Below are 56,594 nucleotides of genomic sequence, written 5' to 3'. Positions count from 1 at the left end.
CGAGCGGCGCGTCGAGAGGATGTAGTCGGCAAGGTAGGGGTTGTTGGGCGGACGAAACAGCGCCGTGATGTTCATGCCGAAAGTGGCTGCCGCCACCGGAAGCAGCTCGAAATTGCCGAGATGCCCGGTGAAGATGATATGCGGTTTTTGCTCGCCGGCGATTTGCACGAAGTGCTCGACCCCCTTGACCTCGATGCGGCCCGGTTTTGTCGCGGCGGGATCGTAGTCGAACAGGGCATCGAGAAAGACGTATTCCGCGGCAAGGCGAGCCATGTTGCCCCACATGTCGGAGGCGATGGCCTGGATCTCCTTGTCGCTCTTTTCCGGATAAGCCTTGCGCAGATTGGCGATGGCGACGTTATGGCGCCCCACCCAAGGGCCAATTCGGCGGGCGGCGCGGTCGGCGAAATTGAGCGCGCTGTCGACCGGCAGCAGACGCAGCAGCCAAATCATCGTCATCGCGAGGCGCGCAAGCAGCCAGTAGTTGAACTGGCGCAGCCGCCTGCCGTGGCGGAACGCCAGGTCCCGGCGGAGCTTCTTGAAGGCGTTGCCGACCATTCCTAGACCATGATGTTTTCAGACAGCAGCATCATGGTCTAGCCGACGCGCAGGATGATCTTGCCGAACACGTCGCGGCCTTCCATGCGCTTCAGCGCGGCGTCGATGCCGTCGAAGCCGACTTCGGTGTCGATAACCGGAGAAACCAGCCCCGCCGCCATTTTCTGCATGGCGTCGGCCATGTTTTGCATGCGGCAGCCGAACGAGCCGAGCAGCTTCAGCTGCTGCTGGAACAATTGCATCAGGTTGATCTGCGTCGATACGCCCGAGGTTGAGCCGCAGGTCACCAGGCGGCCGCCGCGTTTCAGGCACAGCATCGAGGCGGCAAAGGTGTCGGCGCCGACATGCTCGAAGACGACGTCGACGCCCTTCTTCTTCGTCAGCTTGCGCACGACGCCTTCGAAACGGTCGTCGCGGTAGTTGATGACGTGATCGGCGCCAAGCGCCTTCGCCTTGTCGATCTTGTCGTTCGAGCCAACCGTGGTGAGCACGGTGCAGCCCATCTTCTTCGCCAGCTGGATCGCGGCGGAGCCGATTCCCGAGCCGCCGGCATGGATCAGGATGGTTTCGCCGGCCTGCAGCCTGGCATTGTCGAACAGCATGTGCTCGACCGTGCCGAAGGTGACGGGCGCGACGGAGGCGCCGACGTCGGTCACGCCAGGCGGGGCAGGGACCAGCAGGCGCGCCGGCAGGTTTATCTTCTCTTGCGCAAAGCCGTCGAGATGGAAGCCGTGAACGCCCGAAACATGCTCGCAGAGGTTGTCGCGGCCTTCGCGGCAGGCGCGGCAAAGCCCGCAGGTGCGCGCGCCGTAGATCGATACAAGCTGCCCCGGCACAAGGCTGGAGACGCCGGGGCCGACCGCCTCGACCTCGCCCGAGGCTTCAGCGCCCACGACCAGCGGCAGCTTGCGCTTGGCGAAGGCCATGCCGCGCCAGCCCCAGACGTCGATATGATTGAGCGCCACGGCCTTGATGCGCAGCGTCACTTCGCCCAGCGCAGGCTGCGGCGGAAGCGGCAGGTCCACCGTTTCAAGGCGGCGGTCCTCGATAAGTTGCAATGCGCGCATGGAGCCTGTCGGTTCTGTTGGCGAAGAACGGTCGCTTAGACTGGTTCCCGCGCCATGACAAGGCAGGTGTTCTGGCCGCCGAAGCCGAAGGAGTTCGACAGCACCGTGCCGACCTCGGCGTTGCGCTTCTGGTTCGGCACCACGTCGAGCACGATCGCCGGATCGGGATTGTCGTAATTGATGGTCGGCGGGATAACGCTTTCGCGCATGGTCATCAGCGAAAACGCCGCCTCGACGGCGCCGGCGGCCGACAGCGTGTGGCCGATCATCGACTTGTTCGACGAGATCGGCATCGAGCCGATCCGCTCGCCGAACACGGTCGACAGCGACAAATGCTCCATCTTGTCGTTTTCCGGCGTCGAGGTGCCATGGGCATTGACATAATCGATCTCGTCCTCGCCCAAGCCGGCATCGGCGAGCGCGGCGCGAACCGCCGCGATCGCCGGCGAGCCGTCCGGCTTCGAGCGGGTGCGGTGGAAATCGTCGGCCTTCTCGCCGCAGCCGCGCAGGATGCCGAGGATGTTTGCACCACGGGCGAGTGCCGCCTCCAGCGATTCCAATACCAGCGCGCCAGAACCCTCGGCGAGGACAAAACCGTCGCGATCCCTGGAAAACGGTTTTGACGCCTTTTCGGGGATGTCGTTGTGGGTGGAGAGTGCGGAAAGCAGCGAGAAACGGATCAGCGCCTCGGCGGTCGCCGAGCCGTCGGCGCCGATCGACAGCGCCCGGTCGCATTCGCCGCGGCGGATCGCCTCGACGCCGAGCTGGATCGAGGTGGCGCCAGAGGCGCAGGCTGTCGACAGCGTGATCGGCAGGCCGCGCGTGCCAAAACGGTCGGCGAGCCGGTCGGCGATCGAACCGAATTGGGTGGTCTCGAAAACATCGAGCCCCTTCAAGCCGCGCGCCACGCGAAGCAGCCGTTCGGCGCCGATGTCATGCTTGTCGGAATTGTACAGCGAAAAGCGCTCGCTCCAGTCGAGCTCGACCGGCGGCGAGGCGAGGAAAAGCGGCCCGCCGAAATCGCCCGAATCGAGGCCGGCTTCGGCCACGGCTTCCTGCGCGGCTATCTCGGCGAGGTCGTAGGTAAGAAGGGAAGCGCCCTTGGAGCTCGACGGCAGGAAATCGACCGTGCCGGAGATGCGGGTGTTCAGATGGTCGACCGGAAAGCGGGTTATCGGATGGATGCCGGACGTGCCCGCGGTGAGCGCTGCCCAATTGTCGGCCTTGCCGACGCCCAGCGACGTCACCACGCCGATGCCGGTGACGGCAACGATCGGCCTGCCCATGTGGTCGTTCAGATTGGCCATGTTTTTGTCCCAAAACCCTCTAGGCGGCGTTGACCAACGCCATGCCCTCGAATTGGTGATAGCCGATCGCCGTTGCAAGCACGGTCCTGGGAATGCCGTTGAACGGCTTCTCGGTGGCGGCGTCAAAAGCGGGGTAGGCGGCCTTGCGTTCGACAGCCAATGCAGCCAGCGCCACGGCGAAGGGAAACTGCGCTTCCTTCATGTGGCCGGTCAGCGTCGAAAAACCGCGTGCGGCAATCGCCGGATTGGCGTCGAGCGCCGATTTCTCGGCAGCAGTCGCGGCATGGGCACCCGAAGCGCCTGAAATCGTCAGTAGCTCGCCGTTCGGCAATGCCGCCTGGCTGAGCAGCGCGGCAATCTCGGCATGGAGCTCGCCCTGCCGGCGTATGGCGCGTCCGGATACGACCGGGCCGAGTTCGGCATAGATCTTTCGCCCGCGGCTGATCGCGTGCTCGCGCTGTTCCAGGACGAGAAACGCACCGCCCGATCCAGTCACCACGCCGCCGCCGTCCAGGCCCTGTCTCTGCCAGACCGGTCTCCAGGGGCCGCGATGCAAGTAGCCGGCCAGCTCATAGCCAAGCAGCATGTCGGAATGTTCGGTCTGGAATGCGCCGCCGACCAGGATATGCGTCGATTGGCCGGAGCGGATGCGCGCGGCGGCTGTCTCGACAGCGGCGACGCCGGCACCTTCCTCGCCCATGAAAGTGCGCGACGAGCCGGTCACCTTGTGGACGATCGAGATGTTGCCGGCGAGCAGGTTGGAAAGCTGTGCCAGAAACAGCGTCGGCCGCAATTCGGTGGTCAGTTTCTCGTTGAGCAGCACGTCGCGGTCGTTGCGGCTTTCCGAAGCGGCGAGAATGTCGGCGTCGACCGCCTCGTCGCGCTCGCCGCCGCCGGCAGCCACCACCATGTCCATCGTCGTGCAGAGATCGTCATTGCCCTTGATGCCGGCGTCGTCCAGCGCCATGCCGGCGGCGTAGGTGCCGAGCCGCTGCCAGGTTTCCATCTGCCGCTGGTCGCCGCGCTTGGCGATCTGCAGGTTCCAGTCGATCTCCGGCAGCGGGTGGACGGTGTAGGGCGAGAAGCGGGCGGCTTCGAGCACCGGCTCCAGGCCGGGCTGGACGAGCTTGCGCCAATGCGCATCCGGACCTTCTCCCAGCGAAGAGACAAGGCCGATGCCTGATATGACGACGTCGTGGGAGCTCATGGGCGAGGGTTCATGGGGCGGCTGTTGTGGGTCAGGCTAGAAGACAAGCCATTTCAGGCGTTCTTTGCCATGACCAGGGCGTCGATCTTGGCGCACAGGTTCTTCATGACGAAGTAATCGTCGGTCGAGGCCTTGCCGTCATTGACCTCCTGCGTCCACTTTTCCAGCGGCACCTTGATGCCGAATTCCTTGTCGATGGCAAAGACGATGTCGAGGAAGTCGAGGCTGTCGATGCCGAGATCGTCGATGGTATGGCTTTCAGGGGTGATCGTGTCGATATCGATCTCACTGGTATCGGCGATGATCTTGGCGACTTTGTCGAACGTGGTGGACAAGGGCTTTTCCTTCGGTTGCGGGCGGAATCTGTCCGCTTGTGTTTGCGCGCTGTCTAATCGGTTTTTCCGGACAGGAAAAGGCCTGAACGCCGGCCGCAGATGGGATACCCACTCCGTAAACGCAAGAAGAGTCGTTGGCGACCCTCCCGGCGATATGCCGCAACCATCCCATCTCTGGTCATTGCATGTACCAGTGTACCATGGTACGGAAATCCTATGACCACCATCGAACGCGTGCAGACCGGGGTTCGCCTGGAAAAACGATTGGTGAAGGTGCTCAAGGCCTTGGCCGAGCATCGCGACATGAGCCTGGGTGAACTCATCGAAGGCATCGTGCTGCATGCGTTCGAAGGCCAGACGCCGTTTTCCCCGACGACCCTGGAAACAATCGGCCAATTGAAGCGCATCTACGGAATGGAGCTGGGCGCAGCGGACAGCCACCGTCTGGTGGAAATCGCCGGGGAGGGGGATGACCAACCATCTTGAGCGCAGCCACAGCATCGTGCTTTCGGGGCCGATCGACCGCGTCTTTCCGCTGTTCACGCCGACTGGGGAGACCCTGTGGGTGGACGGCTGGGATCCGGAGTTTCTGCATCCACAAGACGGGGAGACGCGCCAGGGCATGGTCTTCAGGACCGCTCACGGTGATGAGACCACGCTCTGGGCCTGCACGGACTGGGACCCCGTGGCGCATCGCATCCGCTATGTCCGGGTGACGCCGGATACGCGTTTCGGATTTGTCGAGGTGGCCTGCCGCCCGACCGCTGACGGAGGCACGGAGGCGTCGATTGCCTACACGTTCACTGCCCTGAACACGGCAGGAACATCGTATCTGTCCGAACTGACGGAGGAGGCATTCGCGCAGATGATCGAGGGATGGAAGCTCCGTATTGATGCGCGGCTGCAAGTGTGAAATCTAACGCCAGGTGCCTTAAACTAACTGCCGCTAAGGGTGGAACTTTACCCTTCGCTTCGTCTCCCGGAACAGCGCCGCGCCACCATAACGGCAATGTCGAAACCTGCGTCGTCAAAAGGCAATGCCTCCACCCCACCTTTAACGAAGCTCGCCTGCGGAACCGCCGCCGCCGCTTCCCCATTGGCATCTGCCGCCGGATCGATGCCGCTCAGGTCAGCGCCCTCGGCAACAAGCTGCCCTGCAAAGCCGCCGGTACCGCAGCCGATGTCAAGAAGCCTAAGCCCGGCGATCGACGATCGCACCGATCTGACAACTGCCAACGGACTGTTTACGAACTGCATAGCGTGTTTCCTTTCGGGTCCGACGATAAGGAAGAGCCTCTGGCAGGAAGCACATTCACCCACCTATTGCAGCAAGCTCGGGGCGCATTTCCTCTAGGGTCATTCCCATCCCCAACAACACGGAAACCAGGATCCGCAGCTTGGGTCCGGCGAGATCGCCGGCAAAGACTGCCCCGGCTTTCTCCAGATCCTTGCCACCGCCATTGCCATAAATCGGCGAGACGCGACCTTCGCCACATCGCGACGCCACGAATACCGGAACGCCGTCGGCGATGATGTCTCCAACGGCCGCTGCGACGGCGGGCGTCGCGTTTCCCCTGCCGAAGCCTTCGAGCACGATCGCCCGCGAGCCGCTTGCCGCCGCATGGCGGATCACGCGGTCATCGGAGCCAAGCACCATGCGTATGAGATCCACCCTCGGTTCGATCGCGCTCGCCGCAAAAGTTTTCCGAAGGATAGGTCGGCGCGATACGCTTACAGCGGCGCCGTCGATTTCGCCGAGCTTGCCGTGGTTTCGCGAGACAAATGCGTCGACCCGGGACGTATGAGCCTTTGTGACGTCACGCGCGGCGTGGAAGTGTTGTTCCAGGAGCACAACCGCACCGAGAGCCCTCGCCAACGGCGATGCCGCAAGCCGGACGGCGTCGGTGACATTGCGCGGTCCGTCGCTGGCTGAATCATCGGCGCTGCGCTGTGCGCCAGTAAACACCACTGGCTTTTCATTCGCTAAAAGCAAATCCGCGAGGTAGGCGCTTTCCTCCATCGTATCGGTACCATGGGTGACCACCACGCCGATGCAATCGTCTTCAACAAGGTGCAAGTTGATCCGCTGAGCCAGACCAAACGCCATTGGCAGCGTCATTGCGCAACTGACGATATTCATGAAGTCGTCAACTCTAATGTCGACGCCGGGAGGAATGTCTTGAATCGTGCCCCGAAGTTTTTCGCCGTCGATGGTCGATACGACACGATCTTCAGCATCAACATGCCGCGAAGCTATGGTACCTCCGGTGGTAATTAGCCAGATACACGCCATGCGGCCTGCTTTCGGACGGGGGGTTGATGGTCGGCTAGAACGTAGCTGATTGAATTTCAAATGAACACAGAAGTTCAGGGATATCCTGTTCCCTATTGGGAACATCTCATTGGGTCAGACTTGCCGAAGGTCATCTCAATGGGAAGCGCAAAGAAGGGTCGACCTGAGCTCTTGCGCGAAGGGCAGCTTTTGAGAAGCGCCACAGATGTCAGCAAATGGCGCGTCCCGTGGTTCAAATACCAGAACGCCCGAGATGAGCGTCGAACGACTGGCTGGGGTGGTGAGCCGACTTTCAGTCGCACGGCTGAACGGCTCAATGCCAGAACGCGACGCCGGCAGGGAATGGCTCGTCAATGGAGTTGCGCACGCGCGATTCTTTGCGTCATACTGCGTAGGCACGCGGAGAAGGGGCCGGCATCATGCAAGACGACGAGAGCAGTCCTCGGCGCCGTTTCCGCGATGTCATCACGAGCGAAGAGCAATTGCGAGCGGTTTTGGGGGTCCCCACAGACCGAGCAGTTGCCAAGGTCGTTCGAGTAATTGACGAACATGCTCGCCGCTTCATTGCTCATGCGCCTTTTGTGTTCGTAGCGTCCGCCGGCGCCGATGGCATGCTCGACGTCTCGCCAAAGGGTGATCCCGCCGGCTTCGTCAAGGTGCTGGACGAGAGAACTCTCGCCATTCCAGACCGCCCCGGCAATCGTCGACTCGATACTTTCCGTAACGTCCTGAGCAACCCGAATGTCGGCCTGATTTTCGTAATCCCCGGTGTGACCTACACCCTTCGCGTGGCCGGCAAGGCGCTCATCGTCCGCGATGCGGAGCTGCGTGAGGCCATGGCTGTCAACCGTAAGCTCCCTGAGCACATACTCGTCATCGAGATCTCGCACGTACTTTCTCATTGCCCGAAGTGCATGGTCCGCTCGGGCTTGTGGCAGCCGGATGCGTGGCCTGATACCAGCAACCTTCCCTCGTTTGCGGAGATGTTGGTCGCCCACGGCAAACTCGCGGAGACGGTTGAGGAGATGCAAACGATCGACACGGGTAATCGCGACCGGCTCTACTAACTTGATGAACCACGGTTGCCGGCTTCATGCTGACGCGGCGTGCTACTCTGCCAACAGAGGGGATCATGCAGATTATCGATCATAACCTTCAGCCGACAGAAGAGTGGCGTCCCGGCGTGTCGACCAGAATGCGCGTTTCTGCGGTCACCGAGGCAGCCACGCTGTGCATATTCGAACAGTGGGTCGCACCAGGAAGTGGCACACGTACTCACACCCATCCCGTCGAGGAAGTCTTGACCGTGCTGGAAGGCCAAGCCGAGCTGTGGTTGGATGATGAACGAGAAACAGTATCGACGGGACAATCAGTCATCGTGCCGGCCGGCCGCTGGCATGGCTTTCGCAATACCGGAAGCGCGACATTGCACATGCAGGCCATACTGGCCGCGCCAACCTTCGAGGCCTCTTTCGAGGGGCAGCCGGAAGTGACGAGGCATTGGGCTACCGCAAAAGCGTAACACCCGCCATCTTGACGACGGGTCCCGCGCCTGGCTCCAATCTGATCCGTGGATCGTGTACTGCGACGAGACGTCGGGATCGGGGATCAGCGGACATGGGCGAGGAGGCCTTGGCAGAGATCTCAACCCGGTATCTTCGCTTCGCCGACACGGAAGCTCGCAGTCGCTCACCGCTCTATGAGGAGTTGGCTCGTGCTGTCGCAGGGGACCGCGAGACACTCGGCTTCCTGTCGACCCTCCCGGACGTGAAGCGGCAACCGAATCTTCTGCTTGCCGTGGTGCGTCACCTGTTCGGCACACCGACAGGGTGGACCGAGTTTCGCCAGGCGCTTCTGGCGCACCCCGAGCTTGTCCGCTCGCTCATGCTCGAGCGCTCGACGCAAACCAACGAGCCGGGAAGGTGCGCCACACTGCTGCCCGTCCTGGCGCGCCTGCCGCAGCCGCTGGCCCTCCTGGAGGTCGGGACTTCCGCAGGGCTCTGCCTTATGCCCGACCTCTACAGCTACGACTACGGGCGCATGGTGCTCCGCACACCCGTCACGGCCTCGGAACCGCCTGTCTTCCGATGCTCAGCCAGCGAGACAACGCCATTGCCGACGGCCCCGCCGCATGTCGTCTGGCGAGCGGGATTGGACCTGAGCCCGATCGATGTTTCAAACCCCTCGCAAGTCGCATGGCTTGAGACGCTGGTCTGGCCGGAGCAGACGGCGCGGCTTGCCAATCTGCGGGCGGCCCTAATGATCGCTGCCACAGTCAAGCCTCGGGTGGTGAAGGGCGACCTGCGCGGGAGCGACCTCGTGCGGCTCTGCAGCGAAGCGCCAAAGGACGCTACCCTCGTTGTCTTTCACACAGCCGTCCTCGACTATGTCTCCGATCCGGCAGACAGAGAGGCCTTCGCAGAACAGGTGATGCGTCTTTCTCCGTATTGGGTATCGAACGAGTTCCCGCGCGTATTCCCGTCCATCGCCACACGCGCCGGAAAAAGCTGGCCGCCGGGCCGCTTCCTCCTATCTGTGAACGGCTCCCCTGTCGCTTGGACCGACCCGCATGGCGCCTCGCTCGAGTGGATCACGGACGTAAATTCGGCCGAGGCCGAACGAACGAGCTTCCGCTAGGGGTCGGAACCGGTATTCCGTTTAGGGACCAGGCGTTAAATTTCATTACTGGCGAACGTTTCAACCGGCTCCAGCGCAGATTAGAAAGTGACGCGGCCGAGCACGCGCAGGCCGTCGCCTTGCGGCTCGACGATCACGGCTTCGCCTTCGCGCGGCGAGATGCCGGTGAGCGCCATGATGTTCTCCAGATGGGTGACCATGACGACATTATCGGAGCCGGAATAGGCGCTGATCTCGTTCATGATCGCCTCGAGCTGGGCGGCTTTCTCGCTGGCGTCGGTCTTCAGCAGGTCAAGCGGGGCGAAAGGTTCGGGCTCTTCTCTGAAAGCGGTGCGAGCCGTGTCGAGGGCGCGGCAATAGCGGCTGGACAGCACGCGCTCGACCGGCGCCGCGCGGGCGTCGAAAAGCGCGCCGATCTTGCGTGCCTGCTGCTTGCCGCGCACCGAGAGATTGACCTGGGTGGCGCATTTCTCGATGTCGAAATTCGCCGGATCGGTGGTGCCGGTGACCATGGCATGGCGAAGCAGCACCACATGTCCGCCGTCGCGCAACAGCGCCCAACCGGCTTCGGTCGCGTGGGCCGCGGCGGGAATGACGAGCAGCAATAGAGCCAGCACAGATCGAAGCATCAGGCGTCCTTTTCCGGTCACCGGAGGTGGCTTCCGGTGACCGCATATAGGGACGGCAAAGCCGGCTGAAAAACAAGGCGTCACCTATCCCGGCTGTTTGCGAGAACCGACCGCTTTGCCAGGCGGGGCGGTTGCGCTCAAATCCCGGCTCGCCTATCAGGGGAAAAATGTCCCCACTCATCGAAACCGTCCTTTTTGTCTTCGGCCTTGTCGCGCTCGGCTATCTGGCCGGGCTCACCGGCTATCTGAAGGCCGAGGCGGGTGGGGCCATCGCCGAATTCGCCGTCGGGGTGGCGATGCCGCTGCTTCTGTTCCGCACCATGGTCAACGCCGATTTCCATGGCGCCGCGCCCTGGTTGTTCTGGGGCGCCTATTTTACGGCTGCCGCAGTGACGTGGGCCGCAGGCCACCTGGTCATCACCCGGGTGTTCGGGCGCGACGCGCGTGCCGGGGTCGTCGGCGGCGTATCGTCGGCTTTTTCCAACCTCGTCCTGCTCGGCATCCCGTTCTTCCTCGGCACATTCGGGCCAAGTGGATTCGAAGTGCTGTCGCTGCTGATTTCCGTGCATCTGCCGACGATGATCATGGCATCGATCATCCTGTTTGAGATCTTTGGCCGCGGCGACGAGCATGTGCATCCGCTGCGCATCATCCGGCGCTTCTTTCGAAAGTTGCTCTCCAATCCGCTGATCATCGGCATCCTGGCCGGATGGGTGTGGCGTATCACCGGCCTGCCATTGCCGGCGCTGGCCGTCCGGCTGGTCGATGCGCTGGCCAACATCGCCGGACCGGTCGCGCTGTTTGCCATGGGGCTGGGCCTGTGCCGTTTCGGCATCTCCGGCAATGTGCGGCCGGCGCTGGCGCTGTCGGCGCTGAAGCTGATGCTGATGCCGGCCGTCGCGCTCGGCCTGGTCTGGCTGCTTGGCCTGCCGCCGCTGTCGGCGAAAGTCGCGGTCGTGGCCGCCGCGCTGCCATCCGGGGTGAATTCCTACCTGATTGCGACGCAGTTCAACACCGGCCAAGCGCTGGCATCGAACCAGATGACCATCGCCACCGCCTGCGCGGTCGTCACCACGGCCTTTTGGCTGACGGTGGTGGTCCACGTGTTTGGATAGGTATGATCGATATTGATGCCTGCGAAGGGCGGTTTCCTGGTGCTTCCGGTACTCATATACCCAAACGTTACGCTCCGTTCCGGTTCTCGGGAGCCACCAGTCCGGTCCCACATCCTCAAGCAACAACGGGAGCGCAAATCGGCCTCGCCTTGTGCTGGCCCAAACCCTATATGCCATCTTGCGATTGATTGCGGGGCTTGCCCTAGGTAAAGAGCAGTGGCTCCAGGCGTGCCGGCATCGATGCCAGTGCGCACGCCCGTCAAGGAAATCCAGATAGCGGCCCGTCAGCGCGCCGAACGGAGGCTAGACCATGCTTCAGAAAACCAGCCATTTCATGCGCCAGGCCAATCTCATCAACGGCGAGTGGGTGCAGGCCGACAGCGGCCAGACGGTCGACGTCAACAATCCGGCCACCGGCCTCAAGATCGGCACCGTGCCGAAGTCGGGCAAGGTCGAGACGCGCCGCGCCATCGAAGCTGCCGACGCCGCCTTCCAGACATGGCGCAAGACCACCGCGCTCGAGCGCTCGAAGCTGTTGCGCAAGCTGCATGACGCCATGATGGACAACCAGGATGTGCTGGCCGAGCTGCTGACCATCGAGCAGGGCAAGTCGCTGTTCGAATCGAAGGGCGAGATCGGTTCGGCGGCCTCGTACATATTGTGGTTCGCCGAAGAAGGCCGCCGCACCTATGGCGATGTCGTGCCGTCGCCTTGGGCGGACCGCCGCATCCTGGTGACCAAGGAGCCGGTCGGCGTCATCGCCGCCATCACGCCGTGGAATTTCCCGTCCTCGATGCTGGCCCGCAAGCTCGGTCCAGCACTTGCCGCCGGCTGCACGGCGGTGGTCAAACCGGCGTCGCAGACGCCTTATTCCGGCCTCGCCTGGGGCGCGCTCGCCGAGGAGGTCGGCTTCCCCAAAGGCGTCATCAACATCCTGACCGGCGCTGCCGGCGAGATCGGCGACGAGATCTGCGCCAACCCTCTGGTCAAGAAGATCACCTTCACCGGCTCGACCGAGGTCGGCAAGATCCTGATCCAGAAGTCGTCCGTCACCGTCAAGAAGGTGTCGATGGAACTTGGTGGCAACGCGCCATTCCTGGTCTTCGACGACGCCGATATCGAGCGCGCCGTCGCCGGCGCGATCACCGCCAAATACCGCAATTCCGGCCAGACCTGCGTCTGCACCAATCGCTTCCTGGTCCAGGCTGGTGTCTACGACAAGTTCGTCGAAAAGCTCGCCGCCGCCAGCGACGGGCTGAAGGTCGGTTCCGGCCTCGATGACGGCGTGCAGCAGGGGCCGCTGATCGACGAGAAGGCAGTCGAGAAGGTCGAGGAACTGATCGCCGACGCCACCGCCAAGGGCGGCAAGGTCGTCGCTGGCGGCAAGCGCCATGCGCTCGGCGGTTCGTTCTTCCAGCCGACGGTGATCGCCGACGCCACGCCGAAGATGCGCTTCATGAAGGAAGAGATCTTTGGCCCGGTAGCACCCGTGTTCAAGTTCGAAACCGAAGAGGAGGCGATCGCACTCGCCAACGACACCGAGTTCGGCCTCGCCTGCTATTTCTACACCGGCGATCTCGGCCGCGCCTTCCGGGTCATGGAAGGGCTGAAATACGGCATGGTCGGCGTCAATGAAGGGCTGATCACCACGCCCGAGGCGCCGTTCGGCGGCGTCAAGGAATCGGGCCTCGGCAAGGAAGGCGGACATCAGGGCATCGAGGATTATCTCGACACCAAATATGTCTGCATCGGCGGCCTCGGCCTCTGATCGGGCAGGGCCTGTCGAACGTCAACAGACCAAGCCGGCCCACGCGGCGAGCCGGGATCGATCAACCAACTGGCGTTTCGGGCATGGCGATGAAGGACGGCGAGGTTTTCGGTACGACGCAGGCGGGCGAGGCCATCCGCCGCTTCAGCATCCGCGGCGGCGGCCTCACCGCCAACATCATCGGGCTGGGCGCCATCATCCAGGATCTGCGGCTGGCCGGGCACGATGCGCCGCTTGTGCTCGGCTATAGCAGTTTCAAGCCCTATGAAACGGATACGGCCTTCTTCGGCGCCGTCGTCGGACGCTATGCCAACCGTATCCGCGATGGCCGCTTCACCATCGCCGGCCAGCGCTACCAGACCGAGCGCAACTTCCTCGACAAGCACACGCTGCATGGCGGCTCGCAAGGTTTTTCGCACCGGCCATGGGAGGTTTCGCTGCATGGCAGGGATTTTGTCACCCTGACGCTGCATGATCCCGACGGCACGATGGGCTTTCCCGGCGCGCTCGACGTGACCTGCACCTACAGGCTGAAGATCCCCGGCACGCTCAGCGTCGAGCTGACCGCCACCTGCGAGGAGCCGACGCTGTGCAACCTTACCCAGCATTCCTATTTCAACCTGGATGACGGCGGCGCCGGCGATGTCCTCGATCACCGGCTGATGCTGAACGCCGGCGCCTATCTTCCGGTCGATGGCGACCTGATCCCGACCGGCGTCGTGAAGCCGGTCGACGGCACGCCGTTCGACTTCCGTCAGGCGCGGCCGCTGCGCATGGAGAGCGAGGGCAAGCAGCTCCCCTACGACCAGAATTTCTGCCTTGCCTCGACGCGCGGGTCGCTCAAGCTGGCATCATGGGCGCAAGGCGCGAATTCCGGCGTCGAGATGGAGCTGTGGACCACGGAACCGGGCGTCCAGCTCTATACCGGCCAGTATCTGGCGCCAGCTTCGCCGGGGCTCGGGGGAGTTCATTACAAGGTTTATTCGGGCTTCTGCCTGGAGCCGCAGGTCTGGCCGGATGCGCCGAACCGGCCGTATTTCCCGCAGGCCACGCTATGGCCGGGCCAGATCTACCATCATGTGACGGAATACCGGTTCAGGCTGCCTGGCGCCTGACGCCCGGAGGTACCGGCCTTTGCTGCGCTGGCCTTCGGTCCGGAAAGGATCATGCGCAAAGTTCAAAGAGCGTCCTTTGCGCTTCCATTGGACGCGCGACGCTCTCGGATCGGAACCCAATCCACGCTCGCGGAAAAGGACTGTCGGCGCTGACGGGATTGGCGTAAGCTACTGCCTTTGGGGTGCATCCATGCACCGTATCATCACCGTAGCTATTGTCGCGCTCGCGGCCGCGGCGCTTAGCTGTCCTGCGCGGGCGGAGGTGCTGATCGGGGTCGCAGGCCCGATGACCGGAAAGCTCGAATGGACTGGCACGCAATTGAAGCGCGGCGCAGAGGTGGCTGTGGCCGACATCAATACGGCGGGCGGCGTCCTCGGCGAGCCGGTGCGGCTCATCACGGTCGACGACTACTGCGATCCCAAGCAAGCGGTGGCTGCTGCCCAAAAGCTGGTGGCTGACGGTGTAGTGTTCGTCGTCGGGCACTACTGCTCTGGAGCCTCGATTCCGGCATCGGAGGTGTACGAGGCGGCGGGAATTCTGCAGATTTCGCCGTCCTCGACCAATCCGATGTTGACCGAGCAAGGCCGCGCCAACGTTTTCCGCGTCTGCAGTCGCGACGATGCGCAGGGCTTCGAGGCCGGCAACTACTTGGCCGATCATTGGAGCGACAAGAAGATCGCGATCCTTCACGACAATACGACCTATGGGAAGGGTCTCGCCGATGAGACAAGAAAGCAGTTGAACAAGCGGGGCGTGACCGAATCAATCTATGAAGGCTACACTCCCGGGAAAGACGACTACTCGGCCGAGATCAGCACGTTACAGGGGGCGGATATCGCCGTGCTGTACATGGGCGGGTATCATACCGAGGCTGCGCTTATGGTCCGTGCGGCGCGCGACCGGGGCTACTCGGTTCAGCTGATCTCGGGTGACGATACAGCGACCGAGGCATTTGGGCTGATTGCCGGCCCTGCCGCCGAGGGCACGCTCTTCACCTTTGTCCCCGACCCGCGTCGAAACGCCGAAGCGGCCACAGTCGTCGAACGATTCCGAGCCGAGAACTTCGAACCCGATTCCTGGACGCTGCACAGTTACGGCGCCGCCCAGACCTGGGCGCAGGCGGTCGAGAAGGCAGGCTCACTAGAACTCCAAGCCGTGATTGCATCACTGCGCGGCAATCAATTTGACACTGTGTTGGGCCGTATGGACTTTGATAATAAGGGCGACCTCACTGTTCAGAGTTGGGTATGGTATGTCTGGAAGGGTGGCGAATACGTGCCGTTATAATGGACCACCGATCCGGCGAATCGCCTTGAGCCAATCTGTGCAGACCCTCTCGGCCGCGCCAGCTGAATCAATGCGTCGCCGCGATGCTTAAGCGTCTCGGCATACGCGGCCGTCTGTTGCTCGCTTTTTTCGGTATCAGCACCTTCGCGGTGCTCGCGACAACAGCCGCTCTTTATGCCTTCCTCGAGGTGAGGGAGGTCGTCAACCACATCACCAAGGAGCGTGTGCCGTCGGCGCTCGCGTCCCTCCAGCTGTCGCGCCAGGCTGAGCGGGTCGCCGCCACTGCGCCCGCCGCACTTGCTTCGACCAGCAAGGCTCAGCATAACGAGGTCTCGACTGCGATCGCGGCAGAGATGACGCGCCTCGAGGAACTGCTTGCCGCTCTCAAAGGCGCCAAGCCTAGCACGGCGGTAGTGGCTGAGATCGAGGCTGCGGTGCTTGGTCTGCGGCGCAATCTCAACGCCCTCGACGACCTTGTCGCCGCCCGCCTCACCGTGGTGGCGCGCAAAGAGGAACTGTTACGTCGCCTGTCGGCTACGACAAATGCAAGCCAGCGCCTTGTGGCGCCCGGCATGCTCGTGATGAATTCCAAACTCCAGCAATGGCGGGCGGTCACGGCCGACACGCCGCTCGCGTCCGATCGAGGCGCGGAGGCGACGGCCGACCTGGTCCAGTCGATAGCGGCCTACATCCCGCAGCAGAAGGCGCAGCAGGAGATCTCGGCGGTCAATGACGCGCTGGTCAACACGGCGGACGCGCCGACGCCAGGCGATCTGGCGTTGATCCTGTTTCCGCTGCGCCGGTCACTCGCCGTTCTGGACACGATTTCCAACGAGATCGACGATAGGCTGCGAACCCGTTTCCAGCAGCGGGTCAACGAGTTCAAGGCACTGATCGACGGCGGAAACAGCATCCCGAAGGCGCGGCAGGACGAGTTCGCCGTCCTGGCGCAGGGCGAAGAGCTTCTGGCCGAAAACAATCAGCTGTCGCGCAGTCTTACCGCTGCCGTCGATCGCCTGGTCGCCGCGGCAGACCGCGAGATCACCGCATCTGGTCTCGAAGCCGCGGTCGTCCAGCGCTTCGGGACCGGAGTTGTCCTTGGCTCCGCCTTTCTCAGCCTCTTGAGTTCCGTTCTTGTTGTTTGGCTCTATGTCGACCGCAGCCTCCTCGCCCGCCTGGGAGGGGTGAGCCAAAGCATGCTCGCAATCGCCGGCGGCAATCTTCGTGCGCCATTGCCTGCCGCGGGCCACGACGAAATCGGCCGCATGGCCGAGGCGCTCAGGCTCTTCCGGGACACTGCAGTCGAGGTCGAGGAAAAGAACCTGCGCGAGGTCGCCGAAGCGCGCCAGCGGCTCATCGATGCCATCGAGAGCATCTCCGAGGGATTCGCTCTCTACGACCGCGAGGACCGGCTCATCCTTAGCAATAGCCGCTACCGCGAACTGCTCTACAGCGACCTTACGATCGAATTGACGCCCGGTACGACATTCGAGCACATCATCCGCCGATCCGCTGAGCGCGGCTACATCAGGGATGCCGAGGGACGATTCGAGGAATGGGTCGCCGAGCGGCTCTCCCGGCACCGCAACCCTGGCGAACCGTGGGAGCAGCGGCGAGGCGACGGAAGATGGATCATGATAAGCGAGCGGCGGATCACCGGCGGCGGCACAGTCGCGGTCTACTCGGACATCACCGAGCTGAAGCTACGGGAGGAGAACCTCGCCGAGAAATCCGCGGCTCTCGAGGCGCTTTCCAGCAAGCTGGCGAAATACCTGGCGCCCCAGGTGTACAACTCGATATTCACCGGCCGTCAGGAGGTCAGGATCGCCAGCCAGCGGAAGAAGCTGACAATATGCTTCTCGGATATCGCCGGCTTTACCGAGACCACCGACAAGATGGAGTCGGAGGACCTCACCCAGCTCCTCAATCACTATCTGACGGAAATGTCGAAAATTGCTTCGGATCATGGCGCGACGATCGACAAGTATGTCGGCGACGCGATTCTGATGTTTTTCGGCGATCCGGAAACTCGCGGCGTCAAGGAGGACGCGCTCGCCGGCGTGCAGATGGCTCTCGCCATGCAGAAGCGGATGAGCGAACTTGCCGAAGTCTGGCGCGACATTGGAATTGAAACACCACTGCGCTGCCGCATCGGCATCCACACCGACTACTGCACTGTCGGCAACTTCGGCAGCGAGGACCGGATGGACTACACGATAATCGGCGGCGCCGTGAATCTCGCCTCACGTCTTGAGCAGGAGGCGCAGCCAGGGACCGTGCTCATTTCTTATGAGACGTTTGCGCAAGTGAAGGACACGATTGACTGCGACGAACTGGGGCGCATCCACGTCAAAGGGATCGCCTATCCGGTCGCCACTTATCGCGTCATCGATTTGAAGGCCAATCTTGTCGCTGCCCGTCGCGCCGTTCGAACCGAACTGCCGCATCTCAGACTGGAAGCTGAGCCCGAGCTGATGTCTGCTGACGAGCGTGACCAAGCCGCAACTGCGCTTCGAGACGTGCTCGATCGACTTTGTCACAAGCCTGGGTAGGAGGGATCGCCGCACCGGCTCTGTGGACAAGTCCCCATTCTGAAACACGCAGGACGGCAAAGCCGTCGATCTCTACACGCTCATCAACGACAGAGGCGCGTCCATCAAGTTCATCGCCTATGGCGGTATAATCACGGCGATCAATGTGCCCGACCGCTGGGGCAAGCTCGACAACGTCGTGCTCGGCTTCAAGGAACTCGCCGACTACGAATCCTTGACCCCCTATTTCGGCGCCTTGATCGGGCGCTACGCCAATCGCAGACCGGTGCGCGGAATGAACTGCGACGAGTTTGGAGACAATGTAGATGGCCGGAGGTCCGCTCATGGCAGCGCGATACAGACGTTCCTGTTTCTGATATCCATTGAGGCTGTGAAAAGTGCCCGTGCAATGACGTGGTTGGTGTGTGTTGATACTTCCTGCGCTTGATCAGCTCTGTTAGGCGTCGGAAGGATTTTATCGGAGCGCAACGGCATGCCGACGGCCTTCTTTATCACTCATCCGGAAGTTTCCGTTGATCCCGCCACGCCAGTTCCAGCTTGGCGGCTTTCGGACCGCGGCGTCACCCGGATGAGGGCTTTCGCGGGCTGTGCGGTGCTGTCCGGCCTGACGTCCATCTGGTCGAGCTCCGAGGCCAAGGCTATTGAAGCGGCTGGCCTTCTGGCGGCGGGATTTGGTTTGCCCGTCCAAGTGGATGAGCACCTTGGCGAGAACGACCGCTCCGCGACCGGTTTCCTTCCACCCGTCGATTTCGAACGAGTTGCTGACGCCTTCTTCGCCAATCCACATGAGAGCGTTTGCGGATGGGAGCGCGCGCTCGATGCCCAGGATCGCGTCGCGCGGGCCGTGTTTCGCATTCTTGCGACCCATCACGACGGCGACATTGCTTTCGTCTCGCATGGCGGCGTTGGCACGCTGCTGCTTTGCAAGCTGCTGAATGCGCCGGTTTCGCGCAGTCGGGATCAACCGTTCCAAGGTCATTTCTTCGCTTTCTGCTTGCCAGGTTGCAAGATCATCCACGAATGGCAGCCTATCGCTGAGCGTTAACCTCAACTTTTCCCTGCAGAATTGGGCCTTGAGTACAAAGAGCCGGGGAACGAATGGAAGCAGAAACAATGACGGATTTGACTGCGTGAATGGTGACGATAACGATCGGATGCTGTTTGCGACTGCGCTGGCGCGGCGCGGCGGCGAACTCGGCCTGCAATATTTCCGACAACTGGAGACACTCACAATCGAGAGCAAGGGTCATCAGGACCTGGTCTCCGAGGCCGACCGGAATGTCGAGACGTTCATCCGCCGGGAGCTTGCGGCGCAATATCCTGAAGACGGTGTTATCGGAGAGGAACACGCCGCACTCGCCGGCGGATCGGGTTACACATGGGTGATAGATCCAATCGACGGCACTGCCAACTTTCTGCGCGGCATCCCGGCCTGGACCGTCGTCATCGCCTGCGTCAAGGAGGGTGTGGCGGTCGTGGGCGTTATCCATGAACCCTCTACCGGCGAGACATTTTATGGACGCCGCGGCGGTGGCGCTTTCCTCAACGGCCGGCCCATCAAGACAAGCCCGACGACGAGCCTGACGCAAGGCTCGGTCGGAACCGGCTTCTCCAATCGTCGTGAAGCGCGCACCGTCGCCAAGCTGATCGATCTCCTGCTTCAGGAGGGCGGCGTGTTTTTCCGCAATGCATCCGGTGCGCTTATGCTTGCCTACGTCGCCTCGGGCAGGCTGCTCGCCTATGTCGAGGAGCATATGAATGCTTGGGACTGCCTCGCCGGCATGCTTCTGGTCGAAGAGGCCGGCGGGTCGGTCGTCACGCCCGACCCGAAAACGGTTCTCGAGGAAGGAACACTGGTCATCGCGGGCGGCAAGGGCGTGTTCGACAAGGTCCACGCGCTCTGCAAAGAGGCGTTCAGTCTGTGATCAGCACGGGTCCGCGTTCGGGAAAGCCGATGCTCACCGGCTGCCCCGCTCGAAACGCGGTATCGACATCCGGCGAGACCACGAAGACTTCGCCGAATTGCGTGGCAATTACGAACTCGAGGTGGCTGCCGACATAGGTCACTTTTTCAAGCGTCCCGGGCAAGGCGCCAGGCGCATTCGGCTCGCCAATCTCGAGGCGGCTCGGTCGCGCCGCCAGCATGGCCGGCCCCAGTTTGCGGCCGCGAGCCGGCAGCTTCAGGACGGCAGGTCCCAGATGCACGGTGGCGCTGTCGCCCTCGACCGACACGACCTCGCATTGGAACATGTTGGCTTCGCCGATGAAGTCGGCCACGAAAGCATTCGCGGGCTGCTCGTAGAGGTCGCGTGGCGTGCCGTCTTGGGCAATCACCGCATTGTTCATGACAATGATGCGATCGGAGACGGCGAGCGCTTCCTCCTGGTCGTGGGTGACATAGACGACCGTCAGGCCGAGTTTCTGCTGAATCTCGCGGATTTCCTCGCGCACGCGCCGGCGGAGCTTCGCATCCAGGTTCGACAAAGGCTCATCGAAGAGCAGCACCTGCGGCTCCAGGACCAGCGCCCGCGCCACCGCGACACGCTGTTGCTGTCCGCCCGAAAGCTGGCTCGGCAGGCGGTCGCCGAAATTGGAGAGGCCGACCAGTTCAAGCCCGGCTCTGGCCCTCTCGGCCGTCTCCTTCCTGCCGAATCCGGAAAAGCCCAGGCCGTATTCGACGTTCTGGGTCACGGTCATGTGCGGGAAAAGCGCGTAGGATTGAAACACCATGGAGACATCACGATCAGTGGCCGGCAGCCGGGTGACGTCGGCGCCCCCGATCAGGATCTGGCCGCTCGTTACCATTTCCAGTCCGGCTATCATGCGCAAGGTGGTCGTCTTGCCGCAGCCCGACGGTCCAAGGAGGGTGACCAGCTTCCCGGCCTCGATGAACAGCGAGATGTCGTTGACGGCGGGCGCCTTGCTTTTGCCGTAGATCTTGGTGACATTCCTGAATTCGACTGAGGCGGCATTGCCGCGAATTTCGGCCATCATCCGCCTCCCGAGATCGCCGGCTGTGGACGCGCCACGACCGCCTGGCTGACATTGGTGCGCGACTGCGCCAGATCGCCGTCGAGACCGCGCCGGCCGATCATGCGGCTGCCAACGGCAAGCTGCATCAGACCGATCACAGCCAGCATGACGCCGATAAGGACGGCGGAATAAGCGATGGCGACGCCATATTCGTTATTCTCGACGCGGCCGACGATATAGCTGGTCGACATGTCATACTGGGCGCTGACCAAGAAGATGATGGCGCTGATGGCGGTCATGGCGCGAACGAAGGAATAGACCAGCGCGGCAAGGATGGCCGGCCGCAGCAGCGGCAGCACCACTTTGCGGAAGGTCTGCCAGGAGTTGGCTCCCAGAGTGAGGGACGACTCGTCGAGGCTGCGGTCGATCTGCGACATGGACGCGACACCGGCGCGGACCCCAACCGGCATGTTGCGGAAGATGAAGGAGAGCACCAGGATAATGCCCGTGCCGGTGAGCTCGATCGGCGGCACATTGAACGCAATCACGTAGGAGACGCCGATCACGGTGCCGGGAATGGCGAAGGACAGCATCGTCGCGAATTCGAAGGTGTCCTTGCCGGCAAAATTCTGGCGGACCAGCAAATAGGCGGTCAAGAGTCCGATGGCCGCGGTCAGCGGCGCGGAGATCATCGCTATTTCCATGGTCGTCCAAAAAGAACTCCAGGCCGAGCCGCGCCAGTGGATGCCGAACTCGTTCCAGCCGATGGAGAACGCCGTCACGTAGTGTTCAAAAGTCAGAGAGAAATCCACCCCCCACAGCTTGACGAAGCTGCCGTAGAAGATCGTCACGTAAATCAGCAAGGTAAACAGCGTCCAGACGGCGGCGACCGCGAAGACGACGTTGCGCAATTTGCCGGCAGATGCGAGTGAACGCCGGCGTCGCCTTTGCCGGAGACGGTCGTGTAAGACTTCTTCCCAAGCCAGAATCGCTGGGCGTAGAATGCCCCGAGCGTGAAGAACAGGAGCACGAGGGCGAGGATCGCCGCCTGCGCCTGGTCGTATTGCGCGCCGACGATGGCGAAGAAGATCTCGGTGGACAGCACATCGAAATTGCCGCCGAGCACCAGCGGATTGCCGAAATCAGCCATGCTCTCGATAAAGCCGAGCAGAAAGGCATTGGCCAGACCCGGTCGCATCAACGGCAGGGAGACGGTGATGAATGTCTGCCAGCGATTGGCGCGCAGGGTCTGCGCGGCCTCCTCCATGGATGGGCTGACACCCTCGACCACACCGATCATCACCAGAAAAGCGATCGGCGTGAAAGCGAGCACCTGGGCGATCAGCAGGCCAGGCAGGCCGTAGACCCATCGCGTCGGTTGGACGCCGATCAGCTCGGCGAAACCCAGATTGATGGCGCCCGAGAGGCCGAACAGAAGGATGATGGCGAGGCCGATGACGAAGGGTGGTGTGATGATCGGCAGCACGGTCAGCGCGCGCAACAGCGCGCCGTAACGTAAGCCGGTACGGGTCACCACCAGGGCAAAGACAAGGCCGAGCGCGGTGGTCGTTACGCCGACGAGCACGGCGAGAAGGAGCGAATTCCAGGCGACGCCGCAGCGCGGGCCACCGGTGAGGCAGCCGAGGCTCCAGAGCCGGTCGCTGGAGAGTTTCGCGAGAAAGACGGGAAGCGAATAGTCGCCCTCCTGTGTGAGCAGCGCGCTCCCCAGCATTTGACCGATCGGCATGAAGATAAAGATGGCGACCATGGAGACGACGAAGCCGATCGAGCCGACGACGAATTCGTCGCCGGCCACCGCGCCGCGCGCCGCAAGCCCCAGGGTGAACAGGAACAGGAACGCGCCGCTTACCAGCAGTGCTCCCCAGCCCATGCCAAACTGGCGGTCGTCAAGCTCGCCAAAGAGCAAGGTCAGCCATTGCCACTGGAAGCCGCGCAGACCAATGCCGAATCCTTGAAGCAGGAAGTAGGCGACGCCGGTCGCGCCGACGGCGATCAGCAAATAGCCAAAGAAGGGATCGGACTTGCGCCGCCGCCATAGCAGGAGCGGCGCGAGAAGCAGCGGGCCGATAGGGGCGAGCCAGAGTTTGTCGCCTTGCAGCACAAGGAAAAGCGCCGGCGCTACGTCATCGTCAAGCGGATAGCCGTCCAGCAGCCAGGACAGGGTGAAGAGATTGCTGTCCAACCCGTACCAAGGCAGCAGCGCATAGCCGAGCAAGCCGACCGCCGTCCACAGGACGACGGTCGGGTGAAGCGCGCTCGTGGCAGTGCGGACGCGCATGATCACTGCGGCAGGGTCGAGACCTCCGTATCCCACTTCTGCAGCAGGCGCTTGCGCTCGGCGCTCGATCCATACTTCTTGAAATCATAGTCGATGAGCTTGATGGTCGACAGGTCGGGCGACAATTCGGACGCGGTGGCGTTCTTGTTCGACGGCAACTGGAACGACTTCACGTCCTTGGCCTTCGACTGCATCTCGGCGGTCAGCGCCCAGTCGTAGAACTGCTTCGCCGCTTCCGGGTTGCGGGCGCCCTTGATCAGCGACATCGAGCCGATCTCATAGCCGGTGCCTTCGCAAGGCGCCACCGTGACGATCGGGAAGCCGGCTGCCGTCTGCGCCACCGCATCATGCATGAAAACGATGCCGATGGTGGTTTCGCCGAGACCCGCGGCCTTAATCGGAGCGGAGCCGGACTTGGTGTACTGGTTGATGTTAGCGTGGAGCGCCTTCAGGTACTCAAAACCCTTGTCCTCGCCCATCAGCTGAACCATCGTCGCGAGCATTGTATAGGCGGTGCCCGATGAGTTCGGGTTGGCCATCTGGATGTGGCCCTTGTATTCCGGCTTGGTCAGATCGGCCCAGCATTTCGGCTCCGGCAGGTTGCCCTTGGCCAACAGATCCTTGTTGTAGCCGAAGCCGAGCGCACCGGAGTAGACGCCGATCGTCTTGTTGTTGGCGGCTTCCGCCTGCTTGATCGCCCAGTCGTGCAGTTTGCCGCGCATCGGGGACATATATTCCTCGGTCAGTCCTTCCTCTGCGGCCTGGAGATGAGGATCGCCGGTGCCGCCCCACCAAACGTCGCCCTTTGGGTTTCCGGCCTCGGCGCGCACCTGGGCGTATGTCTCGCCTGAACTCTTGCGGGTCATATCGACAGTGATGCCGGTCTTTTCCTCGAAGCTAGTCTTGATTTGCTGGCACCAGGCCTCGTCGGCGGAGCAATAGAGGGTGAGGCTGTCGGCGTAAGCCGAACTGGCAGCAGAGACCAGCATTACTGCCGTTGCCGCCAGGCGGACACAGGTCTTTTTCATGTGCGAATTTCCTCCCATTGTTTCGCCGTCTAACAAGTATCAAGCATTGCTGCGGCGGCGACCAGATTGGGAGCTTTTGCGCCGATTTGCAAATCGAGTCGGCGGCGGCTGGAACAGGGCTGTCCATATATTCTCCCGCAACGGACCGTCCAATCCAGAGTGGTTCGAGCTTTTTCACGGGGTGGTAGCGTTCGGTTCTGGTCTGCTGCATTCTTCGGCTGAGATAACGGCATGATGGATCCCAGGGCTGCGCCGCGTCGCCTCGCTCCTTGCGCCGCCCGGGATGACGAAGTGGAGGGGTGTTTCGGCTAGTCCGCAAGGTTTGCGATGCCACCGACCGGAATTGTCGACGTCCGCTGCCGATCAATCTCGTTCGATCCGAAATGATCCTGACGCGAACTGACAGCGTTGGCTGATCGCTCAGCTAGTGAGCAAGTTGCTTGTAGAAAAAGAGCCAAAGCCTCGCTCGCTTGTTTTGCGCTTGAAGACGGGCGTCTGTCGATTTGAGTTGTGTTTGACACGGGGGCAACATGGCAATAGCGTGTTGGTATCAAAGGTATGCCAAGTGATTGGTGTTCAGATCAAGCAGCGGAAGCTTTCGGACGAGGTTGCAGAACACCTCGAGCGGATGATCCGCAAGGGAGAACTGGCCGAAGCCGAGCGGCTGCCGTCGGAACGGGAACTCATGCGGCAATTCGGGGTCGGGCGCCCCTCAATCCGTGAGGCGCTGCTGCATCTGAGCAAGATGGGCCTTGTCGAGGTGAGGTCCGGTGAGCGTGCCCGCGTCACCCGCCCCACACCCCAATTCGTACTCGACGCCCTCTCAGGCCCGGCGCGACACATGATTTCGGCCCCGGGCGGGGTTCAGGACTTCCAGAGCGCACGTTTGTTTTTCGAGGTCGGGCTTGCCCGCAACGCCGCTGTGAATGCCACGCCAGAGGACATTGAAAGCCTCAAGGCGGCGCTAGAGATGAACCGGCAGTCGATCGGCGACCTCACGCGCTTCGAACGCACTGACGTGGACTTCCATTACGTGCTGGCGGTGATCACCCGCAATCGGATCTTCACAGCTGTCCATGCGGCGTTGGCCGAATGGCTGCTCGAACAGCGGCGGACGACTTTGGCCGAAGGTGAAGACCGCAAGGCCTACGAGGCCCACCGAAAGATTTTCGAGGCGATCGCCGCGCGCGATCCGGACGGGTCCGAAGCGGCGATGCGCAGGCATCTGGAATATGTGTCGAGGCGCTATCTGGAAATCGCGAGGCCCATGTGATGACCAGCTTCGTCGTCTGGGTCGATTTCCGCCTCAAGCCGGGCGCCCGAGACAGCTTCCGAAAGCTCGTTGACGCCAATGCGACCGCGTCGGTACGCAACGAGGTCGGCTGCCGCCGCTTTGACGTGACGGAGGCGCGCGGCGAACCGGACCGGCTCGTGCTCTACGAGATTTATGACAGCGAGGCCGCTTTCGACGAACACTGCCGGACGGCGCATTTCGATGAATTCAACACGCAAAGCGCGCCGCTCGTTGACACCAAATTGGTGACGATCTGCGACCTCGTTCTCGAGGCAACGCCTTGAACAAAGCATAATTGGATTGCGCCCTTCGGGGCGAAGGGGAGGGAAGCGCATGTTAGAGTCTAGTCTCAAGGGGTTGGCTGCGCACCGACGGGTCAAGCTCGGCACGCTCGTCGCCGAATTCGCGACGCCGGGAATCGGGCACATTCTGAAATCCGCCGGCTGCGATTTCGTCTTCTTCGATATGGAGCATTCGGGCTTCAGCCTGGAAACGGTGAAGAGCGCGATCCGCTATTTCGAGGCAGCCGACCTGCCGGTCATGGTGCGTGTGCCGTCGCAGGACTATCATTTCCTCGCCCGCGCCATGGACATGGGGGCTGAAGGGCTGATCGCGCCGATGGTGAGTACGGTCGAACAGGCGCAGCACATCATCAACTCGATGAAGTATCATCCTGCTGGCGCTCGCGGCGTAGCGCTACAGATCGCGCATGACCGCTACCGTCCGGGCTCGGTCACAGATAAATTCGAAACGGCCAACCAGCGCTCGGTGTTCATCTGCCTGATCGAGACCGCCGACGGCGTCAAGAACATCGACGGCATCGCGGGACTGGACGGGGTCGACTGTCTGTGGGTCGGACATTTCGATCTGTCGGTCTCACTCTGCGTTCCCGGCGACTTCGCCCATCCCACCTTCACCGCGGCGATGGACAAGATCGTTGCCGCCGCCAAGACGCACAACAAATCGCTTGGACGCCTGGTACCCAGCGTCCAGCAGGGTCACGATTTCTACGCGCAAGGCTTCGATTTCATCTGTTATTCGGGTGACGTCTGGGTCCTGCACGATGCGATGGCCGACGCGGTCTCAAAGATCCGGGCCGGGTGCGAGTGAGGCGGAGGAGACGATGGCCAACGCAATGTTCAGGGTGGCGCTCTCCGGTGATTTTCGCAAGCCGGACGGCGCGCCGACCTATCCCGACTTCGACCTGGAGCCGCTGCGCAATGCGCCCGGCATCGAGATGGCGTTCCTGGAATCGAACAATCCGCTGCGCGGCGATCAGCTTGAGGACTTCGATGCACTGATCCTGCTCACCCATCGCTTGGATGCGACCAGTGTCCCGAAGAGCGGCCGACTGGCCGTCGTTGCCCGTTTCGGAGTCGGCTACGATACCGTCGACGTCGAGGCCTGCACCGCCGCCGGCATCGCCCTTGTCATCACGCCCGACGGGGTGCGGCGGCCGGTCGCCGTATCCGTCATCACCTTCATGTTGGCACTGACCGGCAAACTGCTCACCAAGGACGCGCTGACCCGCAAGGGGCCTGCCGGGTTCAATCAGCGTTCGGATCATATGGGCGTTGGTCTCGTCGGGCGTACGTTGGGGGCGCTCGGCATCGGCAATATAGGCGCCGAGGTCTTTCGCTTGGCCAAGCCCTTCGATATGAATTTCATCGCCCATGACCCATTCGCCGACAGCAAAGTCGCTGCCGAACTGGGCATCGAACTGGTCGAGCTGGAGGATCTGTTCCGCCGCGCCGATGTGCTGTCGGTGAACTGCCCGCTAACGCCTCAGACCCACCACATCGTCAATGCCGAGCGGCTCGCGCTGATGCAGCGGACGGCTTACCTGATCAACACCGCGCGCGGTCCGATCGTCGACCAGGTGGCGCTGACGAAAGTGCTGCAGGAGCGCCGCATCGCCGGCGCGGGGCTCGATGTGCTGGAGCAGGAGCCGCCGGATGCCGACGACCCGATCCTCAAGCTCGACAACGTTATCCTGACGCCGCACGCGCTCTGCTGGACCGACCAGTGTTTTGCCGGAAACGGTGCTGCGGACGTCAAAGCGGTCATCGAGGTGCAGCACGGCCGCGAGCCGCGCGGCGTGGTCAATCGCGAGGTGCTTTCAAGCGAGGCATGGAAGAATCGGCTGGCCGGTTTCGCCGCCCGCTTCGGGACATAGGAGTACGAGCATTCGGCGCGCCGCCGCGCCTTCGCGGCGGCTTCACGAGAGGAATGCTCGACCGCCGCGCCCGCGGACGAGTGAAGGCAAACGAAAATGGGAGGACCAAGTACTATGAACGATCATGAAAAACGTGACTTTCAGGCAGGCCTCGAAGCAGAGGTCGACGCCTTTATGCGCGGCGAAACCACCCGCCGAACTTTCATAACCCGCTTCGGCCAGATGACCGGCATGCTGGCGGCGTCCGGACCGATCCTCGCCATGATGACGGATTGGGCGCTGGCGCAGCAGAAGCTCGAACTGGCAGACGCCGCTTCACCGCTCGGCCAGGCGCAGGCGGCGGCCATGAAGGCGTCGATGGAAGGCCCGGCGGATGGTTCCGCCTTCCGCGCCGTCGAGGCGGCCAAGGCGCATTCGGGCGTCACGCTGAACATGACCTACGAGGCAGGCCTGCAGGCTCTCGACCCGCGCAATTTCAGTGGACCGATGTGGGAGCAGCTTACGGGCATGAAGTCGAACGTGGTCGAACTGTCGAACCCGGACCAGTACTCCAAGGCCGTTGCCGAGCACATTGCCGGCTCAGGCGCCTATGACGTCCTCGACATCTCGCCAGCCTGGACGCCGTCGCTGGCCGATGGCGGCGTCATCGCACCTCTCGACGATTACATCGCCAAATACATGAACCCGGCCGACCTCGAGGACTATCATCCGCTCTACAAGGCGCTGCCGACCTACAAGGGCAAGATCTGGGGCTTCTTCGACGACGGCGACATGTTCGCTCTCTACTACCGCAAGGACATCTTCGAGGATCCGAAGATGGTGGAGGCCTACCAGGCCAAGTTCAACGCCAAGCTGGCGCCGCCGAAGACCTGGGAGGAATATGCCCAGATCGCCCAGTTCATCACCGACCAGATGGCGCCGAACGTTTATGGCGCTGGCCATTTCCGCAAGGCGGGCAGTCCCGGCAACCAGTTCGACTTTCTGCAGCAGTACCGCGCCAACGGTGGAAAACTGTTCGGCGACGACATGAAGGCCGGCTTGGTTTCGGATGCCGGCGTGAAGACGCTGCAGAACATGATTGCAGCCAATGCGGCGTCGATTCCCGGCAACAATGAACTCGACGCCGTCTCGCTGTGGGCGGCGTTCCTGACCGGCAAGGTAGCGATGATCTACTCCTGGCCGCCGTCTGGCCGCATGGCCGCGAACTATTCGCAGTCGGCCACCGCAATCAACTTCATCCCGCAATCGCAGATCGCCGGCAAGGTCGGCTACGCGGTCGTGCCCGGCAATCCTGAACATGCGACCGGCTACAACAAGGCGCTGTCGGCGGATTCGGCGAACCCCGAAGCGGCCTACCTTTTCATGCAATGGGCCTGCTCGCCACCCGTCTCGCTTGCGCGCTGCATGCTGCCCTACGCCCTGCGCGATCCCTACCGCATCTCCCACTTCAAATCCGAGCTTTACGGCGCGCTGTTCCCGAGCGCCAAGGAGTATCTGAGCAATCTTAACAACTCGGCCAATGTCGGCCTCCTCGACCCGATCATGCCAGGCGCGCAGGACTATTTCCTGAGCATCGACCGCATGTGCACAGCTGTGTGGGCCGGTGCGGATCCGAAGGCGTCGCTAGAAACAGCGGCGGCCGAGTGGAATGAGACGACCGACCGGCTCGGCGTGGATTCGCAGAAGGCATTCTACACCGAGTTCCTGAAACTGCCGGGCGCTACTGCCGACAACACGGTGGAGAAGCTCGGCATGGCGGTCACCCTCTGAGTTCGGCCTGCCTCAGGGACGCCGGCCGGCATTCTTGACCAAAATCGGTGTTGCGGGCGCTTGGTCCGCAACACCTCGTCGCAACCGCCAGGCAGGTTTTGGGATGTAATCGATGCAGCATACCGCAACCATCAGTCGCTTGAAGGCCGCCGGCGCCCCGCCACGGCTGTCGGGCTTCGCAAATTGGGCGGACCGCCACTTCAAATGGCTGCTGGTGGCGCCAGCAGTACTGCTGATCCTGGCGCTCTCGGTCTATCCGCTGCTGTTCTCGCTGGTCGTGTCTTTCATCAACTATGATTTCCAGGTGCCGGGCCACGCCTTTGTCGGATTGAAGAATTTCGAGCGCGTCGTGTTCGATCCCGTCGCGCGCTGGTCGCTTTTGCTGACAGCGTGGCTGTCGGGGATTAGCGTCGCTATCGAATTCGTTCTCGGACTTCTCGTGGCGCTGACCATGGTTCGCAGCTTTCCGGGCCGCGGCGTGATCATGTCGATCCTGATCGTGCCGCTGTTCATCAGCCCGGTCATCGTCGGCCAGGCCTGGACGCTGCTGCTGCAGCGGCCTTTCGGGCCGACCAACTACATCTTGACGCAACTTCTGGGGCAGGAGGTGACGATCGGCTGGATGACCGAATCGCCATGGCTCTATGTTTCGCTGATCATCGCCGATGTCTGGCAGTGGACACCGTTCATGTTCGTCATCCTGCTCGCCGGGCTTACCGCCATTCCCCCGAACCTTTACGAGGCGGCGGAACTCGACGGGGTCAATGCCTGGCAAGCGTTCTGGGCGATAACCCTGCCGCATCTTGCGCCAATGATGCTGCTGGCGCTGACCTTTCGGCTGCTCGATGCAATCCGCATGTTCGATACTATTTTCATCATGACCGGCGGCGGGCCAGGCACGCGGACCTACACCGCTTCCTACTATCTCTACACGGTCGGCTTCACCCAATTCCATCTGTCGCAGGCGACCGCCGGAAGCTGGTTGTTCCTGATCTTCACCGCGCTCGTGGTAATGCTGCTGGTGCGACGGCTTTTGAAGACGGAGCCGGTCTGATGGCGGCCGTCGCGCCTGTCCGTCGCCCGAAACGCCGGTCGATACCGGTCGGCCGCATCCTGCTGCTCGGCTTCTTCCTGGTCTTCGTGTTGTGGCCGCTCTACTGGATGTTCAACACCTCGATCAAGCCGAGCGACGACTATCTCACCGTGCCGCCCGTCTGGTTCCCAACCGCACCCACCCTTGTCCACTATGAAGCTGCGCTGTTCGCCTATCGCGGCCTCGACGGGCTGATCAACAGCCTGATCATCTCGCTGTCGGCAACGGTGCTCTCGGCCCTGTTCGGCACGCTGATGGCCTACAGCCTGGCGCGCTACAACACCGGCGGCCAGCATCTGTCGTTCTGGGTGCTGTCACAGCGCTTCCTGCCGCCCATCGGCATCGTGCTGCCGGTGTTCCTGATCTACCGCGGCGTTGGCCTCTACGACACGCATATTGGCCTGATCATCGCCTATACGGTGTTCACGCTGCCGGTGTCGGTATGGATGATGTTCGCTTATTTCCGCGGCATGCCGAAATCGATGGAGGAGGCGGCCCTTGTCGACGGCTGCACGCGGTGGGAGGCGTTCTGGCGCGTCGCAGTGCCGCTCGCCGCGCCAGGCATCGTCGCGGCGGCGGTCTTCGCCTTCATCGCCTGCTGGACGGAGTTCTTCTTCGCGCTGATTCTGACCAGCCGCACTGCTTTCACGCTGCCAACGGTGTTTCGCGCCTTCATCGGTTTCCAGGGCGCGCAATATGGCGAGGCGGCAGCCCTGGCCATCGTCTCCCTCGTACCGTCGATCGCGCTGGGAGTACTTGCCCAACGACATCTCGTGCGCGGGCTCACGCTCGGCGCTGTTCGCGGATAGAAAGGGTCGGCATGGCCGAAGTCAGGATCACCGGCTTGCACAAGCGCTACGGCGCCTTCCATGCCGTGCGCGGCATAGACCTGGACATTCGCGACGGCGAGTTCACCGTGCTGGTCGGCCCGTCCGGCTGTGGCAAGAGTACGCTGCTGAGGACCATTGCAGGGCTGGAGGAGAGTTCGGAAGGCACGATCGAGATCGGCGGCGAAGTGGTCAACGATTTCCGACCGCGCGACCGTGACGTGGCGATGGTGTTCCAGGACTATGCGCTTTATCCCCACATGAACGTGGCGAAAAACATTGGCTTCGGCCTAAAGGCGCGAAAAATGCCGAAATCGGAGGTGGAGACGCGCGTCGCCGAGGCGGCGCGCATGCTTGGCATCACCCCGCTGCTCGGGCGCTTTCCGCGCCAATTGTCCGGCGGGCAGCGCCAGCGGGTCGCCATCGGCCGCGCCATTGTCCGCAGCCCGCGCATTTTCCTGTTCGACGAGCCGCTGTCCAACCTCGACGCGCAGCTTCGCGACGAGATGCGCGGCGAGATCAAGCGCCTTCACCAGGACATTGCGACAACGATGATCTACGTCACCCATGACCAGATCGAAGCGATGACTCTGGCTGACCGCATCGTGCTGATGCGCGACGGAATGATCGAGCAGCAGGGCGCGCCGCTCGAGCTGTTCGAGCGCCCCGCCTCGACCTTCGTCGCTGGCTTTCTCGGTTCGCCGCGGATGAGCTTCCTGCCGGGCACGCTGAAGTTGGACGGCAGCGCTGCCGCCATCCGGCTCTCCGAGGCGCTGCTTCCGGTCGCCCCCGGCCGGAGCCTGAATGGCGCCATTGACGGACAGGCGGTGCTGCTTGGACTGCGGCCAGAACATCTGACGCGCGCGCATGCTGCGACACCTGCGCAGGGCACGTTTCGCTACGACGCAACGATCGACCTGCTGCAGCCGACCGGCTCGCGCAGCTATGCGACCTTCCGCCTGGCCGGCGCGCCGGTGATGGCGGAACTGCAGGCGCACGACGTCAGTCGTCCCGGCGAGAGACTGCCGATCGACATCAACATGAACCGGGCCTCGATTTTCGACGCCAAGACCGAGAGAGCGATTTGACCACGGCAGCACCTCGAGCAATCCGCTTGTGTGGGACCGAACAGGTCGATCCGCAGTTGCGGACACCGCGCGCGGGACCCTTGTCGGTCGAGTTTGACAATGGGGCGATACGCTATGTGCGGATCGGCGGGGTCGAGGTTCTGCGCGGGATTTCATTTCTCGTACGGGACGAGAACTGGGGAACCGAGACGCCCGTTCTCGATGACCTTCAGATCGATGAAAAGCCGGATGCGTTCAGCGTCGCCTATCGTGGAACATGCGCCGGTGCGTGCGGTCGGCTGGTCTACCAGGCGCGGATCGCAGGCGGGAGCGACGGTGCGCTGTCGTTTGTGGTGGAGGCAGAGCCCGAAACTGACGTATTGACCAACAGAACCGGCTTCGTCGTGCTGCATCCGATCGAGGGTTTGGCCGGCAAGCCGGTAAAGGTGCTGCACGAGGACGGTCGCGAAAAACTCTCGCTTTTTCCGGACTACATCGATCCTAGGTGTCCGTTCACCGACATTCGCGCGCTTTCGCACGAGATCGTGCCTGGAATCTGGGCCACATGCACCATGGAAGGTGACGCCTTTGAGATGGAGGATCAGCGCAATTGGTCCGACGCCTCCTACAAAACCTATGTCCGTCCCCTGCGTCGCCCGTGGCCCTACAGATTGCCGAAAGGCGAGAAATTCACGCAGGCCGTCCGACTTCAGCTGTTGGGAACGCTCCCTGCCGGGTCTTCCAAAAACCCCGATCCATCCATCAACCTGACGATTGGCAGAGCCATCGGTCGAGTGCCCCGCATTGGCATCGGCGTCGCTGCCGACGAGGCGAAGCACGCGTTTGAAGTCGCCGAGCTCATTCGACCATTGGCTCCGCAGTGGGTGGTCTGCCAAGTCGATCTCCGGTTCGGGCACGGCCAGGATGAACTTGAAGGTTACACCGCCCTGGCACAGTTGACCGGCGCTGGCGTCGTACTTGAGATCATCACCAAGGGCACGCTCGATCCTTTCGGCGAATTGGCGCCTCTCGCGGATGCTGTCCAAAGCCTTCGCCTCAATCCAGAAGCTGTCTCCGTCTTTCCGGCGCAGGACATGAAGTCGGTGCAGCCGGGAGCACCGTGGCCGGCGATGCCCACCTTCGAGCAAAACTACGCCGCCGCCCGCCGGGCTTTCCCCGGGGTGCCGCTGGGCGGCGGCATGGCCGCATACTTCACCGAGCTAAACCGCAAGCGTCCGCCAACCGGAGCGCTCGACTACGCAACCTTCACCACCTGTCCAAACGTGCACGCAGCAGATGATGTCTCCGTAATGGAGACGCTTCAGGCTATCCCCCATCTGATCCGCTCTACCCGTGCTTTCATGGGCGACCGCTTGCCCCTGCGTATAGGTCCCAGTCAGCTAGGCTGCCGCGAGAACCCCTACGGCAAGTCCACTGCGCCGAATGATGCGAACGGTCGCGTCTGTCTGAGCCGCATCGATCCTCGGCAGCGCGGCCTGTTCAATGCGGCTTGGACAGTCGGCTATTTCGCGGCCTGCGCGCGCGAGGGAATCGAGGCCGTCGCATTCGGCGACTTCACCGGCCCGTTCGGATACGTCTACAGGAAGGCCGATTTCGTGCAGCCGTGGTTTGACGAACAGGATGGCCGAATGGTGTATCCCGCTTTCCATGTCATGGCAGGCCTCTCAAAACTCAGTGGGGCCACCCTGCTGTCCGTGGCAACTTCCGGAGCTGACAGCATCGCGGCGATCGCGGCCGAAAAAGACGGGCGCATGACGCTGTGGCTCTCGAATCTTACTGCCAAAAAGCAATCAGTGCAGCTTTCGGATACGCCGAACAGCGCCCGCATTGCTCTTCTTGCTGCCGACCAGTTCGAGCGGGCGGCAGCCGATCCGAACTTCATGGAAAGTCCCGGAAGACGGTTGGATGACCAATTCATCTCTCTTGACGCCTACGCCGTGGCGCGAGTCGATCTCCACCGTTCGTCTTCGACATAGCCCGGTGGACGGTAGATTGGTGGGGTTGATGTAGCGGAGAACAGAGTCAACGTCCGCTCTTGCGTTCAGTGTCGGATGCCCGTTATGGCGCTCTTTGCTAGTTCCCGCCGACCAGTTCAAGCAGCAAGGTTCTCGGCCATTGGCGGCAGCCAGTCTGATTTGAGTTTGAGCCCAATCTTCGAAACGCTGCCCTCAAACTTTTGAATGGCGCCAGCGCCCCCGGGGTATGCGGCGGGAGCACCGTCGCGCCACGCCACGCGGTTCAACGCGCCGAGGGGATAATAGCGTCACACTTGTTACTCCCACTGGTCGTTTTCCGGTGCCAAACTATTTTAGGCCCAACAACCAGCGATGAGCAGCGAATGAGCCGCGCTTCAGCGACGAGGCGCGCGCCCAGATCAGGAGGAAGCCATGACTTCAGTAGCCGAGAGCGAACGGAAAAGCGGACAGACTGCCATGCGCACACCACCGGTGGTGTCGCCGCAGGAGTGGGAAGCGGCCCACGCGCAGCTGCTCGTGAAGGAAAAGGCCCAGACCCGCGCCCGTGACGCGCTGGCCGCCGAGCGGCGGCGGATGCCGTGGATGGCGGTGGAGAAGAATTATGCGTTCGAGGGGCCCGACGGGAAGGTGAGCCTGCTCGACCTGTTCGACGGTCGGCGTCAGCTGATCGTCTACCGCGCCTTCTTCGAGCCGGGAGTGTTCGGCTGGCCCGACCATGCCTGCCGCGGCTGCTCCATGGTGGCCGACCAGGTCGCCCACGTCGCCCATCTGCACGCCCGTGACACCACTCTCGTCTTCGTCTCGCGTGCGCCGCAGGCGGATATTGCGCGGTTGAAGGCGCGGATGGGCTGGGATATACCATGGTTCACCCTCACCGACAGCTTCGACGCCGACTTCGGTGTCGACGAGTGGCACGGCCACAACGTGTTCATCCACGACGGCGACCGCGTGTTCCGCACCTACTTCATCAACAACCGCGGCGACGAGCAGATGGGCGGCACCTGGAACTATCTCGACATCACGCCGCTGGGCCGGCAGGAGGTCTGGGAGGACTCGCCCGAAGGCTATCCCCAGACCCCAGCCTACAAATGGTGGAACTGGCACGACAGCTACGCCGCGGATCCGGCAGCCGACAAGAAGTGGGCCGAGGTGTCGGAGGCCGGAGAGGCGGCGTTCCGGGAGGCGAGCACGAAGCAATGAGCCAGACCTGATCCGCTGAGATCGACGGCGGCGGCGTCGGAACGCAGGAATCCTGTTCCCAGCGGCGCTGGCGCGGCGGCTCATGAGCGATCCCTGCGCTGTTGCTGTGTTGTTCCCCAACCGGACAACCTCGGAGGGCGTCCGGCGGTAGTGCTGGATCAAGTCAATTGATCACGGCCGATTCACGCTGTTCGTCAGCCCATTGACGTACATGACCGGGATCGAACCTGAGGCCGTGGAACTTGGCCGCGAAGCGCCCGCCGCGGTCGATCACGTGCGTCACCAAGCCATGCATCTGCTGGCCGCCTTCGAGCGGATCGCAACGGACGTTGTATTGCTCGGACAGCTTGCGCGTCGCATCCTCCGCCTGCCCTTCGCGGGTGGTCAGGAAGGTCCAGTTGCGCGGGTCGAGCCCGTGCGCTTCGCCGTATCCCTTCATGACCTCGGGCGTGTCTGACTTCGGGTCTGTCGTCACCGTCAGGAACTGCACCACGTCCTTCATGGGCGTTTCGTTGACCATCGCCTGGACGCGGGCGATCAGGTCGGAGTGCAGCGGACAGACGTCGGTGCAACTCGCGAACACGAAATTGAGTACAACGACCTTGTCGGCGAAGTCCGAGAGGCGGACCGGATTGCCTCGTCGTCGGCCAGATCGAATCCCGGCGCTGCGGGAGCGTCGATCGCCTGGAAATACTTCTCTCGCTGCCCATAAGCCTGTCGAGGTCGGCGCCCGGATGATGGGCAAATGCGGGAAGCGCGAGGACAGACGTGACGGCCATCGCGGCGAGAAGTGTTTTTCTGTTCATCTCCGTTCTCCGGTTTGGTCGAGTTCTCGTACGATGATCCCTTCGAAGAAGGAAACCATCTCGGGGGTGTCCCATTCGGCGGGTCCGGCGAGTCGCGCGAGCTCGTTTCCGTCGGGGCCGATCAGAAGCGTGGCTGGCAGGCCGAACAGTCCCAACGCGCGGATCGCAGTCCCGTCCTGGTCGATGAAGACGGGGAGTTTGACCCCGATCTCGTCGAAGAACTTCCGGACTGCGCCGGCTCCCGCTCGGTCCACCGAAAGGGCGACGACATCGAATCCCTCGCCGCCGAGCCGCCCCTGAAGGCGGTTGAGCGTGGGCATTTCGGCCCGGCAGGGCGCACACCAGGTCGCCCAGACGTTGAGCAGCACCATCTTGCCGCGCCAATCTTCGAGAGATTGCGGCTCTCCCGCCTCGTCGGCGAGGATGAGCTCGGGCAAGGGCTGCGGCTCCTCGTGCAGCGGCATCACTGTCGGTTCCTGCGCGTGCGCGTTGCCCACGGCCACAACGACGGCAAGTATCAGCGCCGACAGGATCGTCTTCACTGCGTCTTCTCCTGCTCGCGGCGGCTCATCTCCGACTGGTAGGCGCGCTCCCGCTCCGGCCATGTGCTCTTGATGAAGGCGAGAACGGCGCGGATCTCCTCGTCGCTCAAAATGTCCTCGAATCCCGGCATGTCGCTAGCGTACCCGTTGCCCACCACGGCGGCTGGACCCTCTTTGGTGATCCGGAACAGCACCCCGTCCGGGTGGTGCCAGGTGTGCCCGGACGGATCGTGCGGCGGGGCGGGCATGCGTCCCGAGGGAAGCTGCCTCTTCCAGTCAGGCTGGCCTTCGAGGCTGGCCCCGTGGCAGGAGGCGCAGTTCGCGGAATAGAGCTGCCGTCCCCGCGCAATTGCCGCGGCCTCGCTTGCTCCGAACGACCAGATCAAGGCGAGGGCGGCAACTCCCAAGAGCGCCGCGAAGCCGAGGATAACAGCCTGCCTGCTCATTTGCGGCCGCTGAAGAACAGGTACTTCACCAAGGTCGCGACCGCGAGAACGAGCGCAACTGCGAGCAGGAGCCAGCCCACACCCATGCCCAGCATCATGCCGCCCATGCCGTCCATCATTCCGCCGTCCATCGTTGTCGGCTCCTTTTCCGCGTCTCGTTGCAGGCCTATTCCCGCGCGTATACGCCGCCCACGCTGCCGGACTTGGTGATCTCCAGCATCTCGAACGGCGCTTCCTTGTTGCCGCTCATGCCGGGCGAGCCCATGGGCATGCCGGGCAGCGTCACGCCCTTGATGTCGGGACGCTCGGTCAGGAGCTTCTTGACCGTGCCGACGGGAACGTGGCCGCTGACGACGTAGCCATCCACGAATGACAGGTGGCAGCCCTGGAATTCGTCTGCGATGCCTGCCTCGCGGCTCATCTCGGCGAGGTCGTGGGTGGCCTTGCTGGTGACGGTGAAGCCGTTCTCCCGCAGGTACTCGGCATAGCCTTCGCAGCAGCCGCACTGCGGGTTCTTGTAGAGGGTGACGTCCTTCTCGCCCGCGAGCGCCGGGACGGCAGCCCAGACGAAGGAAGCGAGGGCGACGGCATTCAGGATAGTACGCATTTTCGGTTCTCCTTTTGAGGGATTGGTCAGGCGACGCGGAAGACGCCCATCATCCCGGCGGCCTGGTGTTCGAGTATGTGGCAATGGAGCATCCAGTCGCCCGGATTGTCGGCAACGAGGGCGATCTCCACCCGCTCGCGCGGAGACATGAGCACCGTGTCCTGCCACTCGCGGTGACGGGTCGACTTGCCGTTCCGGGAAATCACCCGGAAGGAATGGCCGTGCAGGTGGATCGGGTGATGCCAGGCTGTCGCGTTGGTCATCGCGATCACATGGCTCTTGTCCCGAGCCAGCGTCAGCATGGGATCCATGATGTGCCCTTCCGCCGCGTTGCCGTTGATGAACCAGATGCCGCCGGAATGCATCATGTTCATCATGCCGCCCATGTTGCCCATCATGCCGCCCATCGCGCCGGAGGAATCCTCGCCGGTGTCGCCCATGCTGCCGCCCATTTCCTGCATGACCATGGCGCCCATCATGCCGCCGTTGAACGTCACCTTGTGACGGACGGCCGTCGCGAGGTCCGGCTCCGGCAGCGGGTTCGGCGGCAGGACGACGGGCCAGTCCGGAGCCTCGTCCCTGAGCGGTTCATCGCCGTAGGCGAGATCGACCAGGCGGTATTCGAGGCCCTCGTAGAAGCGGTCGATCACGGAAACCCGGCTTCCGGCGTCAGCCGTCATGTCGAGGATGATGTCGGCGCGCATCGCAGGCCCCAGCACGACGAGCCCGCCCTCCAACGCATGCGGCTCGACGGGCTGCCCGTCCAGCGCAATGACGGCAGGCTGATGGTTCCCGAAGTCGAGGCCGAAAATGCGGGCGTTGGCGGCGTTGATCAGCCGCAGCCGGATGCGTTCTCCCTTTCGCACCTGAAAGACATCCGGCACGCGGCCATTGATCGTGACCGTGTTTCCGACCCGGCCGTTGTGCATCATGTCATGGCGGTTGCCGAAGTCTTCCCGCATCTCGGCGGTTTTGGTCAGCCGCCAGTCGGACAGCACCCATGTGACTTCGCGGTCGACCCGGATGGGATCGGCTTCCTCCACGATCAGCGAGCCGTAGAGGCCTCTGCCGACCTGCTCGAAACTGCGATGGTGCGGATGGTACCAGAAGGTGCCTGCGTCGACGGCATCGAACTCGTAGGCAAAGGTCTCGCCGGGCCAGATCGGCGCCTGCGTGAGGTGCGGCACGCCGTCCATCGCGTTCGGGACTCGCAAACCGTGCCAGTGCACCGTCGTCTCTTCGTTGAGTTTGTTCTCGACCGCCACCCGCAGGCGTTCTCCCTGGCGGATGCGAATTTCCGGACCGGGCAGGCTGCCGTCATAGCACCAGATGGGGGTATCGCCATGCGGCTCTGGCGCGATCTGGGCGCGTCCCGGTCCGGCGCGGATCCGGAACTCGCGAAGGCCTGCGGCGTCGGATCGCGGTGGAAGCACCACGCCCGCCGAAACGGCCGCGGCCGATGCGAGGAAGATTCGACGCGTCAGCGCCGGCACACGTGGATAGGGCATTGGATCAACCATTCCGGAATAGGCTTTTTTGACGCGCCGACGTAGCCGGGCGCGTCGACGGGTCGGTCGCGAGCGGATGCCGCGGCCGTGTCAGCTCAGGAAGGTGGTTCGGGGAGGATAGGGCTCAGGCGGACCGGTGCGGCCGTCGGACGGTTCTCCGGGAGGCAAGGATACGATACCGGCGAAATGCGGCAGCTCGGCCGCGGCAGGCGTGCAGATCGCGACAAGCGAGGTAACGCAGAACTGGTCGCATGCCGACGTCTGGCCGTCATCGCCGGGACAGTCCTGGCAGTCGGGCATGTCGCCGTCCATCTCAGCCATCGACATCTTCAGGGACATGTCCGTCAAAGCCGCGGCATGCGCCGCCGTGCCGAGGGCGAAGGCCGCGAGGAAGACGACTGCGAGGATGCGGACGAACCTGCTCATTGGGCAGACAGTAGTCCTGGCTCTGCGCCGTGTCCAGATTCGGTCGCAGGTGAACCATGACCGCCGCAAACGGATGCCGACGCGAGGCGATTTGTTGCAGGCTGCCTTGGAATGTCTGACTAGGTTCCGGAAATGGTCTGGCGTGAGATTATAACCGCCTTTGGTGCCATTGCGCTGGCTTCTGGACCGCGGCGGCATTAAGCTGTTCCGAGTAGCCTAAGACGCGAAGTCCGCTAGTTATGATTCTAGAGTGGCCGGCCGGCGCGGATCATGGAGCGTGCAATTGCGAGCTGCGCCTCGACCTCGGCGTTTCCTTTTGCGGGAGCCGCGCCGCCTTCACTGAGTTGGAAGCGGCTGTGGAAGGGCCTCCAGCATGCCGGCGAGGCGCCCAAGGAGATGAAGAAGCGGCCGACGATGCAGTGGGTTAAGCCGGGTTCACTAGCGTCACGCACCGCTGTCACGGCAAGAGCAATTCGCACTCCGAGTTCCTCGTGTCGTCAGGCAGTTATCCATCCGGCCCTAGGCTCAAAACCCAACGGAAGATCAGTTGACTTTGGGCCGCAACGGCTCATCCTTGACTTGTTGGCCTACCTTTCCGACCAACTTTTGATAGGGAGGAAGCAATGGAAGCCGTCAATCGTAGATCCACATTTGCACTCGGTCTTACAGTAGCCGCGACGCCACTGATCGCTTAGGCGACCCCAGCAGCCGCACAGACTTACGGCCCCGATGAGGGCAAGGAGATCGGCCCCGGTGTCAGAGTTGTAGCGCTTGGTGAGCGGGCTTCGGTCATACCAGCTTATAAAACGGTCATGCTACGCGACGTTGTTATCCAACCCGGGGCGAAGACGCCGGACAACATGATGACGAACGACATGCTCTGCCACATGACTGAGGGAGAACTTTCGGTCGTTCACAATAAAGAAAAGTTCACAGTCAAGAAGGGCGATGTTTGGGCCTGCGCTAAAGGCGCTACTACAGAAGGCACCCAGAACACGAGCACTGCGGTCGCGATCATGCGGGTCATCGATTTGATGCCCGCATGAGGTAAGCGATGGGTGGAAGTGCGGCTATGGCTGCCCTAAAGAGATGCCGGAGCGCGTATCTGTCGTGGTGGGGAACGTCCAACGACGGGCCGCCTTCCATCCCGGTCATTGTCGATCACCGGCTGATTGAGTTTTGACCCTAGTCCCTCGACAGCTGCTTGATCTGTTTTCTGATTTCCTTGGTATCGCCGCGCGAACCGATGGCGATGATCGCCAGTTGTTCGGCCAGTTCGCGGCGGCGGCGCAGCGGGCGAACAGCAGATCTCCCCGCGTCAAGCCGGCCCCCAGCATGCAGTCGACGACCGCCTGAAAGCCAGGCTCCATCGCCTCCTGGGAGGACTCGCCCGAGGGCTATCCCCAGACCCCGGCCTACCAAATGGTGGAACTGGCACGACAGCTACGCCGCGGATCCGGCAGCCGACAAGAAGTGGGCCGAGGTGTCGGACGCCGGAGAGGCGGCGTTCCGGGAGGCGAGCACGAAGCAATGAGCCAGACCTGTTCGGGTGCGATCGACGGGCGGCGACGGTTGGCCTGAGAGGCTCAGGTCGCGCCGCCGCTACTCATGCGGACTTGACGATCGACAATGTGCGTTTGTAAGCGGCCGGTTTCGTGCGGAAATTGGCGGCGGGAGCAGGTCGGCCGACGTGAAAGCCCTGGATCTTATCGATGTCGAATTCGCGGATCAGGGCCAGCTGCTCGTCGGTTTCCACCCCTTCGACCAGGATTTTATGGCCGCGATTTCGCACCAGGGCAATGATGTCTTGCAGCATCGCCTTGCCCCTTGGGGTGCCGCAGTCATGCAGGAACGAGCGGTCGATCTTCACCATATCGAAATCGATGAGACGAAGCCATGAGAGGCCCGCGAAGCCCGTCCCGAAGTCGTCAAGCCATACCCTGACCCCCAGCAGCTTCAGGTCGCTGATGCAGCGCAGAACGTCGGAGTGCATCTCCATCTCCAGCCCTTCGGTGATTTCGAGGGCCAGCCTGCTGCCGGCGACGCCGGTCTCGCTCAAAATCGTCGCAACCGAAGCTGCGAAGCCGGGCGTCTTGAGCTGAATTGGAGAGACGTTGACGCTGACGACACGGACGTGATCGTCCGCCAAGAGCTCGGTGCACACTGTCCTTATGGCCCAGCGCCCGAGCTCCAGGACCGCGCCGGTTCGTTCCGCAACAGGAATGAACAGGCTCGGCGGAACCGATGTACCGTCCAGCATTTTGAGGCGCATCAGAGCCTCGACGGCTTCAACCCGGCCAGACGCCACGTTCTGGATCGGCTGGTAGACGAGTGAAACGAGATCCTGGCCGATCGCGATCTTCAGCAAAGCCGCAATGTTCTCGCTCTCGTCGCTGCTCTGGGGATCGTTTGGATCGAACAGCCAGGTACAATTGCGACCGCCTGCTTTCGCCAGATAGAGCGCACGATCGGCCTCGTGGACGATCTTCTCCAGCTTGGCGCCAGTCTGCGCCCTGGTGAAGGCAGCGCCGACGCTCACCGTCACCACCGAGGTGCCGTCTCTGCGCTGCTGGTGGGGAAGCGCGAGGTTCTCCACCGTGCTTCGAATGGCTTCGGCAAGACCTGCGACCTGTTCCCTTTTCTCCATGCGAGCCAGGACAATGAATTCTTCCCCGCCGTAGCGGCCGATTGAGCCATTGTGCTGCTTGATCATTTCGGCAAGGGCATTGGCGACAAGTATCAGGCAGCGATCGCCTTCCTGATGTCCGTAGTAGTCGTTGAACCTTTTGAAGAAGTCCACGTCGATGAGGATCGCCACAAAACCGCTGCCATGCCTTTGCCAGTCGCTCCAGTAGTCGCGCAGCTTCTCGTCGATCGCACGCCGATTCTCCAGACCGGTAAGCGGATCGGTTCTCGACAGATTCAAGAGCGCCTGTCCGCGCTCGGTGGCCTCCTTGTGCTGGATTTTAGCTTCCAAGGCGTTCAGGAAGACGTTGTAACGTTCCTCGTTTAACCTCCAGTTTACATACGACGTGAATATGAAGCACGAAATGTAAAAAATTCCTAGTACTATTTTGTATGTTAGCGTAGAAGGTACGAAATAGTTCACGGTGTATAGTACACCCAAAATTATAGCAGAAGTTACGATGGATAGATTAAACCTGAATGTGAAGAAAAGATTGGCGCCCATCATGAAGATAGTACCGAAGACCATATAATAAGAGACGCTTTCCTTGTCCGCGGCCATAACCGCTGGGGACAACCAACCAACATAGCCAAAGATGATGGCTGCGGCGCAAGTCACGTCAATCCATTCCGTTCCGACCCCCCGGCGAAGTTGTGCTTCCAGGGTCAACAGCGCAGTCACTCCGACCGCGAAGCGCGCCGTGATCGTATAGAGTGCCACATCCGGAATCAGCAGCAGATCCGTTGCCGAAAACATGAGATAGATGGCGACGGCGATCCAAAGCCCCGGCCTGGCGTCCATCCTTCGCTTCGCCTGGCCTTCCTCCCAGTAGAGGCTGCGGAGTTCGTCGGACCGTCGCTCGTAGCGCCGCTCAAGCGGTTCCGCATGGGCCATATCGGCCAATGCGGATGACGCGTATTCGTTCGTCACCCTAAGCCCCATTTGAACGGGGCTTTGTATGCCGAACTCATTTCTAGCTTCTACCCCCACGCCGGCCGACTCCTCAGGCGCGACAGCGAATTGCGGCGCCTCGCAAGCAATATGCAGTCGCGCATATAGGTTTGGGTTAACTCGTATCTGGAATCCGACCCGCAAGGCGTCCAAAAAACCAGCATGGTTGGCGGGAATTTAACGACACCGCTAAAATGCCTGACATGTGTCTTGGCAAAGATAAAATTTTACGCAATATGTAACGATATCTAGTTAAATGTGATTATGGAGTTCTGCGGTGGCAACCATCCTCGATGGCAAAAGTTTGATTACTGCCGAGATGATCGCCGCCAGTCTCCCTCAAAAAAAGCTCGAGCCTCATAGCGAAGCGTTCGAAACCGCTCGCGTCGAGCTTGCGCTCATTCTCCACACCACACACCAGCAAATCGAGCAACGAAAGGACCCCGCCGAGATCATTCGTCGTGTGACGTCGTACCTCAGCGCGACGCGTTCCAAGGTTCATCCCGACGTCTGGCAGGCATTGATACCGGTGGTGCAGAACCACCCGGTCCTGGAGTACTTTCTTGAGGATCCGCTCACGCGGTGGTCCCATGACAAGCCCAGAGGTTATTCCGGCGACGCGCAGTTGCTCGACTACATCTATTGCGATCCGCACGTGGCGGAGAGCGTGGCAAACGCCTCGGAGATCGGCAAGGCGCTCTACATGCATACCAAGGATGTGCCGTCGTCCATCGCGGCACGGGAACGGCGTGATCTTCTGACCCGCTATGTCGATAAAATTGCGACCAGGAATGGACCGCAAACCGAGGTCCTGGCGATTGCGGCCGGCCATTTAAGGGAGGCCAATCGCTCGGCCGTATTACAGGAGGGCCGTCTCAAGCGCTGGGTTGCACTCGATCAGGACCCTCAGAGCGTTGGATTGATCACGCGCGACTTCCAGGGCACTGCGGTAGAGGCCATCGACGGCTCGGTGCGAACCGTGCTCACGCGGGGCCACAAGCTTGGCAAGTTCGACTTCATCTACGCCTCCGGCCTTTACGACTACCTTGCGCACAACGTCGCCGTGAAGCTCACGAAAACCTGCCTGCAGATGTTGAAGCCGAACGGGACCTTCCTGTTTGCGAACTACGCAGAAGGCAACCCTGACGCCGGGTATTGGGAGACGTTCATGAACTGGGTGTTGCTGCTGCGGTCGGAGGCCGATATGTGGAACATCATCAATGCCAGCGTCGATCGAAACACCGTCGAGGCGCAGGTGTTCTTTGGCGAGAACCGCAACGTCCTGTACGGCGTCATCGAAAAGCGCGGATAGCGAGCGCCTGGGCTGCGAGCTTGTCGGCGGTTGTCGGTTCTAATCCCCGAACGCTGCCCTTAACGTCTCGAATGGCGCCAGCGCGCCACGCACCTGGACGACGGCGGCGGCGACGCGATGCGCGCGCAACACGGCCTCGGTTGGGGCATCGCCGGCAAGCCGGGCGGCGAGATAGGCGCCATTGAAGGAATCGCCGGCGCCGGTCGTATCGACGGGGGCGGCGACATGCACGGCCGGAACCGGTTGCAGGGTGCCGTCTGCGGCGATCAGCGCCGGCTCCTCGCCGTTCTTGACAACGACTTCGCCGACCAGCTTTCGCAGCCTTTCCGCGGTTTTCTGCGGCGCTGCGTCGCCGAACAGCATCTGCTCGTCGGGAAAGGTCGGCAGCGCGATGTCAGAGACTGCCAGCGCATCGAGGATCGCGGTCTGTGCTTCCTCGCGCCGGCGCCACAGCCGCGGCCGATAATTGGGATCGAAGGCGACAAGCGTTCCGGCGGCGCGCGCCTTGGCCACCGCCGCCAAAAGTGTCTTGCGCGCGGCGTCGTCCAGAATTGCCAAAGTGATTCCGGAAAAGTAAACAAGCGCCTGATTTTCAAGATTTTTCGCCAAAGCGGCCGCGTCGGATGCAAGCTGTCTCGCGGCTGCGTCGCCGCGCCAGTAGGTGAAGGAGCGTTCGGCGCCGGTCAGCGTGATTGCATAGAGGCCAGGCCGGGCGCCTGGTATAATCGGGCTGGCGCCGATGCCGATGCCGTTTTGCGCGAAGAAATCGCTCTGGTCGCGCGAGAACGGGTCGTCGCCGAACGCCGACACATAGGTCGCTGGCCGGTCACCGCTCAGCGCATGCAGCGCCCACAGCGTATTGAACGTGTCGCCGGCAAAGCCCATGCGCCAGTTCGGCCCGGCTTGGCCTGAAAGCTCGAGCATGCATTCACCGATCGAAGCGACGCCGTTTCCTGCCATGTACTCTCTCTCCTGGTGCATGTCGCCCACAGCCTGCGCGGCGGTTTTGGGATCACGACATGCACAAACCAAAGACCCGGTGCTGTAGCTTTTTGCGAGCGGCAGCGCCATGCTTGGCGGCAGAGGATTTTTGCGCCAGCGGCGTTTTCTCAACTAAGCGGCGGGACGCAAATCTACCCAGCGGGCGTTATATCCGGAAGAGGAAACGGTTTGGCATCGTTATGGCGCAACGTTCTGGCAGGTGTTGGTCTGGCTGCCTTGCTGGCCGGCATTCTCGCCGCCGTCTATGTGACCGCGCCGCAAGCGCCTCGGCTCGCCGGCTCCGAGATTGCCCGTTCGAAAGAGACGGCGAACGGCCTGTTCGTAGCCAGTTTCGAGCCGGAGCGGGGCGTTGTCCGTCAAGGCGAGCTGCAATCCTGGCTGCTGACCCTGAAGACAAATGCGGGCACCCCGGTGGAGGGCGCTGCGATCTCGATATCCGGCGGCATGCCGCAGCACAGGCACGGTCTGCCAACCAGCCCGCATGCGACCGATTATCTGGGCGATGGCCGCTATCGCATCGGCGGGGTGAAATTCACAATGAGCGGATTGTGGCAACTGCATTTCGCCATTTCCGCGGCGGCCGGATCCGACACGGTGGTCTTCAATGTGTTGCTCTGAGCGCTGGAGCAAGATGAACCGCTTTCCGCGACTTTTCGCGCTGCTGGCGATGGCTGTGCTTGCCGGCTGCGGCAAGCCTGAGTTTTCCGATGCCGAAAAGAAGACCATCGCCTCGCTGGCGCTGTCAGCCCTGCCGCCGCTGAAAACCGACACCACCAACCGCTTCGCCGACGTGCCGGCTGCCGCCGCGCTCGGCGCGACGCTGTTTTTCGACCCCGGGATGAGCGGCGACGGCAAGGTTTCCTGCTCGACCTGCCACAAGATCGACCGGCAGTTCCAGGACGATCTGCCGCGAGCGGTCGGTGTCGGCCGCACCAACCGGCGCACCATGCCGCTGGCCGGCGTTGTACATGACGCATGGTTCTTCTGGGACGGGCGGCGCGACAGTCTCTGGGCGCAGGCGCTGGCGCCGCTGGAAAATCCGCTGGAGCAGGCCGGCAACCGCGCCGCCTACGCGCATTATATCAAGGCGCGATTCGGCGAGCGCTACGAGCGCATCTTCGGGCCGCTGCCAGACCTTTCAAATGTGCCGGCCAATGCCAGTCCGCTCGGCGGCGATGCCGAGAAGGCTGCCTGGAATGCCATGTCCGATGCGCAAGCCGAGGACGTCAACCGCGTCTTCGCCAATATCGGCAAGGCGATCGCCGCCTTCGAGCGATCGATCGCGCCACCGCAGACGCGCTTCGACCGGTTCGCCGCCGCTTTGGATACCCGTATACAGGCGCCGCAAGGCGGCGATGCCTTGTCGCCCGAAGAAATCCTCGGGCTAAAGCTGTTCATCGGCAGGGCCAATTGCGTGACCTGCCATAACGGGCCGCGTTTTACGGACGGCGGTTTTCACAACACCGGCGTGCCGTCGGTGGCGAACCTGCCGCCGGATCGCGGCCGCATAGACGCGGTACGCCAAGTCGAGGCCGATCCGTTCAACTGTTTCGGCGCGTTTCGCGATGGTGGCGCCAGCGCCTGCGGCGAGCTGCGCTTCATGGTCAAGGCCGGGCCGGAACTCGTCCGCGCCTACAAGACGCCGTCGCTGCGCGGCGCCGCCACCCGTGCGCCCTACATGCATGCCGGGCAGTTTTCCTCGCTCGAGGAGGTTGTGGCGCATTATTCGAAGGCGCCTGCCAGTGTCGAGGGTGTATCCGAGATCCACCCGCTGCAGCTTTCGGACCGCGAGCGCGCGGCACTGGTGGCGTTCTTGAAGACGCTGGCGGAGTGAGGGACCAGCTGCTCGGTAGCGATCCTTCGCGCCCCCCTCTGTCCTGCCGGACATCTCCCCCACGAGTGGGGAGATTGGCTGCCCCTCGGCTTTCGCCAATTTTCAACATTCAAGAAAAGGGGCACTGTCGCCGAAGCCGCCGATCTCCCCCAAGTGGGGAGATGTCCGGCAGGACAGAGGGGGCGCTGTCCCGCCGACGTCAATGCATCAGCGCTTTACTACCGGTCCTTGACCGTCTCCATCGCCACGAAGGTCGAGGTCTGGGCGACGTGGGGCAGAGCGGAGATGCGCTCGCCAAGCACGCGGCGGTAGGCGGCGATGTCGGTGGTGCGGACCTTCAGCAGATAGTCGAAGCTCGACGCCATCATGTGGCATTGCTCGATCTCCGGCACCGCTTGCACGGCGCGGTTGAAGGCGTCGAGCGCGGCCGAGCGGGTGTCCGACAGTTTCACCTGGACGAAGGCGACATGGCCTTCGCCCATCCGCTCACGGTCGACGATCGCCTGGTAGCCTCGGATGATGCCGTCCTTTTCCAGCCGCTTGACCCGCGCCTGCACCGGCGTCTTCGACAGGCCGACCTTTGCCGCGAGTTCCGACATCGAAAGCCGGCCGTCGCTGCCCAGCGCCGAAAGGATGTTCCTGTCGATGCGGTCCAATTGGTCTTCTGTCATCAAATATCTGGTCAGATTGGAGGAAATCCACCCAAATGATAGATCAATCGACCTCTCCTGTCGATTTCTTTGGACCGATCGAAACCACGCTTTGTGCTAGCTTGCGTCATTCGGTCCGGTGACCGCCGGACCGCTCACTGATGCTCGCTCCACAGGACCGTCATGCCAGCGCTCGAAGCCATCCGCCAGCAGATCCGTGCCAATTACTTGCCTGACGAAGACGAGGCCGTGAAGCGGTTGGCCGAGGCGACGGGCCTTTCGACGAAAGAGCGCAAGGCAATCTCGGCCCGCGCCGCCGATCTGGTGCGGGCGGTGCGCGGCTCGTCCGATCCGCGGCTGATGGAAGTCTTTTTGTCCGCTTACGGCCTGTCCACCAAGGAGGGCGTCGCGCTGATGTGCCTGGCCGAAGCGCTGCTGCGGGTGCCGGACACCGAGACGATGGACGACCTCATCGCCGACAAGATCGCGCCGCACGACTGGTCGGCGCATTCGGGCGGCTCGAGCTCGATCTTCGTCAATGCGTCGACCTGGGCGCTGATGCTGACCGGCCGGGTGCTCGATGAAGGCGAGGACGGCATCGAAGGCACGCTGCGCGCCATGGTGCGCCGGCTGGGCGAGCCGGTCATCCGCAGGGCGGTCGCCGCCGCCATGCGCGAAATGGGCGAGCAGTTCGTGCTCGGCCGCACGATTGCCGAGGCCGTCAAGCGCGGCCGGCCGATGACCCAGAAAGGCTATCTCTATTCCTTCGACATGCTGGGCGAAGCAGCTCGCACCGAGGCCGACGCACTGCGCTATCTCAAGGCCTATGCCGACGCCATCTCGTCGCTCGACGCCGGCGCCAACGGTCCCGACATCCGCCAGAATCACGGCATCTCGGTCAAGCTGTCGGCGCTGCATCCGCGCTACGAGGCGACGCAGAAGGAAAAGATGCTGCCTGTGATGGCCGAGCGACTTTTGTCGCTGGCGCTGGCGGCGCGCCATTCGCGCATGGGCCTCAACATCGACGCCGAGGAGGCCGACCGCCTCGACCTGTCGCTCGAAATCATCGAGCGGGTGCTGGCCGAGCCGGAGCTTGCCGGCTGGAACGGCTTTGGCGTCGTCGTCCAGGCCTACGGTCCACGCGCCGCCTTCGTCATCGACTGGCTCTATGCGCTGGCGAAGAAGCACGACCGCACCATCATGGTGCGGCTGGTCAAGGGCGCTTATTGGGACACCGAGATCAAGCGGGCGCAGGCGCTCGGGCTCGACGGCTATCCGGTGTTCACCCGCAAGGCCAACACCGATGTGTCCTATCTGGCCTGCGCGAAAAAGCTGCTGTCGATGACCGACCGCATCTATCCGCAATTCGCCACCCACAACGCCCACACCGTCGCCGCCGTCCTGTCGATGGCCGGCGATCGCGACTCCTTCGAGTTCCAGCGCCTGCACGGCATGGGCGAGGCACTGCACGAGACGGTGCGGCGGGCCGAGGGCACGCGCTGCCGCATCTATGCCCCGGTCGGCGCGCATTCCGACCTGCTTGCCTATCTGGTCCGCCGGCTGCTCGAAAACGGCGCCAACTCCTCCTTCGTCCACCAACTCACCGACGAGGAGGTCGAGCCGGAGGATATTGCCCGCGACCCGCTCGAAACCGTCGAGAAACAGAGGCCGGCCGCCAATCCGGCGATTCCCAGCCCGTCGGCGATCTTCGGTGCTGCCCGCCGCAATTCGAAGGGGTTCGACATCACCGATCCGGTGACGCTGGCCGCGATCGACAAGGCCAGGACTGAATTCGCCGGGCCGGACCGCTGGCACGCCAGGCCGATCACCCGTGCCGCCGGCTACGGCAATCAGCGTCCGGTGGTCAATCCGGCAAAGCCCGAGGAAGTGGTCGGCACGGTCAGCGAGGCTACCGCCAAACAGGTTGCGACCGCCATGCGCATCGCCATGGAGGCGCAACCGGCCTGGGCGAAGCGCGCCGTCGCCGAGCGCGCCGCCATCCTCAACCGCGCGGCCGACCTCTATGAGGCCAACGCCATCGAATTCTTCGCGCTCGCCACACGCGAGGCCGGCAAATCCCTGGCCGACGGCGTCGCTGAGGTGCGCGAGGCGGTCGATTTCCTGCGCTATTACGCGACCGAGGCGGCCAATGCCGAAACGGGAACCGAGGCGCGCGGCGTGATCGCGTGCATCTCGCCATGGAATTTTCCGCTCGCCATCTTCACCGGCCAGATTGCGGCAGCACTCGTCACCGGCAATTCGGTCATCGCCAAGCCGGCCGAGCAAACGCCGCTGATTGCCTTCCGCGCGGTCGAATTGCTGCGCGAAGCCGGCGTGCCGGAAGACGTCATCCAGCTTCTGCCCGGCGACGGCCCCTCGGTCGGCGGCCCGCTGACCGCCGATCCGCGCATTGCCGGCGTCTGCTTCACCGGCTCGTCCGACGTCGCCAAGCTGATCGAAAAGCAGCTGGCCGAGACTGCCGCGCCCGACGCCATGCTGATCGCCGAGACCGGCGGGTTGAATGCGATGATCGTCGATTCCACTGCGCTGCCCGAGCAGGCGGTGCGCGACATCCTGGCCTCGGCTTTCCAGAGCGCCGGCCAGCGCTGCTCGGCGCTGCGCGTGCTCTACGTGCAGAAGGACGTCGAGAAGAAGATGCTGGACATGCTGAAAGGCGCGATGGAAGCGCTCAGCCTCGGCGATCCCTGGCGGATCTCGACCGATGTCGGGCCAGTCATCGACGAGGAGGCACAAAAATCGATCCGCGACTATTGCACCGACATGGGCCTGCAAGGCCGGCTGATCGCCAAGCTCGAAGCGCCGAAGCCGGGCCGCTTCGTGGCGCCGCATGTGTTTCGGGTCAAGGGCATCGAGGACATCGAGCGCGAGGTGTTCGGGCCGGTGCTGCATGTCGCCAGCTTCGACGCCGACGATATCGACGGGGTCATCGCCGCGATCAACCGCAAGGGTTATGGCCTGACCTTCGGCCTGCACACCCGCATCGAAGGCCGCGCCCAGCATTTCGTCGACGGCATTCATGCCGGCAACATCTATGTCAACCGCAACCAGATCGGCGCCGTGGTCGGCTCGCAGCCGTTCGGCGGCGAAGGACTTTCCGGCACCGGACCGAAGGCCGGCGGGCCGCACTATCTCAGGCGGTTCCGCAAGGGGCCGCAGGCGGGCACGCCTGTTCTTGACGGCCGCAAGGTGACGGCGACCGAACTTGCCGACAATCTGCCGGACCCGACGCTTGGCGGCTGGTCGACGCGGGCGGACCGGGTGGCGGTGCTGAGGAAGCATTTGCGCGGCAAGGGTGCCGCGGCCATCGGTGCTGCCGCAAGCATCGATTTCGGCCAGGTCGATTTGCCCGGGCCGACCGGCGAGGCCAACACGCTGTCGCTGTCGCCGCGCGGCCGCGTGCTCTGCCTCGGACCGGACGCCGACACGCTGCTTGCCCAGACCATCCAGGCGCTCGCCGCCGGCAATGCGGTGCTGGCCGTCGCGCCGGGTGCGCCGGCAGCACTGTCATCACTGACCGGCAAAGGCCTGCCGCTGGCGGCCATTGACGGCCGGCCCGACCCGGTCGAGGCACGCGCGCTGCGTGTCGACGTCGTTGCCTTTTCCGGCACGCCCGAGGCCGCTCGCATCGTGCGGAAGGTGATCGCCGACCGCGCCGGCGCGATCGTGCCGCTGGTCAGCGAAGTGCTCAATCCGGCCGCCTACGCGCATGAGCGCGCCGTCTGCGTCGACACCACGGCTGCCGGCGGCAATGCCAGCCTGCTGGCCGCGGCGTAGGATTCCGCTATACTTTTCGTTGCTCTTAGGCATCGTGGCAATCACCTCAGGTCGGCGCCGCCCCTCACCCTTACCCTCTCCCCGTGAAGGACGGGGAGAGGGGGGCGCCAGCGTCGCGTCCAAGCCCCTTCTCCCCGTTATTCACGGGGAGAAGGTCCCGGCAGGGGGTTGAGGGGCGGCGCCGAGATCGGCAATTGGCTTGACGCGATTGACGGCGCGGAAGCTTCACGTTCTTCGGGCACGCAGCCGAATTTCATCAGCGCACCGGGTCGGCTGCGGGCGAGGCCATGTCACGCGCCCTCGACGACCGAAAAGCCCTCGAACTGCGGATGGCCGAGATAGTGCACCTTGGTGGAGCCGGCGTTGCGGTGCGCGGCGCGGAAGTTCTCGGATTTGGTCCAGGCGACGAAATCCTCATGGCTCGCCCACACCGTGTGCGAAGCGAACAGCGTGTAGCCTTCGGCCTCGTTGACCGGACCACGCAGCAGATGAAATTCCTTGAAACCTTTCATTTCGGACAGGCTGGAATCACGGTTTTTCCAGATGTCCTCGAAAGCGGCTTCCGAGCCATTCTGGACCTTGAAGCGATTCATGGCGATGTACATTGGCCGTCCTTTCGTGACTGCAGTTTATGATTTGTGTTGGAATGCCTGAAACGATGAGGCGAAGGCTGTTAAAATGGACCGATCCGCGCTTTAAACACCCAACTTGACTTGCCGGTTTCGCTTGGAATGGGAGGGAACGGCGCCTGCTTGCGCACCAGTGTTAAAGCGAATTGGTCAAGCTCCGCAGAACCTGAGCTTTCGGCAAGCTGTATATCGCTGATGCTGCCGTCGGCCATGACAACGAAAACGACCCTGGCATTGTTGCGAGCGCTCGCCTGTATCGCTTTCGAAACATGACGGTTGGCGCGGGCAAGCTTCTTCTGGACTTCACCGCTGTAGCCGGATTCGATCGCGTTGCCTGCCGCTGCCTGCTCCTTGCCCTTGCTGGCAGCCACCGCGTCGCGTTCCTCGCCATCCGCGGCGCCGCGGACCTCCTTGGTTTCGCCGGCTCCGACAGGACCTGGTGTAGCGCTCGGCCTTGGCGTCGGGATCGGCGGCTGCCCGATATCGGCAGGAGGGGCCTCGGTGTTTTCGGCCGGAGCAGCCGGCTCTGCCGGTGTTTCGATCTTCGGAGCCACGTTCTGCTCGTCCAGGCGTGGAGTGTCGGCCATCAACATGTCTGGCGCGGCAGTGGATTGCTCGACAATCTGCGGCAAGGGCGGGGGTGGTTGCGCGGCCATTTCCCTAATGGGCCGGTCCCCGGTGGGCCGGTCGGCAGGCGGCTTGGGCTTGACCTCGGGCTTGGCTCGCCGCGGGTCGGGCACCAGGGTGACGTTCAACGCACCCTGACTATCCAAGGCGCTGCCGACCACGTCGGCGCCGGTTCGATCGGCGCCTTCCACCTCGATTGCGTCCCCGGCATCAAACGTGCCTGCAGGTGCGATGAGAAAAGCGGCCGCCACCGCCGCATGAAACAGGCAGGAGGCGACGATCGCCGCCGTCCAATTGCGGCTCAAGGCTGACGGTCGGGCCGGCGCAAGCGATCCGGTCGGCACAATCGCCAGTTCGCCATCGGCGTCGGGGAGGGGACTGATGTTCTGCATGGCTCGCGGCGAGACCTGCCGCAACCGGCGCGGACTTGTCAAATCAACATCATTTGCCCTGGCGGCAACAGGCCGGCCAGCGCGGTCTGCCTCTCAGACCCCGAAGGCGATGCCGGTCTTGGTCTCGGTCTTCAGGCCACGCATGCAAGCGTCCGGCTGGATGCCGGTGCCAGCGCATTCGGTCGAGCTGTTGATCAGCACGCGGCTGACCTTGGCGCAGTCGGCGCCGGCAAGGTCAAAACGCGTCACCTTGGTCTTGCCCGCCGGCAGGTCCTTGAAGTCGAGCACGGTCAGCCGGTCGACGACGCCGGCCTCGTTGAACAGCGCGATCTCGAACGCCGCTTTCGAGAGATCGGCGCCGAGCGTGTTGTTGACCACGAAGGTCAGACGGCAGCCCTTGTCGGAGGGTTGCGCGCCATTGAGTTCAAGCGTGAGAGCAGGGGCCGGCGCAGACTGTTGCGCCCACGCCGGACCCATCGCAAGCGGCATGGCCAGCACCGAGGTCAGCAGGCGAAGCGATGCCGTCAAGCTTGTCATTGTCGTCAGCCTCCAAATCGCATTGTCGCCGCCAGCTTGAGCGTGACGCCAGGCTCGTAAACTACAACAGTGGCTGGTGCATTCAACGGGTTGGTGTATTTGACGTCGAACAAATTGTCGGCGCGGAAGTCGACCTTGAGATTGTCGGTCGCCTGGTAGCTGACGAAGGCGTTGACCAGCGTGTAGTCCTTGGCCACCGAGTTGCCCTTCGGCTTGCCATTATACTGCACCTCGCCGCCGACGGTCAGCTTGTCCTCCAGAAATCGGAAGCCGAGTTGCCCGGTGACCTGCGAAGAGGGGACGGTGACGAGGTCTGCCCGCTCGCCGTCGTAGGAGATGGTGTGGCCATCGATGATCGACGCGGAAAGCCCGGCGAAACCCCAACCGGCGTCATAGACGGCTTCCATTTCAAAGCCGCGGATCCTGGCTTCTGCAAAGTTCTGGTATTGGACGCAGATCGGGATGCCGGGGCCGAACGGGCAGCCGCTGGTCGGGTCGAATGCCGATAGCGTTACATCTGCTATGTAGTCTTCGACGTCGTTGTTGAAGTAGGCGGCCTTGAAACGAAACGCGTCGCCGGCTTCGAGGATGTCGCCCTGCTTGTAGTTGACACCGAATTCGACGGTCTTGCCGGTTTCAGGCTTCAGATCGGGATTGGGAAGGAAGGGAAAGCTGACGCCTGCCGGATGGTTGCCGCTGATGAGGGTTTCCGACAGCGACGGAGAGCGATATCCCTCGGCATAGGTGCCGTAGAATTGCAGTCCCGCAAGGCTGGCAGTTTCGAACGGCGAAACGCCGACGGTGAGGCGCGGCGACAGCCGGTCGCCGGAGGTTTCGCCGACATCGCTTTCGAGCTTGTAGTTGTCGTAACGCAGCCCGGCGATGATTTCGAGCCAGTCCCAGGTGAGCTTGTCCTGGATGTAGGCGCCGGAAACGTTTCGCTTGCCCGAAGGGGTATAGAAACTGGCGCCGCCTGCGGCGCCACCCGTCTCGACATCGTCGCCAACCCAGTCGCCGCCATAGGTCAGTTCGTGCGCAATGCCGGCGGTCTCGAACCGCGAGGTGTTCCAGATGTCGATGCCCGAAGTGCCGACATCGAAGGTCGACATCGAGCCCGCCGGCAGGACGATGGGAAGACCGGTGACTGGATCAAACCGGTTTTGCGGGACCAGGCTCGTCATTTCCATGTTGGTCTTGTTGTAGGACGCGTTGACGTGGAGATCGAGCCAGCTCTTGTCCTCATCGGTGATGTTGTAGCGCGCCGTGAAGGTATTCGCCTCCAGGTCGACGTCATTCACCGGAGTGCCGCCGCTGACCTCGTTCCAGCCGTCGCTCGTGCCATTCCAGCCCAGCTTCAGTTCGCTGTTTTCGCTGGGGCGGATGGTTGTCTTCAGCAGGCCGCTCAAAACGTCGAAGCCGGTGCCGTTGACCGTATCGCCGCCGCCATCCTTGTAGTCGTCGTAGTCGCGATAGACGATGTTGCCGAGGACATCCCAATTTTCGTTGAAACGGTAGGCGCCGGCAGCGCTGGTCGTCCAGCCTTCGCCGTTGCTCTCATAGCGTCCGGTCGCAGACGCCGCCCATGTCTCGCCGTCGCGAAGATAGTCGTCCGCGTCCTTGGTCTCGAACAGGACAACGCCGCCAATGGCGCCCGAGCCGTAGGTGTTGGCGACCGGGCCGCGAATGACGTCGACGGACTTGATGAGTTCCGGATCGATATAGAAGGTCGATTGCGGGCCGTGGTCGGAGCGCTGGAAATTCTGCCGCGCACCGTCGACGATCACCGCGACGCGGCCGAAATCCTGCAAGCCACGGATGTTGATGCTGGAGCTGACGCGCCTCGCGTCGGCCTGGACCGCTACACCCGGCACACCCAACAGCATGTCGTTGGGCGTCGTCGCCATGCGGCGTTGCAATTGCTCCTGATCGACATGGCTGACCGAAGCCAGGGAATCGATCGCCGTCTCGCCGGTGCGGCTGACGACCAGGATCTGGTCGAGCAGCGTTGCGCCTGCCGCAGCCGTCACAGCCTGTTCAGGCGTCTGCGCCTGTTCGGCCTGCTGCTGATCCGTTGCAGTTTGGGCGGCCTGTTGGGCATTGGCCGACTGAGCATGGGCCGACGGGGTGAGCAGCGCGATCGCCGCAGCACCCGCCAGCAATGCTGCCATGCCCGTTGCCATTGATCGATGCCCCGGATCTGGGTTGCTATTCGCCAGACCCAGCCGTCCCCAATTCCCCAACCCCATGCC

Annotated in this window: 51 protein-coding genes and 3 pseudogenes (1 of these 54 running past the window's edge); 29 read left to right on the top strand and 25 right to left on the bottom strand. The window is 62.8% G+C overall.

What is annotated here, in order from left to right:
• The 5 genes in view from AC0L2K_RS22215 to AC0L2K_RS22195 are tightly spaced (at most 53 nt apart) and all read right to left on the bottom strand, a layout consistent with a single transcriptional unit that may run on beyond the window.
• Positions 1-558: the 5' portion of a lipid A biosynthesis lauroyl acyltransferase gene (locus AC0L2K_RS22215; protein ID WP_473532328.1), read on the bottom strand. The gene continues 438 nt to the left of window position 1, outside the view; only the first 558 of its 996 coding nucleotides appear in the window; the start codon lies at positions 556-558; its stop codon lies beyond the left edge, outside the window.
• A 38-nt stretch (positions 559-596) separates the two neighbouring features.
• Entirely contained in the window at positions 597-1,625 is a 1,029-nt protein-coding gene (locus AC0L2K_RS22210; RefSeq protein ID WP_473532327.1) for a zinc-binding dehydrogenase, read from the bottom strand.
• 35 nt (positions 1,626-1,660) lie between these two features.
• The gene (locus AC0L2K_RS22205; protein ID WP_236386415.1) at positions 1,661-2,932 is read right to left on the bottom strand and encodes a beta-ketoacyl-ACP synthase; all 1,272 of its coding nucleotides are present in this window, start codon (positions 2,930-2,932) and stop codon (positions 1,661-1,663) included.
• 19 nt (positions 2,933-2,951) lie between these two features.
• Positions 2,952-4,139, bottom strand: a complete 1,188-nt coding sequence (locus AC0L2K_RS22200; RefSeq protein ID WP_473532326.1) for a beta-ketoacyl-ACP synthase — start codon at positions 4,137-4,139, stop codon at positions 2,952-2,954.
• Between the two features lie 53 nt (positions 4,140-4,192).
• Positions 4,193-4,474, bottom strand: coding sequence for an acyl carrier protein (locus tag AC0L2K_RS22195; protein WP_023802974.1), 282 nt, complete (start codon positions 4,472-4,474; stop codon positions 4,193-4,195).
• A gap of 216 nt (positions 4,475-4,690) precedes the next feature.
• On the opposite strand from AC0L2K_RS22195, the gene AC0L2K_RS22190 reads away from it, so the two are divergent.
• Entirely contained in the window at positions 4,691-4,960 is a 270-nt protein-coding gene (locus tag AC0L2K_RS22190) for a hypothetical protein (protein WP_287257844.1), read from the top strand.
• On the top strand, positions 4,944-5,387 hold the full coding sequence (locus tag AC0L2K_RS22185) for a hypothetical protein (protein ID WP_473532325.1): 444 nt from the start codon (positions 4,944-4,946) through the stop codon (positions 5,385-5,387). The genes AC0L2K_RS22190 and AC0L2K_RS22185 overlap by 17 nt, the downstream gene beginning before the upstream one ends.
• A 47-nt stretch (positions 5,388-5,434) precedes the next feature.
• Here AC0L2K_RS22185 and AC0L2K_RS22180 read toward each other — a convergent pair whose 3' ends face one another.
• Positions 5,435-5,731: a class I SAM-dependent methyltransferase gene (locus AC0L2K_RS22180; protein WP_473532324.1), complete on the bottom strand. Its 297-nt coding sequence runs from the start codon at positions 5,729-5,731 to the stop codon at positions 5,435-5,437.
• A gap of 55 nt (positions 5,732-5,786) precedes the next feature.
• Positions 5,787-6,767 carry an asparaginase gene (locus AC0L2K_RS22175; RefSeq protein WP_473532323.1) on the bottom strand — a complete coding sequence of 327 codons (981 nt, stop codon included), beginning with the start codon at positions 6,765-6,767 and terminating at the stop codon, positions 5,787-5,789.
• 419 nt (positions 6,768-7,186) lie between these two features.
• On the opposite strand from AC0L2K_RS22175, the gene AC0L2K_RS22170 reads away from it, so the two are divergent.
• The 3 genes from AC0L2K_RS22170 (at position 7,187) to AC0L2K_RS22160 (ending at position 9,404) form a co-directional block, all read left to right on the top strand.
• Complete coding sequence (locus AC0L2K_RS22170; protein WP_473532322.1) at positions 7,187-7,834, top strand: MSMEG_1061 family FMN-dependent PPOX-type flavoprotein; 648 nt, start codon at positions 7,187-7,189, stop codon at positions 7,832-7,834.
• 65 nt (positions 7,835-7,899) lie between these two features.
• Positions 7,900-8,289: a cupin domain-containing protein gene (locus tag AC0L2K_RS22165; RefSeq protein ID WP_287257850.1), complete on the top strand. Its 390-nt coding sequence runs from the start codon at positions 7,900-7,902 to the stop codon at positions 8,287-8,289.
• Positions 8,290-8,384: 95 nt separating this feature from the next.
• A complete protein-coding gene (locus AC0L2K_RS22160) occupies positions 8,385-9,404 on the top strand; it encodes a DUF2332 domain-containing protein (protein WP_473532321.1) in 1,020 nt (339 codons plus the stop codon).
• An 80-nt stretch (positions 9,405-9,484) separates the two neighbouring features.
• Here the strand turns inward: AC0L2K_RS22160 and AC0L2K_RS22155 are convergent, their stop codons facing one another.
• Positions 9,485-10,033 carry a histidine phosphatase family protein gene (locus tag AC0L2K_RS22155; RefSeq protein ID WP_023802971.1) on the bottom strand — a complete coding sequence of 183 codons (549 nt, stop codon included), beginning with the start codon at positions 10,031-10,033 and terminating at the stop codon, positions 9,485-9,487.
• A gap of 167 nt (positions 10,034-10,200) precedes the next feature.
• Between AC0L2K_RS22155 and AC0L2K_RS22150 the strand changes: the two genes are divergently transcribed.
• From AC0L2K_RS22150 to AC0L2K_RS22115, 8 genes and pseudogenes are all read left to right on the top strand, one after another.
• Positions 10,201-11,148 carry an AEC family transporter gene (locus AC0L2K_RS22150; protein WP_287257853.1) on the top strand — a complete coding sequence of 316 codons (948 nt, stop codon included), beginning with the start codon at positions 10,201-10,203 and terminating at the stop codon, positions 11,146-11,148.
• Positions 11,149-11,458: 310 nt separating this feature from the next.
• Positions 11,459-12,916 carry an NAD-dependent succinate-semialdehyde dehydrogenase gene (locus tag AC0L2K_RS22145; RefSeq protein ID WP_128246872.1) on the top strand — a complete coding sequence of 486 codons (1,458 nt, stop codon included), beginning with the start codon at positions 11,459-11,461 and terminating at the stop codon, positions 12,914-12,916.
• A gap of 83 nt (positions 12,917-12,999) precedes the next feature.
• Positions 13,000-14,031 carry an aldose epimerase family protein gene (locus AC0L2K_RS22140; RefSeq protein WP_473532320.1) on the top strand — a complete coding sequence of 344 codons (1,032 nt, stop codon included), beginning with the start codon at positions 13,000-13,002 and terminating at the stop codon, positions 14,029-14,031.
• Positions 14,032-14,221: 190 nt separating this feature from the next.
• The gene (locus AC0L2K_RS22135) at positions 14,222-15,319 is read left to right on the top strand and encodes a branched-chain amino acid ABC transporter substrate-binding protein (protein WP_473532319.1); all 1,098 of its coding nucleotides are present in this window, start codon (positions 14,222-14,224) and stop codon (positions 15,317-15,319) included.
• 83 nt (positions 15,320-15,402) lie between these two features.
• Positions 15,403-17,871 carry an adenylate/guanylate cyclase domain-containing protein gene (locus AC0L2K_RS22130; protein ID WP_473532318.1) on the top strand — a complete coding sequence of 823 codons (2,469 nt, stop codon included), beginning with the start codon at positions 15,403-15,405 and terminating at the stop codon, positions 17,869-17,871.
• Positions 17,872-17,950: 79 nt separating this feature from the next.
• A pseudogene (locus AC0L2K_RS22125) lies at positions 17,951-18,298 on the top strand (aldose epimerase family protein); the annotation flags it as partial.
• Positions 18,299-18,343: 45 nt separating this feature from the next.
• Positions 18,344-18,916: a histidine phosphatase family protein gene (locus AC0L2K_RS22120; RefSeq protein WP_091598202.1), complete on the top strand. Its 573-nt coding sequence runs from the start codon at positions 18,344-18,346 to the stop codon at positions 18,914-18,916.
• A gap of 109 nt (positions 18,917-19,025) precedes the next feature.
• Positions 19,026-19,796: an inositol monophosphatase family protein gene (locus tag AC0L2K_RS22115; protein ID WP_023803562.1), complete on the top strand. Its 771-nt coding sequence runs from the start codon at positions 19,026-19,028 to the stop codon at positions 19,794-19,796.
• Here the strand turns inward: AC0L2K_RS22115 and AC0L2K_RS22110 are convergent.
• From AC0L2K_RS22110 to AC0L2K_RS22100, 3 genes and pseudogenes are all read right to left on the bottom strand, one after another.
• On the bottom strand, positions 19,786-20,862 hold the full coding sequence (locus AC0L2K_RS22110) for an ABC transporter ATP-binding protein (protein ID WP_023803563.1): 1,077 nt from the start codon (positions 20,860-20,862) through the stop codon (positions 19,786-19,788). The two genes, AC0L2K_RS22115 and AC0L2K_RS22110, sit on opposite strands and share 11 nt — an antisense overlap.
• Positions 20,862-23,143, bottom strand: a pseudogene (locus AC0L2K_RS22105) (ABC transporter permease). The gene AC0L2K_RS22110 and the pseudogene AC0L2K_RS22105 overlap by 1 nt, the downstream one beginning before the upstream one ends.
• A gap of 2 nt (positions 23,144-23,145) precedes the next feature.
• Positions 23,146-24,171 carry an ABC transporter substrate-binding protein gene (locus tag AC0L2K_RS22100; RefSeq protein WP_473532317.1) on the bottom strand — a complete coding sequence of 342 codons (1,026 nt, stop codon included), beginning with the start codon at positions 24,169-24,171 and terminating at the stop codon, positions 23,146-23,148.
• 427 nt (positions 24,172-24,598) lie between these two features.
• On the opposite strand from AC0L2K_RS22100, the gene nanR reads away from it, so the two are divergent.
• From nanR to AC0L2K_RS22050, 10 genes are all read left to right on the top strand, one after another.
• The gene (gene nanR / locus AC0L2K_RS22095) at positions 24,599-25,444 is read left to right on the top strand and encodes a transcriptional regulator NanR (RefSeq protein ID WP_287342716.1); all 846 of its coding nucleotides are present in this window, start codon (positions 24,599-24,601) and stop codon (positions 25,442-25,444) included.
• Positions 25,444-25,749, top strand: a complete 306-nt coding sequence (locus AC0L2K_RS22090) for a putative quinol monooxygenase (RefSeq protein ID WP_128246864.1) — start codon at positions 25,444-25,446, stop codon at positions 25,747-25,749. The genes nanR and AC0L2K_RS22090 overlap by 1 nt, the downstream gene beginning before the upstream one ends.
• A gap of 49 nt (positions 25,750-25,798) precedes the next feature.
• Complete coding sequence (locus tag AC0L2K_RS22085; RefSeq protein ID WP_473532316.1) at positions 25,799-26,575, top strand: HpcH/HpaI aldolase family protein; 777 nt, start codon at positions 25,799-25,801, stop codon at positions 26,573-26,575.
• A 13-nt stretch (positions 26,576-26,588) separates the two neighbouring features.
• Positions 26,589-27,641, top strand: coding sequence for an NAD(P)-dependent oxidoreductase (locus tag AC0L2K_RS22080; protein ID WP_473532315.1), 1,053 nt, complete (start codon positions 26,589-26,591; stop codon positions 27,639-27,641).
• A 114-nt stretch (positions 27,642-27,755) separates the two neighbouring features.
• Positions 27,756-29,411 carry an extracellular solute-binding protein gene (locus AC0L2K_RS22075; RefSeq protein ID WP_287059078.1) on the top strand — a complete coding sequence of 552 codons (1,656 nt, stop codon included), beginning with the start codon at positions 27,756-27,758 and terminating at the stop codon, positions 29,409-29,411.
• A 112-nt stretch (positions 29,412-29,523) separates the two neighbouring features.
• Positions 29,524-30,465 (top strand): carbohydrate ABC transporter permease, encoded by a 942-nt coding sequence (locus tag AC0L2K_RS22070; protein ID WP_287242094.1) that lies wholly within the window; start codon positions 29,524-29,526, stop codon positions 30,463-30,465.
• The gene (locus AC0L2K_RS22065; RefSeq protein ID WP_128246859.1) at positions 30,465-31,313 is read left to right on the top strand and encodes a carbohydrate ABC transporter permease; all 849 of its coding nucleotides are present in this window, start codon (positions 30,465-30,467) and stop codon (positions 31,311-31,313) included. The genes AC0L2K_RS22070 and AC0L2K_RS22065 overlap by 1 nt, the downstream gene beginning before the upstream one ends.
• A gap of 11 nt (positions 31,314-31,324) precedes the next feature.
• The gene (locus AC0L2K_RS22060; RefSeq protein WP_091598167.1) at positions 31,325-32,419 is read left to right on the top strand and encodes an ABC transporter ATP-binding protein; all 1,095 of its coding nucleotides are present in this window, start codon (positions 31,325-31,327) and stop codon (positions 32,417-32,419) included.
• Positions 32,416-34,395: a D-apionate lactonase family protein gene (locus tag AC0L2K_RS22055; protein WP_473532314.1), complete on the top strand. Its 1,980-nt coding sequence runs from the start codon at positions 32,416-32,418 to the stop codon at positions 34,393-34,395. The genes AC0L2K_RS22060 and AC0L2K_RS22055 overlap by 4 nt, the downstream gene beginning before the upstream one ends.
• Before the next feature lie 411 nt (positions 34,396-34,806).
• Positions 34,807-35,595, top strand: coding sequence for a DUF899 domain-containing protein (locus AC0L2K_RS22050; protein ID WP_473532313.1), 789 nt, complete (start codon positions 34,807-34,809; stop codon positions 35,593-35,595).
• Between the two features lie 163 nt (positions 35,596-35,758).
• Here AC0L2K_RS22050 and AC0L2K_RS22045 read toward each other — a convergent pair whose 3' ends face one another.
• From AC0L2K_RS22045 to AC0L2K_RS22015, 7 genes are all read right to left on the bottom strand, one after another.
• Positions 35,759-36,178 (bottom strand): SCO family protein, encoded by a 420-nt coding sequence (locus AC0L2K_RS22045; RefSeq protein ID WP_473532365.1) that lies wholly within the window; start codon positions 36,176-36,178, stop codon positions 35,759-35,761.
• Between the two features lie 219 nt (positions 36,179-36,397).
• Entirely contained in the window at positions 36,398-36,943 is a 546-nt protein-coding gene (locus tag AC0L2K_RS22040) for a TlpA family protein disulfide reductase (RefSeq protein WP_473521645.1), read from the bottom strand.
• Complete coding sequence (locus AC0L2K_RS22035; protein ID WP_473532312.1) at positions 36,940-37,389, bottom strand: c-type cytochrome; 450 nt, start codon at positions 37,387-37,389, stop codon at positions 36,940-36,942. The genes AC0L2K_RS22040 and AC0L2K_RS22035 overlap by 4 nt, the downstream gene beginning before the upstream one ends.
• Complete coding sequence (locus AC0L2K_RS22030) at positions 37,386-37,520, bottom strand: hypothetical protein (protein WP_473532311.1); 135 nt, start codon at positions 37,518-37,520, stop codon at positions 37,386-37,388. Before AC0L2K_RS22030 ends, AC0L2K_RS22035 begins: the two co-directional genes overlap by 4 nt.
• Before the next feature lie 35 nt (positions 37,521-37,555).
• A complete protein-coding gene (locus AC0L2K_RS22025; protein ID WP_473532310.1) occupies positions 37,556-37,996 on the bottom strand; it encodes a DUF411 domain-containing protein in 441 nt (146 codons plus the stop codon).
• 26 nt (positions 37,997-38,022) lie between these two features.
• On the bottom strand, positions 38,023-39,504 hold the full coding sequence (locus AC0L2K_RS22020; RefSeq protein ID WP_473532309.1) for a multicopper oxidase family protein: 1,482 nt from the start codon (positions 39,502-39,504) through the stop codon (positions 38,023-38,025).
• Between the two features lie 90 nt (positions 39,505-39,594).
• Positions 39,595-39,930, bottom strand: coding sequence for a hypothetical protein (locus AC0L2K_RS22015; protein ID WP_128166789.1), 336 nt, complete (start codon positions 39,928-39,930; stop codon positions 39,595-39,597).
• 743 nt (positions 39,931-40,673) lie between these two features.
• Between AC0L2K_RS22015 and AC0L2K_RS22010 the strand changes: the two genes are divergently transcribed.
• Both AC0L2K_RS22010 and AC0L2K_RS22005 read left to right on the top strand, forming a co-directional pair.
• Positions 40,674-40,976, top strand: coding sequence for a hypothetical protein (locus AC0L2K_RS22010; protein WP_473478245.1), 303 nt, complete (start codon positions 40,674-40,676; stop codon positions 40,974-40,976).
• Between the two features lie 331 nt (positions 40,977-41,307).
• Positions 41,308-41,464: pseudogene (locus AC0L2K_RS22005) on the top strand (DUF899 domain-containing protein); the annotation flags it as partial.
• Positions 41,465-41,536: 72 nt separating this feature from the next.
• Here AC0L2K_RS22005 and AC0L2K_RS22000 read toward each other — a convergent pair.
• Complete coding sequence (locus tag AC0L2K_RS22000; protein ID WP_473532364.1) at positions 41,537-43,558, bottom strand: putative bifunctional diguanylate cyclase/phosphodiesterase; 2,022 nt, start codon at positions 43,556-43,558, stop codon at positions 41,537-41,539.
• Positions 43,559-43,844: 286 nt separating this feature from the next.
• Between AC0L2K_RS22000 and AC0L2K_RS21995 the strand changes: the two genes are divergently transcribed.
• A complete protein-coding gene (locus tag AC0L2K_RS21995; RefSeq protein ID WP_473532308.1) occupies positions 43,845-44,879 on the top strand; it encodes a class I SAM-dependent methyltransferase in 1,035 nt (344 codons plus the stop codon).
• 39 nt (positions 44,880-44,918) lie between these two features.
• Here AC0L2K_RS21995 and AC0L2K_RS21990 read toward each other — a convergent pair whose 3' ends face one another.
• A complete protein-coding gene (locus tag AC0L2K_RS21990; protein WP_128166785.1) occupies positions 44,919-45,839 on the bottom strand; it encodes a sugar kinase in 921 nt (306 codons plus the stop codon).
• Positions 45,840-46,049: 210 nt separating this feature from the next.
• Here AC0L2K_RS21990 and AC0L2K_RS21985 point away from each other — a divergent pair, with 210 nt between their 5' ends.
• Positions 46,050-46,499: a FixH family protein gene (locus AC0L2K_RS21985; protein ID WP_023803581.1), complete on the top strand. Its 450-nt coding sequence runs from the start codon at positions 46,050-46,052 to the stop codon at positions 46,497-46,499.
• A gap of 13 nt (positions 46,500-46,512) precedes the next feature.
• Positions 46,513-47,715 carry a cytochrome-c peroxidase gene (locus AC0L2K_RS21980; RefSeq protein WP_473532307.1) on the top strand — a complete coding sequence of 401 codons (1,203 nt, stop codon included), beginning with the start codon at positions 46,513-46,515 and terminating at the stop codon, positions 47,713-47,715.
• 218 nt (positions 47,716-47,933) lie between these two features.
• Here AC0L2K_RS21980 and AC0L2K_RS21975 read toward each other — a convergent pair whose 3' ends face one another.
• Positions 47,934-48,386 carry an Lrp/AsnC family transcriptional regulator gene (locus tag AC0L2K_RS21975; protein WP_023803583.1) on the bottom strand — a complete coding sequence of 151 codons (453 nt, stop codon included), beginning with the start codon at positions 48,384-48,386 and terminating at the stop codon, positions 47,934-47,936.
• Positions 48,387-48,548: 162 nt separating this feature from the next.
• Here AC0L2K_RS21975 and putA point away from each other — a divergent pair, with 162 nt between their 5' ends.
• Positions 48,549-52,160 carry a bifunctional proline dehydrogenase/L-glutamate gamma-semialdehyde dehydrogenase PutA gene (gene putA, locus AC0L2K_RS21970; RefSeq protein ID WP_287235370.1) on the top strand — a complete coding sequence of 1,204 codons (3,612 nt, stop codon included), beginning with the start codon at positions 48,549-48,551 and terminating at the stop codon, positions 52,158-52,160.
• Between the two features lie 290 nt (positions 52,161-52,450).
• Here the strand turns inward: putA and hmuQ are convergent, their stop codons facing one another.
• From hmuQ to AC0L2K_RS21950, 4 genes are all read right to left on the bottom strand, one after another.
• Entirely contained in the window at positions 52,451-52,765 is a 315-nt protein-coding gene (hmuQ, locus tag AC0L2K_RS21965) for a heme-degrading protein HmuQ (RefSeq protein ID WP_128176755.1), read from the bottom strand.
• Between the two features lie 68 nt (positions 52,766-52,833).
• Positions 52,834-53,667 carry an energy transducer TonB family protein gene (locus AC0L2K_RS21960; RefSeq protein ID WP_473532306.1) on the bottom strand — a complete coding sequence of 278 codons (834 nt, stop codon included), beginning with the start codon at positions 53,665-53,667 and terminating at the stop codon, positions 52,834-52,836.
• A 234-nt stretch (positions 53,668-53,901) separates the two neighbouring features.
• Positions 53,902-54,345, bottom strand: a complete 444-nt coding sequence (locus AC0L2K_RS21955; RefSeq protein ID WP_287213083.1) for a hypothetical protein — start codon at positions 54,343-54,345, stop codon at positions 53,902-53,904.
• 5 nt (positions 54,346-54,350) lie between these two features.
• Positions 54,351-56,513 carry a TonB-dependent hemoglobin/transferrin/lactoferrin family receptor gene (locus tag AC0L2K_RS21950; protein WP_473532305.1) on the bottom strand — a complete coding sequence of 721 codons (2,163 nt, stop codon included), beginning with the start codon at positions 56,511-56,513 and terminating at the stop codon, positions 54,351-54,353.
• Positions 56,514-56,594: the final 81 nt, after the last annotated feature.

Source organism: Mesorhizobium sp. WSM4817 (assembly GCF_055811135.1).
Note: the sequence above shows the minus strand (reverse complement) of the source record. Positions and strands in the feature narration are given on the sequence as shown.

Bases quoted from the DNA above. Each gene is read 5' to 3' on its own strand.
- AC0L2K_RS21975 (WP_023803583.1), bottom strand. From the start codon at position 48,386: ATGACAGAAGACCAATTGGACCGCATCGACAGGAACATCCTTTCGGCG.
- AC0L2K_RS22150 (WP_287257853.1), top strand. From the start codon at position 10,201: ATGTCCCCACTCATCGAAACCGTCCTTTTTGTCTTCGGCCTTGTCGCG.
- AC0L2K_RS22115 (WP_023803562.1), top strand. From the start codon at position 19,026: ATGCTGTTTGCGACTGCGCTGGCGCGGCGCGGCGGCGAACTCGGCCTG.
- AC0L2K_RS22030 (WP_473532311.1), bottom strand. From the start codon at position 37,520: ATGGACGGCGGAATGATGGACGGCATGGGCGGCATGATGCTGGGCATG.
- AC0L2K_RS21950 (WP_473532305.1), bottom strand. From the start codon at position 56,513: ATGGCAGCATTGCTGGCGGGTGCTGCGGCGATCGCGCTGCTCACCCCG.
- AC0L2K_RS22145 (WP_128246872.1), top strand. From the start codon at position 11,459: ATGCTTCAGAAAACCAGCCATTTCATGCGCCAGGCCAATCTCATCAAC.
- putA (WP_287235370.1), top strand. From the start codon at position 48,549: ATGCCAGCGCTCGAAGCCATCCGCCAGCAGATCCGTGCCAATTACTTG.
- AC0L2K_RS22075 (WP_287059078.1), top strand. From the start codon at position 27,756: ATGAACGATCATGAAAAACGTGACTTTCAGGCAGGCCTCGAAGCAGAG.
- AC0L2K_RS22035 (WP_473532312.1), bottom strand. From the start codon at position 37,389: ATGAGCAGGCAGGCTGTTATCCTCGGCTTCGCGGCGCTCTTGGGAGTT.
- AC0L2K_RS22025 (WP_473532310.1), bottom strand. From the start codon at position 37,996: ATGCGTACTATCCTGAATGCCGTCGCCCTCGCTTCCTTCGTCTGGGCT.
- AC0L2K_RS22190 (WP_287257844.1), top strand. From the start codon at position 4,691: ATGACCACCATCGAACGCGTGCAGACCGGGGTTCGCCTGGAAAAACGA.
- AC0L2K_RS21990 (WP_128166785.1), bottom strand. From the start codon at position 45,839: ATGGCAGGAAACGGCGTCGCTTCGATCGGTGAATGCATGCTCGAGCTT.
- AC0L2K_RS22210 (WP_473532327.1), bottom strand. From the start codon at position 1,625: ATGCGCGCATTGCAACTTATCGAGGACCGCCGCCTTGAAACGGTGGAC.
- AC0L2K_RS22180 (WP_473532324.1), bottom strand. From the start codon at position 5,731: ATGCAGTTCGTAAACAGTCCGTTGGCAGTTGTCAGATCGGTGCGATCG.
- AC0L2K_RS22080 (WP_473532315.1), top strand. From the start codon at position 26,589: ATGGCCAACGCAATGTTCAGGGTGGCGCTCTCCGGTGATTTTCGCAAG.
- AC0L2K_RS22130 (WP_473532318.1), top strand. From the start codon at position 15,403: ATGCTTAAGCGTCTCGGCATACGCGGCCGTCTGTTGCTCGCTTTTTTC.
- AC0L2K_RS22000 (WP_473532364.1), bottom strand. From the start codon at position 43,558: ATGGGGCTTAGGGTGACGAACGAATACGCGTCATCCGCATTGGCCGAT.
- AC0L2K_RS22185 (WP_473532325.1), top strand. From the start codon at position 4,944: ATGACCAACCATCTTGAGCGCAGCCACAGCATCGTGCTTTCGGGGCCG.
- AC0L2K_RS22015 (WP_128166789.1), bottom strand. From the start codon at position 39,930: ATGAGCAGGTTCGTCCGCATCCTCGCAGTCGTCTTCCTCGCGGCCTTC.
- AC0L2K_RS22060 (WP_091598167.1), top strand. From the start codon at position 31,325: ATGGCCGAAGTCAGGATCACCGGCTTGCACAAGCGCTACGGCGCCTTC.
- AC0L2K_RS22200 (WP_473532326.1), bottom strand. From the start codon at position 4,139: ATGAGCTCCCACGACGTCGTCATATCAGGCATCGGCCTTGTCTCTTCG.
- AC0L2K_RS22170 (WP_473532322.1), top strand. From the start codon at position 7,187: ATGCAAGACGACGAGAGCAGTCCTCGGCGCCGTTTCCGCGATGTCATC.
- AC0L2K_RS22205 (WP_236386415.1), bottom strand. From the start codon at position 2,932: ATGGCCAATCTGAACGACCACATGGGCAGGCCGATCGTTGCCGTCACC.
- AC0L2K_RS22090 (WP_128246864.1), top strand. From the start codon at position 25,444: ATGACCAGCTTCGTCGTCTGGGTCGATTTCCGCCTCAAGCCGGGCGCC.
- AC0L2K_RS22110 (WP_023803563.1), bottom strand. From the start codon at position 20,862: ATGGCCGAAATTCGCGGCAATGCCGCCTCAGTCGAATTCAGGAATGTC.
- AC0L2K_RS22070 (WP_287242094.1), top strand. From the start codon at position 29,524: ATGCAGCATACCGCAACCATCAGTCGCTTGAAGGCCGCCGGCGCCCCG.
- AC0L2K_RS22135 (WP_473532319.1), top strand. From the start codon at position 14,222: ATGCACCGTATCATCACCGTAGCTATTGTCGCGCTCGCGGCCGCGGCG.
- AC0L2K_RS21980 (WP_473532307.1), top strand. From the start codon at position 46,513: ATGAACCGCTTTCCGCGACTTTTCGCGCTGCTGGCGATGGCTGTGCTT.
- AC0L2K_RS21955 (WP_287213083.1), bottom strand. From the start codon at position 54,345: ATGACAAGCTTGACGGCATCGCTTCGCCTGCTGACCTCGGTGCTGGCC.
- AC0L2K_RS22100 (WP_473532317.1), bottom strand. From the start codon at position 24,171: ATGAAAAAGACCTGTGTCCGCCTGGCGGCAACGGCAGTAATGCTGGTC.
- AC0L2K_RS22120 (WP_091598202.1), top strand. From the start codon at position 18,344: ATGCCGACGGCCTTCTTTATCACTCATCCGGAAGTTTCCGTTGATCCC.
- AC0L2K_RS22050 (WP_473532313.1), top strand. From the start codon at position 34,807: ATGACTTCAGTAGCCGAGAGCGAACGGAAAAGCGGACAGACTGCCATG.
- AC0L2K_RS22155 (WP_023802971.1), bottom strand. From the start codon at position 10,033: ATGCTTCGATCTGTGCTGGCTCTATTGCTGCTCGTCATTCCCGCCGCG.
- AC0L2K_RS22020 (WP_473532309.1), bottom strand. From the start codon at position 39,504: ATGCCCTATCCACGTGTGCCGGCGCTGACGCGTCGAATCTTCCTCGCA.
- AC0L2K_RS22085 (WP_473532316.1), top strand. From the start codon at position 25,799: ATGTTAGAGTCTAGTCTCAAGGGGTTGGCTGCGCACCGACGGGTCAAG.
- AC0L2K_RS22160 (WP_473532321.1), top strand. From the start codon at position 8,385: ATGGGCGAGGAGGCCTTGGCAGAGATCTCAACCCGGTATCTTCGCTTC.
- AC0L2K_RS22165 (WP_287257850.1), top strand. From the start codon at position 7,900: ATGCAGATTATCGATCATAACCTTCAGCCGACAGAAGAGTGGCGTCCC.
- AC0L2K_RS22065 (WP_128246859.1), top strand. From the start codon at position 30,465: ATGGCGGCCGTCGCGCCTGTCCGTCGCCCGAAACGCCGGTCGATACCG.
- AC0L2K_RS22175 (WP_473532323.1), bottom strand. From the start codon at position 6,767: ATGGCGTGTATCTGGCTAATTACCACCGGAGGTACCATAGCTTCGCGG.
- hmuQ (WP_128176755.1), bottom strand. From the start codon at position 52,765: ATGTACATCGCCATGAATCGCTTCAAGGTCCAGAATGGCTCGGAAGCC.
- AC0L2K_RS22140 (WP_473532320.1), top strand. From the start codon at position 13,000: ATGGCGATGAAGGACGGCGAGGTTTTCGGTACGACGCAGGCGGGCGAG.